At 66.1% G+C, this 56,986-nt stretch carries 50 protein-coding genes (2 of these 50 cut by a window edge); 25 read left to right on the top strand and 25 right to left on the bottom strand.

Annotation, left to right across the window (positions count from 1 at the left end):
* Positions 1-493 carry the 3' end of a glycoside hydrolase family 3 protein gene (locus H4O10_RS00785; RefSeq protein WP_080047701.1) on the top strand. 2,084 nt of this gene lie to the left of the window's left edge, so 493 of the gene's 2,577 nt are visible here — the last part of the coding sequence; its start codon lies off the left edge, out of view; its stop codon occupies positions 491-493.
* 192 nt (positions 494-685) lie between these two features.
* A complete protein-coding gene (locus tag H4O10_RS00780; RefSeq protein ID WP_044571381.1) occupies positions 686-1,933 on the top strand; it encodes an arsenic transporter in 1,248 nt (415 codons plus the stop codon).
* Between the two features lie 25 nt (positions 1,934-1,958).
* On the opposite strand, the gene H4O10_RS00775 is transcribed toward H4O10_RS00780, so the two are convergent.
* The 5 genes from H4O10_RS00775 to H4O10_RS00755 form a co-directional block, all read right to left on the bottom strand.
* Entirely contained in the window at positions 1,959-3,398 is a 1,440-nt protein-coding gene (locus H4O10_RS00775) for a porin (protein ID WP_012480311.1), read from the bottom strand.
* Between the two features lie 134 nt (positions 3,399-3,532).
* Positions 3,533-4,309, bottom strand: a complete 777-nt coding sequence (locus H4O10_RS00770) for an ABC transporter permease (protein ID WP_005409726.1) — start codon at positions 4,307-4,309, stop codon at positions 3,533-3,535.
* Positions 4,293-5,126, bottom strand: a complete 834-nt coding sequence (locus H4O10_RS00765; protein WP_005413494.1) for an ABC transporter ATP-binding protein — start codon at positions 5,124-5,126, stop codon at positions 4,293-4,295. The genes H4O10_RS00770 and H4O10_RS00765 overlap by 17 nt, the downstream gene beginning before the upstream one ends.
* 14 nt (positions 5,127-5,140) lie before the next feature.
* The gene (locus tag H4O10_RS00760) at positions 5,141-6,199 is read right to left on the bottom strand and encodes an ABC transporter substrate-binding protein (RefSeq protein ID WP_044571384.1); all 1,059 of its coding nucleotides are present in this window, start codon (positions 6,197-6,199) and stop codon (positions 5,141-5,143) included.
* Between the two features lie 75 nt (positions 6,200-6,274).
* Positions 6,275-7,396: a 4-oxalomesaconate tautomerase gene (locus H4O10_RS00755; protein WP_012480314.1), complete on the bottom strand. Its 1,122-nt coding sequence runs from the start codon at positions 7,394-7,396 to the stop codon at positions 6,275-6,277.
* 109 nt (positions 7,397-7,505) lie between these two features.
* Here H4O10_RS00755 and H4O10_RS00750 point away from each other — a divergent pair, with 109 nt between their 5' ends.
* On the top strand, positions 7,506-8,408 hold the full coding sequence (locus H4O10_RS00750) for a LysR family transcriptional regulator (protein WP_005409730.1): 903 nt from the start codon (positions 7,506-7,508) through the stop codon (positions 8,406-8,408).
* 65 nt (positions 8,409-8,473) lie between these two features.
* Here the strand turns inward: H4O10_RS00750 and H4O10_RS00745 are convergent, their stop codons facing one another.
* The 3 genes from H4O10_RS00745 to H4O10_RS00735 all read right to left on the bottom strand — a co-directional run bounded on the left by H4O10_RS00745 (position 8,474) and on the right by H4O10_RS00735 (position 12,056).
* The gene (locus tag H4O10_RS00745) at positions 8,474-11,122 is read right to left on the bottom strand and encodes an excinuclease ABC subunit UvrA (protein WP_012480315.1); all 2,649 of its coding nucleotides are present in this window, start codon (positions 11,120-11,122) and stop codon (positions 8,474-8,476) included.
* A 93-nt stretch (positions 11,123-11,215) separates the two neighbouring features.
* A complete protein-coding gene (locus tag H4O10_RS00740) occupies positions 11,216-11,584 on the bottom strand; it encodes a hypothetical protein (protein WP_134946164.1) in 369 nt (122 codons plus the stop codon).
* A 40-nt stretch (positions 11,585-11,624) separates the two neighbouring features.
* The gene (locus H4O10_RS00735; protein ID WP_043033421.1) at positions 11,625-12,056 is read right to left on the bottom strand and encodes a BLUF domain-containing protein; all 432 of its coding nucleotides are present in this window, start codon (positions 12,054-12,056) and stop codon (positions 11,625-11,627) included.
* Between the two features lie 170 nt (positions 12,057-12,226).
* Here H4O10_RS00735 and H4O10_RS00730 point away from each other — a divergent pair, with 170 nt between their 5' ends.
* Complete coding sequence (locus H4O10_RS00730; RefSeq protein ID WP_012480318.1) at positions 12,227-12,472, top strand: hypothetical protein; 246 nt, start codon at positions 12,227-12,229, stop codon at positions 12,470-12,472.
* A 392-nt stretch (positions 12,473-12,864) separates the two neighbouring features.
* On the opposite strand, the gene H4O10_RS00725 is transcribed toward H4O10_RS00730, so the two are convergent.
* Both H4O10_RS00725 and H4O10_RS00720 read right to left on the bottom strand, forming a co-directional pair.
* Entirely contained in the window at positions 12,865-13,734 is an 870-nt protein-coding gene (locus tag H4O10_RS00725; protein WP_012480319.1) for a methylenetetrahydrofolate reductase, read from the bottom strand.
* Positions 13,734-14,648: a LysR family transcriptional regulator gene (locus H4O10_RS00720; protein WP_012480320.1), complete on the bottom strand. Its 915-nt coding sequence runs from the start codon at positions 14,646-14,648 to the stop codon at positions 13,734-13,736. The genes H4O10_RS00725 and H4O10_RS00720 overlap by 1 nt, the downstream gene beginning before the upstream one ends.
* Before the next feature lie 75 nt (positions 14,649-14,723).
* Between H4O10_RS00720 and msuE the strand changes: the two genes are divergently transcribed.
* Genes msuE through H4O10_RS00705 form a run of 3 tightly spaced genes read left to right on the top strand, consistent with a single transcriptional unit; the run spans position 14,724 to position 17,419 of the window.
* On the top strand, positions 14,724-15,311 hold the full coding sequence (msuE, locus tag H4O10_RS00715; RefSeq protein ID WP_012480321.1) for an FMN reductase: 588 nt from the start codon (positions 14,724-14,726) through the stop codon (positions 15,309-15,311).
* 56 nt (positions 15,312-15,367) lie between these two features.
* On the top strand, positions 15,368-16,345 hold the full coding sequence (locus H4O10_RS00710; protein ID WP_012480322.1) for a DUF1852 domain-containing protein: 978 nt from the start codon (positions 15,368-15,370) through the stop codon (positions 16,343-16,345).
* A 39-nt stretch (positions 16,346-16,384) separates the two neighbouring features.
* Positions 16,385-17,419 carry a methionine synthase gene (locus H4O10_RS00705; RefSeq protein ID WP_012480323.1) on the top strand — a complete coding sequence of 345 codons (1,035 nt, stop codon included), beginning with the start codon at positions 16,385-16,387 and terminating at the stop codon, positions 17,417-17,419.
* On the opposite strand, the gene H4O10_RS00700 is transcribed toward H4O10_RS00705, so the two are convergent.
* The 4 genes from H4O10_RS00700 to H4O10_RS00685 form a co-directional block, all read right to left on the bottom strand.
* Complete coding sequence (locus H4O10_RS00700) at positions 17,376-17,945, bottom strand: hypothetical protein (protein ID WP_225792127.1); 570 nt, start codon at positions 17,943-17,945, stop codon at positions 17,376-17,378. The genes H4O10_RS00705 and H4O10_RS00700 overlap by 44 nt on opposite strands.
* Positions 17,946-18,028: 83 nt before the next feature.
* Complete coding sequence (locus tag H4O10_RS00695) at positions 18,029-18,841, bottom strand: trypsin-like serine protease (RefSeq protein ID WP_012480325.1); 813 nt, start codon at positions 18,839-18,841, stop codon at positions 18,029-18,031.
* Positions 18,842-19,086: 245 nt separating this feature from the next.
* A complete protein-coding gene (locus tag H4O10_RS00690; RefSeq protein WP_012480326.1) occupies positions 19,087-20,235 on the bottom strand; it encodes a serine hydrolase domain-containing protein in 1,149 nt (382 codons plus the stop codon).
* Between the two features lie 128 nt (positions 20,236-20,363).
* The gene (locus H4O10_RS00685) at positions 20,364-21,368 is read right to left on the bottom strand and encodes a PHB depolymerase family esterase (RefSeq protein ID WP_099596128.1); all 1,005 of its coding nucleotides are present in this window, start codon (positions 21,366-21,368) and stop codon (positions 20,364-20,366) included.
* A gap of 196 nt (positions 21,369-21,564) precedes the next feature.
* Here H4O10_RS00685 and H4O10_RS00680 point away from each other — a divergent pair, with 196 nt between their 5' ends.
* The 4 genes from H4O10_RS00680 to H4O10_RS00665 are packed head-to-tail and all read left to right on the top strand — an operon-like array spanning position 21,565 to position 28,513.
* Entirely contained in the window at positions 21,565-23,763 is a 2,199-nt protein-coding gene (locus H4O10_RS00680) for a TonB-dependent receptor (protein WP_012480328.1), read from the top strand.
* 32 nt (positions 23,764-23,795) lie between these two features.
* A complete protein-coding gene (locus tag H4O10_RS00675; RefSeq protein ID WP_012480329.1) occupies positions 23,796-24,674 on the top strand; it encodes an alpha/beta hydrolase in 879 nt (292 codons plus the stop codon).
* Positions 24,671-25,147: a MaoC family dehydratase gene (locus H4O10_RS00670; RefSeq protein WP_012480330.1), complete on the top strand. Its 477-nt coding sequence runs from the start codon at positions 24,671-24,673 to the stop codon at positions 25,145-25,147. Before H4O10_RS00675 ends, H4O10_RS00670 begins: the two co-directional genes overlap by 4 nt.
* A 36-nt stretch (positions 25,148-25,183) precedes the next feature.
* The gene (locus H4O10_RS00665; RefSeq protein WP_012480331.1) at positions 25,184-28,513 is read left to right on the top strand and encodes a PAS-domain containing protein; all 3,330 of its coding nucleotides are present in this window, start codon (positions 25,184-25,186) and stop codon (positions 28,511-28,513) included.
* A 4-nt stretch (positions 28,514-28,517) separates the two neighbouring features.
* On the opposite strand, the gene H4O10_RS00660 is transcribed toward H4O10_RS00665, so the two are convergent.
* On the bottom strand, positions 28,518-29,192 hold the full coding sequence (locus H4O10_RS00660; RefSeq protein WP_012480332.1) for a response regulator transcription factor: 675 nt from the start codon (positions 29,190-29,192) through the stop codon (positions 28,518-28,520).
* Between the two features lie 129 nt (positions 29,193-29,321).
* On the opposite strand from H4O10_RS00660, the gene H4O10_RS00655 reads away from it, so the two are divergent.
* Positions 29,322-30,968 carry a fatty acid--CoA ligase gene (locus tag H4O10_RS00655; protein WP_012480333.1) on the top strand — a complete coding sequence of 549 codons (1,647 nt, stop codon included), beginning with the start codon at positions 29,322-29,324 and terminating at the stop codon, positions 30,966-30,968.
* A gap of 19 nt (positions 30,969-30,987) precedes the next feature.
* Here H4O10_RS00655 and H4O10_RS00650 read toward each other — a convergent pair whose 3' ends face one another.
* The 4 genes from H4O10_RS00650 to H4O10_RS00635 all read right to left on the bottom strand — a co-directional run bounded on the left by H4O10_RS00650 (position 30,988) and on the right by H4O10_RS00635 (position 37,424).
* A complete protein-coding gene (locus tag H4O10_RS00650; RefSeq protein ID WP_012480334.1) occupies positions 30,988-31,587 on the bottom strand; it encodes an NADPH-dependent FMN reductase in 600 nt (199 codons plus the stop codon).
* 215 nt (positions 31,588-31,802) lie between these two features.
* A complete protein-coding gene (locus H4O10_RS00645; RefSeq protein ID WP_012480335.1) occupies positions 31,803-33,569 on the bottom strand; it encodes a hypothetical protein in 1,767 nt (588 codons plus the stop codon).
* Between the two features lie 117 nt (positions 33,570-33,686).
* Positions 33,687-34,430, bottom strand: a complete 744-nt coding sequence (locus H4O10_RS00640; protein ID WP_005409753.1) for a FadR/GntR family transcriptional regulator — start codon at positions 34,428-34,430, stop codon at positions 33,687-33,689.
* Positions 34,431-34,532: 102 nt separating this feature from the next.
* A complete protein-coding gene (locus H4O10_RS00635) occupies positions 34,533-37,424 on the bottom strand; it encodes a TonB-dependent receptor (protein ID WP_044570246.1) in 2,892 nt (963 codons plus the stop codon).
* Between the two features lie 313 nt (positions 37,425-37,737).
* On the opposite strand from H4O10_RS00635, the gene H4O10_RS00630 reads away from it, so the two are divergent.
* From H4O10_RS00630 to H4O10_RS00600, 7 genes are all read left to right on the top strand, one after another.
* Positions 37,738-39,105: a polysaccharide lyase 6 family protein gene (locus H4O10_RS00630; RefSeq protein ID WP_012480337.1), complete on the top strand. Its 1,368-nt coding sequence runs from the start codon at positions 37,738-37,740 to the stop codon at positions 39,103-39,105.
* Positions 39,102-41,330: an oligoalginate lyase gene (locus H4O10_RS00625; protein ID WP_012480338.1), complete on the top strand. Its 2,229-nt coding sequence runs from the start codon at positions 39,102-39,104 to the stop codon at positions 41,328-41,330. Before H4O10_RS00630 ends, H4O10_RS00625 begins: the two co-directional genes overlap by 4 nt.
* Positions 41,327-42,631, top strand: coding sequence for an MFS transporter (locus H4O10_RS00620; RefSeq protein WP_024956790.1), 1,305 nt, complete (start codon positions 41,327-41,329; stop codon positions 42,629-42,631). Before H4O10_RS00625 ends, H4O10_RS00620 begins: the two co-directional genes overlap by 4 nt.
* A 42-nt stretch (positions 42,632-42,673) precedes the next feature.
* Positions 42,674-43,426, top strand: coding sequence for a glucose 1-dehydrogenase (locus H4O10_RS00615; RefSeq protein ID WP_005413520.1), 753 nt, complete (start codon positions 42,674-42,676; stop codon positions 43,424-43,426).
* A gap of 21 nt (positions 43,427-43,447) precedes the next feature.
* Entirely contained in the window at positions 43,448-44,635 is a 1,188-nt protein-coding gene (locus tag H4O10_RS00610; RefSeq protein ID WP_012480340.1) for a GDSL-type esterase/lipase family protein, read from the top strand.
* A gap of 10 nt (positions 44,636-44,645) precedes the next feature.
* Positions 44,646-45,665 carry a sugar kinase gene (locus H4O10_RS00605; protein ID WP_005409760.1) on the top strand — a complete coding sequence of 340 codons (1,020 nt, stop codon included), beginning with the start codon at positions 44,646-44,648 and terminating at the stop codon, positions 45,663-45,665.
* A gap of 62 nt (positions 45,666-45,727) precedes the next feature.
* Positions 45,728-46,657: a DUF6708 domain-containing protein gene (locus H4O10_RS00600; RefSeq protein WP_012480341.1), complete on the top strand. Its 930-nt coding sequence runs from the start codon at positions 45,728-45,730 to the stop codon at positions 46,655-46,657.
* Between the two features lie 58 nt (positions 46,658-46,715).
* Here H4O10_RS00600 and H4O10_RS00595 read toward each other — a convergent pair whose 3' ends face one another.
* Together H4O10_RS00595 and H4O10_RS00590 are read right to left on the bottom strand one after the other, a co-directional pair.
* On the bottom strand, positions 46,716-48,167 hold the full coding sequence (locus H4O10_RS00595; protein ID WP_044570252.1) for a S41 family peptidase: 1,452 nt from the start codon (positions 48,165-48,167) through the stop codon (positions 46,716-46,718).
* A gap of 87 nt (positions 48,168-48,254) precedes the next feature.
* Positions 48,255-49,829: an alpha/beta fold hydrolase gene (locus H4O10_RS00590; RefSeq protein ID WP_012480343.1), complete on the bottom strand. Its 1,575-nt coding sequence runs from the start codon at positions 49,827-49,829 to the stop codon at positions 48,255-48,257.
* 803 nt (positions 49,830-50,632) lie between these two features.
* Between H4O10_RS00590 and H4O10_RS00585 the strand changes: the two genes are divergently transcribed.
* Both H4O10_RS00585 and H4O10_RS00580 read left to right on the top strand, forming a co-directional pair.
* Positions 50,633-51,373, top strand: coding sequence for a DNA/RNA non-specific endonuclease (locus H4O10_RS00585; RefSeq protein ID WP_044570255.1), 741 nt, complete (start codon positions 50,633-50,635; stop codon positions 51,371-51,373).
* Positions 51,374-51,477: 104 nt separating this feature from the next.
* Complete coding sequence (locus H4O10_RS00580; protein ID WP_012480346.1) at positions 51,478-52,173, top strand: HAD family phosphatase; 696 nt, start codon at positions 51,478-51,480, stop codon at positions 52,171-52,173.
* A gap of 6 nt (positions 52,174-52,179) precedes the next feature.
* Here the strand turns inward: H4O10_RS00580 and H4O10_RS00575 are convergent, their stop codons facing one another.
* Genes H4O10_RS00575 through H4O10_RS00560 form a run of 4 tightly spaced genes read right to left on the bottom strand, consistent with a single transcriptional unit; the run spans position 52,180 to position 54,227 of the window.
* A complete protein-coding gene (locus H4O10_RS00575) occupies positions 52,180-52,410 on the bottom strand; it encodes a hypothetical protein (protein ID WP_012480347.1) in 231 nt (76 codons plus the stop codon).
* Positions 52,407-52,832, bottom strand: coding sequence for a VOC family protein (locus tag H4O10_RS00570; RefSeq protein WP_012480348.1), 426 nt, complete (start codon positions 52,830-52,832; stop codon positions 52,407-52,409). The genes H4O10_RS00575 and H4O10_RS00570 overlap by 4 nt, the downstream gene beginning before the upstream one ends.
* 10 nt (positions 52,833-52,842) lie before the next feature.
* On the bottom strand, positions 52,843-53,304 hold the full coding sequence (locus H4O10_RS00565) for an AraC family transcriptional regulator (RefSeq protein WP_012480349.1): 462 nt from the start codon (positions 53,302-53,304) through the stop codon (positions 52,843-52,845).
* The gene (locus H4O10_RS00560; protein ID WP_044570259.1) at positions 53,301-54,227 is read right to left on the bottom strand and encodes a LysR substrate-binding domain-containing protein; all 927 of its coding nucleotides are present in this window, start codon (positions 54,225-54,227) and stop codon (positions 53,301-53,303) included. The genes H4O10_RS00565 and H4O10_RS00560 overlap by 4 nt, the downstream gene beginning before the upstream one ends.
* A gap of 91 nt (positions 54,228-54,318) precedes the next feature.
* Here H4O10_RS00560 and H4O10_RS00555 point away from each other — a divergent pair, with 91 nt between their 5' ends.
* The 4 genes from H4O10_RS00555 to H4O10_RS00540 form a co-directional block, all read left to right on the top strand.
* The gene (locus H4O10_RS00555) at positions 54,319-55,359 is read left to right on the top strand and encodes a twin-arginine translocation signal domain-containing protein (protein ID WP_012480351.1); all 1,041 of its coding nucleotides are present in this window, start codon (positions 54,319-54,321) and stop codon (positions 55,357-55,359) included.
* Positions 55,356-56,237 carry a PD40 domain-containing protein gene (locus H4O10_RS00550; RefSeq protein WP_012480352.1) on the top strand — a complete coding sequence of 294 codons (882 nt, stop codon included), beginning with the start codon at positions 55,356-55,358 and terminating at the stop codon, positions 56,235-56,237. Before H4O10_RS00555 ends, H4O10_RS00550 begins: the two co-directional genes overlap by 4 nt.
* Positions 56,238-56,343: 106 nt before the next feature.
* A complete protein-coding gene (locus H4O10_RS00545) occupies positions 56,344-56,841 on the top strand; it encodes a hypothetical protein (RefSeq protein WP_238379654.1) in 498 nt (165 codons plus the stop codon).
* Positions 56,834-56,986, top strand: partial view of a hypothetical protein gene (locus tag H4O10_RS00540; protein ID WP_012480354.1) — the beginning only. 156 nt of this gene lie beyond the right edge of the window; the window shows 153 of its 309 coding nt (coding positions 1-153); its start codon is at positions 56,834-56,836; its stop codon lies off the right edge, out of view. The genes H4O10_RS00545 and H4O10_RS00540 overlap by 8 nt, the downstream gene beginning before the upstream one ends.

Genomic DNA, 56,986 nt, shown 5'->3' with positions numbered 1-56,986 from the left:
GACTGCCGCCAATGGCGAATCGACCGATGTCGTGCACCCCAATGCAACGACTGCCGACCAGTCACTGGCGATGGTCGCAATCAACACCGATGTGCAGGAGGGCGCACGCCGGTTCAGTTTCCGGGCGCCGGCCACGGTGGCGTTGCAGGCCAATACTCCGCTGGACTGGTCGCGCGAGACCAACGGCGAGCTGTCCTTGGTAGCGACCATGCGTGTCGAGCAGCTCCCGGCGGAATCCGCAGTGACACTCGGTACCGCCTGCGGGGCGGCATGTGCTGCCGAGGTTGCGCTGGGCCCCGCGCTGTCGGCGGCGCCGCGCAATGAGTGGGTCAGGCTGGGCGTTCCCCTCAAGTGCCTGGCCAACGCCGGTGCGGACATGAGCCGCTTGAACGTGCCGTTTGCGCTGCGCGCCGGAAAGGGCACAACGCTTGCGATCACCTCGGTCGAACTGGGCACCGAGTTCGATCGCAAGGTGGAGTGTGCGTCGCAGTAGGCGCGGTGTTGAATGCCCTGGTGCGGCCGTCACGTAACGTGCCGCGCCAGGGCCTTTGCTGGGCAGCCGGCACGGTATGATGCCGCAACCCCGGCACTTGCACTGATCGCAGCGGGCGCCTGCACGCCGATCACATGCGCCGGAGAACCGGCGACGCGGTCGATGGACGGCACCGCGCACGCCCCCTACCCCATGCTCGCTTCCCATTCTTCCCTCATCATCTGGATGGCGGTGGCCGTTGCCACTGTCGGCCTGCTGTTCCGTCCGTTCCGCATTCCGGAGTATGTGTGGGCGCTCGGTGCGGCCGCGCTGCTTCCGCTCAGCGGCACTGTGACGTTCGGCACTACCTGGCACGCAGTCGCCGAGGGCCGCGATGTCTACCTGTTCCTGGTCGGCATGATGGTGCTGGCCGAGCTCGCACGCCGCGAAGGGCTGTTCGACTGGCTGGCGTTGTACGCGGTGCGGCACGCGGGCGGATCCGGGCGACGCCTGTTCGACCTGGTGTTCCTGGTCGGCACGCTGGTAACGGTGTTTCTTTCCAATGATGCGACAGCCGTGGTGCTGACGCCGGCGGTCTACGCGGCCTGCAAGGCGGCCCGGGCCAATCCCCTGCCGTACCTGTTCGTCTGTGCCTTCATCGCCAACGCGGCCAGCTTCGTGTTGCCCATCTCCAACCCGGCCAATCTCGTGGTGTACGGCCAGCACATGCCGCCGCTGCTGCAGTGGCTGGCGCAGTTCGCGCTGCCCTCGCTGGCGGCGATCGGTGCGACCTATCTTGTGCTGCGCTGGGTGCACCGTCGCGAAATCGCACAGCCGCTGGTGGCCGCGCCGGCGCATCGCCCGTTGACCGACGGCGGCCGACTGAGCGCACTGGGCGTGCTGTTCACCGGCACGGTGCTGCTGGTTACGTCCGCCTTGAACGGGCCGCTGGGCCTGACCACCTTCTGCGCGGGCACGCTGAGCGTGGTGGCGCTGGCGATCCGCCAGCGACGCAGCCCGCTGCCGCTGCTACGCCACGTATCCTGGGGGGTGCTGCCGCTGGTGGCGGGGCTGTTCGTGCTGGTGGAAGCGGTGGCGCAGACCGGTGTCATCCAGACTGCGGCCAGCGCGCTGCAGGCGCTGGCGAAAACGTCGCCGCACCACGCCAGCTGGCTGGCCGGCGGCGCCGCTGCACTGCTGAGCAATGTGGCCAACAATCTGCCGGTCGGCCTGGCGGCTGGTTCGTTGGGGCAGATGGCCGACCTGCCGGCGCAGACCCGTGCCGCATTGCTGGTCGGCGTGGATCTGGGCCCGAACCTGTCGGTGACCGGCTCGTTGGCCACGATGCTGTGGCTGATGGCGTTGCGTCGCGAAGGCGAGCATGTCAGCGCGCTCGACTTCCTGCGCGTCGGCGCGCTGGTGATGCCACCTGCACTCATCGCAGCGTTGTTGCTGCTGTGACCAGAGTGCAGGCGGCGCCCCTGCCCTAGAAGACCAGCTGCAGGCGGGTATTGAAGGTGGTGCCTTCATCCCTGCCCATTGCACTGCCGCTGCGGTGACGGGTCTTCCAGCGCACGGCTTCGAACATCACGCGACTGAAATCGTTGAGGTACCAGTTCGCGCCCAGGGTCCACGCGTTACCGGTACCGCCACTGGGCAGCTCGGCATAGTCCACGTCTTCATAGCGGCCCTTCAGCTCCCAGGCACCGCCGCCGCCGCGCGTCACCGGATCGGCGACCTTCACCTTCCCCCAGGTACCGGCCTTGCCCGAGTACGACGGCAGCGCCCCCGCCAGGAACCAGCCGGCAGAAATCGCCCACGCCGCGTGGTCGCGATCGTAGCGACCGCCGGCATCGGCCCCGCGCAGGCTTCGCGTACCCCACTCGCCCGTTGCCCACGCCGGGCCGAAGAAGCCGGCCAGTTCGGCACCGTAGGCGGTGCTGCGCTCGGCGCCCAGCAGCGTGCCCGGCGTGATCCTGACCAGATCGTTGAAATGCCCCGCGATGGCCGAACTGCGCACCACGCCGCTGGCCCCGGCGGGAATCTTCTCGTGGAACGCCCATGCGCCCAGATGCAACGTGGCACCAGCGGTGTCCAGTGGATTCCAGTGCACGCGCGTGGCCCAGGTCTGGCTGTCGTTGTCGGTGCCGGCGTTGTTGAGATCGTTGCCGGCCACAGACAGGCTGGCGTGCCAGCCCTTTCCGTACACCCGCTCGGTCAGCCCGACACCGAACAGGCCGCGCTGCGGCAGCATCAACGTGCCGACCACGTTGCGTTCCTGGAACGGCGTGTTGGAGGTGCTGCTGGAGCCATCGATACCGCGATCGTTCAAGCGGTTGCCGATCGTGAGATCGGCGGGCAGGCCGAACAGGGTGTGGTCCAGCGTGGCGTAGACCGACTTCCAGGCCACCGCGTTGTCGGCGAAGTCACCCTCCACCACCCAGCCCAGTGTGCCGTAGCGTCCCTCGGCCCCCAGGCGCACCGAACGGACCTCGGTGCCCGAAACGTTGCGATCACCGACCGCCGAACCGTCCGTACTGGAGGCATCGACGAACAGGCGGCCGCGGGGACGGAACACCGTCGTGCCGTCGGCGCTGCTGAACTCGGGTGCGCCCTTGGCCCAGGAGACCTTGGGCTGCCTGGACTGGCCGGATTCCAGTGCGGCCACCCGCGTTTCCAGCGCGGGTGCGGGCGCGGGCGGCGCGGATAGTGCGGCCGCGGTGCCCTGCCCGCCCTCGACGGCGCGGAGGCGCGCTTCCAATTGCTGGATCTGCAGTGCCTGCTGCTGCACCAGGCGTGACAGCTCGGCCTGGCTCAGTGGCGTGGGCGGGGATGAAACAGACTGGGCGTCGGCGTGGCCACTGGCCAACAGCAGGCCGAGCGCGACCGGCAGCGCTGCCAGCGGCAGCACGGTGGAAGGGTTCATGGACTCTCTCTCCGGCCAGCCGGCCCCCTGGCCCGGCGCTGGCCTGTTGCGGTGGTGCGGGGGAAGATCGGGGGAGGAAGCTCGCGCCGCCGGATCGGACCGGCGGCGCGGCAGGCGGGCTCAGCCCGGCCCGGTCAGCTGGTGGCCTGTGCCTGGGCGTTGGGACGCCAGGTGATCAGCTTGTTCTCGACCACGTCCAGCAGGGCGTCGATGACCAGCACGAAGGCGGCCAGGATGATGATGCCGGCGAACACACCCACGGCATTGAAGTTGCCCTCGGCCTGCGCGATCAGGTAACCCAGGCCCGCCGAAGCGCCGAGGTACTCGCCGATGATCGCGCCGACCACGGCAAAGCCGACCGAGGTGCGCAGCGAGGACAGGATCCAGCTCGCCGCTGCCGGGAAGTAGACATGGCGCAGCAGATCGCTGCGGCTTGCGCCCAGGATGCGGGCATTGGCCAGCACCACCGGATTCACCTCGCGCACGCCCTGCATGGCGTTGAAGAACGTGGTGAAGAACACCAGCGTGACCGCCAGCGCCACCTTCGACCACAGGCCCAGCCCCAGCCACAACACGAAAATCGGCGCCAGCACTACGCGCGGAATCGCGTTGAAGCCTTTGATGAAGGGATCGAGGATGCGCGCCGAACGGCGGCTCAGGCCCAGCCAGACACCGCCAGCCACGCCCAGGCCGGTGCCGATGATGTAGCCCAGCGCGGTTTCAGTAAGGGTGATGTAGACATGCTGGTAGAACGAGGTATCGGACAACCAGGTCCAGGCCTGCTGCACGATGGCCGTCGGCGAAGGGAAGAAGAACGGATCGATCACGCCCAGCGCGATACCGCCTTCCCAGCCGCCGAACACGGCGACCACCAGCGCGAGCTGGATGAATTTGTCAGTCTTGGCGTGCATAGCTCTTCTCCACTTCGCCGCGCAGGCAGGCCCAGATGTCGCGGTACAGGTCGGTGAAACGGTCATCCAGCTTGATCTCGGCCACATTGCGCGGCCGTTCCAGATCCACGTCGAAACTGCGCACCACGCGGCTCGCCGGGCCGGAGGACAGCACCACCACGCGGTCACCCAGCGCGATTGCTTCTTCCAGGTCATGGGTAATCAGGATCACCGAGCGGCGATCCTCCTGCCACAGGCGCAGCAGCTCGTTCTGCATCAGGTGGCGGGTGTGGATGTCCAGCGCCGAGAACGGCTCGTCCATCAGGATCACCTTCGGCTCGACGATCAGCGCCTGCGCCATCTGCACACGCTTGCGCTGGCCACCGGACAATTGGTGCGGATAGCGATGCTCGAAACCGGCCAGGCCGACCTTGGCCAGCCACGCGTTGGCTTTGGCCTTGCGTTCGGCTTCGGGCACGCCGCGGAAGCGCAGGCCCAGCTCGACGTTCTGGAAAGCTGTCTTCCACGGCAGCAGGGCGTCCTGCTGGAACAGGTAGCCGACCGACTCCTGCACGCCGCTGACCGTGCGGCCATCGATGGCCACGTCGCCCGAGGATGGCTTCAGCAGGCCCGCCACGGAATTGAGGATGGTGCTCTTGCCGCACCCGGTGGGCCCAACGATGGCGAGGAACTCGCCGTCACCTACCTGGATGTCGACATCGCGAACGGCGGTGAACTCGCCGAAGGACATGGTCACCTTGTTGATGGCGACCATGGTCTGTGCAGGCTCCAGCTGCGGTGCGCCGTTGAGTTGGCGCACGGTGGCATTGAGGGCCATGGGGTTACCTCCGCTTACGGTTGGGCAGCCGGCGCCGCAGCGTTGGCACGCTCGACGAAGGCATTGGTGTAGGTCCTGGACAGATCGATGTTGGCCTTGGCCACATCCGTATTGAACTCACGCAGCACCTTCAACGGCGTCTCCAGGTCGGCCGGGGTGAAGCGTCCATCGCGGGTGAATATCGCGCGGGCGTTCTCCACCGCGCGGGCATAGGTGGCGCGGTCGCCGGAGACATAGCTGTCCGGCAGCGCGGCAACGATCTCCTCGGCACTGTTGTCGGCGATGAACTTCAACGCCATCTGCTCGGCACGGGCGATCTTCTCGGCCGCTTCGGGGCGCTTGTCCAGGAAGCTCTGGTTGGCATACATCACCGAGGTCGGGTACAGCCCGCCATAGACCTGGCGGGCGCCTTCGTCGCTGCGCGCGTCGAGGATGATCTTCCCGACCTTGCGCTCGGTGATCAGGGTTGCAGCCGGATCGTAGTTGACCAGCAGGTCGATCTTGCCCTGCTCGAGCGCGGCGACTGCAGCAGCGCCGGAGCCGACGCCGATCAGCGAAATGCTGTCGGCCGGAATATCGTGCTGCGCCAGGAAGTGGCGGACGAAGAAGTCGGACGAGGAGCCCGGGGCCGTGATGCCGACCTTCTGGCCCTTGATGGACTCCGGTCGCGCAGGATCAAACGTGGCATCTTCGCGCCCCGCCATCACCAGGCCGGAATTGCGCGAGAGCAGCACGAAGGCCACCACGTCCTTGCCCTTGGCCTGCATCTGGATGGTGTGGTCGTAGAAACCGACCGCCACGTCGGTGGAATTCGCCACCAGGGCCTGCAGCACCTTCGAGCCACCCTGGGCGAAGTTCTCGGTTTTTACGTCCAGGCCGACGTCCTTGAAGTAGCCCTTGGCATCGGCAATGAAGAACGGAAGGTTGTTGAGGTTGTAGGAGCCGACGCTGATGCGCACGGGTGCATCGTCACCGGTGCCGGTGGATGCGCCATCGGGGCGCCCGCTGTTGCTGCAACCGGCCGCGGCCAGACCGGCCGCGCACAGCGCGGCCATGAAGAACTGCTTGTACATCATCCCTCCCAGGAGTGAAGCATCTACGTTGTAATGGCTGGCATGCGCGTCTGCGCCGGCCCTGCCGGGTTCAGATCATGCCGCTGACGTCCATTGGCGGGCTTGGGTGGAACTGGCCATGGCAGGCACTGGCGTTGTCGCAAACACGCGACCTTCGAACAGTCGGCGTGCGGTGCGGACCACGCTGGCAATCACCGGTGCGTCATCCGAGCTGCGACTGAGGCCCACCTGCAGGTCCCCGCTCGGATGTTCGAGGGTAATGCTGCCGGGAACGGACAGGCATCCGACCAAAGTGTGGGCCAGCGTGCCCGGTGTGACGGCGGCGGTAGCCAGGCCGACCGCACCGGTGATCGCCAGTGCGGTGTGGCATTGGTGCGGCATGAAGTAACGCACCTGCAGATCGCCGCCGTGTTGCGGCGCCGACAGCAGCACCGGCTTGGGAATGACCTTGTTGCCGGCGTCGGCGATGCCCATGCGGGCACCTGCCTCGATGCGCAGCGCTTCCAGCCGGCGCATGAACGCCGCGTCCGCGTTCAGTTCGGCGGGCGAAGCATCACCACGCACGCCCAGGTCTTCGGCACGCACCAGCATCATCGGCATGGCGCAGTCCACCAGGCTGACGGGCATGCCGTTGATGCTTTCCTGCGCGTGGCCGCTGGGCAGCAGCTTGCCGGTGCGGGCGCCTGCGGCATCGAGGAAGGAAAGCCTGACCGGCGCGGCCGAGCCCGGTGCGCCGGCAATGCGCGTATCACCGCGGTAGACCACATGGCCGCCCGGCGTTTCCACCGTGGCGATGATCAGCTTGCCGGTGTTGACGTTGTGGATGCGCACCTCGGTCTGCGGATCCTGAGCCTGCACCAGCCCCCGCTCGATGGCATACGGGCCCACCGCCGCCAGCATGTTGCCGCAGTTGGGGGATGTGTCCACCACCTGCTGCTCCACCCGTACCTGGGCGAACAGATAGTCCACGTCGGCGTCTGCCCGGCTGGATCGGTCGATGATGGCCACCTTGCTGGTCAGCGCGTTGCCGCCACCGATGCCATCGATCTGCAGCGGATGGCCCGACCCCATTACTTCCACCAGCAGGCGATCGCGTTCAGCAATGTCCGCCGGAAGATCGCTGGCCAGGAAGAACGGGCCCTTGGATGTACCACCGCGCATGAGTACGCAGGGAATGCTGAGCAGATCGTTGGACATACGTGTGCTAGATTGATGCGTATAGGGGATGAATGACCCCTCTGTGATTCGATACTGGCATGACCCCAATTGATCTGTGAATTGCTGATTTTTGGATGATTGATACCCAATGAGCATCAATTGCGAAATCCTGGATCTACGCGCATTCCTGCTGGTGTCGGAGACGCGCAGCTTCCACCGCGCCGCGGAGATCCTGCACGTCTCCCAGCCGGCACTCAGCCGACGGATACAGAAGCTGGAGCAGGCTGTGGGTTCGCCACTGCTGGAGCGCACCACGCGCAGCGTCAGCACCACCGCCGTCGGCGAGAACCTGCTGCCGCTGGTGCGTCGCATGCTGGAGGAATTCGATGGGTCACTGTTCTCACTGCGGGGCCGGGACGATACGCGGGGCGCTACCGTCACCATCGCCTGCCTGCCCACGGCGGCGTTCTACTTCCTGCCCAGCGTGATGGCGCGTTTCCACGAAGCGCATCCCAACGTGCGCTTCCGGATCCTGGATATCCCGGCCACCGAAGGCCTGCAGGCGGTAGAGCGTGGCGAAGTCGAGTTCGGCATCAACTTCATGGGCGCCAACGATCCGAATCTCGATTTCGACGTGCTGGCCGAAGATCCCTTCGTGCTGGCCTGCCGACGCGATCATCCGCTGGCCCGCAAGCGCAAGGTTGAATGGGCCGATCTGGCCGAGCACCAGCTGATCACCGTGCATCGCACCAGCGGCAACCGCACGCTGCTGGATGGTGCCCTGGCGCGCGAGAACCTCAAGTTGAGCTGGCACTACGAAGTGACCCACCTGTCGACGTCACTGGGCATGGTCGAGGCCGGCATCGGCGTGTCGGTCCTGCCGAAGATGGCCACGCCGGACGGAGATCATCCGACCCTGGTGACGCGCACGATTGGTAACCCCGTGGTGTCGCGCACGATCGGGATCGTCCGTCGCCGGGGCGCCCTGCTCTCGCCTACTGCGGAACGCTTTCTGCAGATGTTGATGAGCCAGTGGCGCGGGGAGACATGAGCATCGTTTGCTGGACAGGCCGCCCCCGGATCTGGCCGAGGGTGATGGCCGGGCATGGCTCGGCCCTACAGAGGAGCCAGCTCGCGCGCAAGGAAAGGCGCTGTCCTGCTTCCCCGTGCGCGGGCCACCTGTTGCGGCGTTCCCTTCGCCACGATGGTGCCACCCGCGCTGCCTGCGCCCGGCCCGACGTCAATCACCCAGTCCGCCTGGGCGACCGCCCGCATGTCATGCTCGATCATCACCACCGTATTTCCTGCGTCGACCAGCCGCTGCAGCTGAACCAGCAGCCTGTCCGCATCCGACGCGTGCAGGCCGGTGGTGGGTTCGTCCAGCACGTAAAGCGTGCGCCCGCGCTGGCTGCGCTGCAGTTCAGTGGCCAGCTTGATGCGCTGGGCCTCGCCGCCTGAAAGCTCCGTGGCCGGCTGGCCCAGCCTCAGGTAACCCAGGCCGATGTCCTGCAGCAGCTGCAACGGCCGGGCAATGACCTCTTCCGCCATGAAGAATGCATGCGCCTGGTCCACGGTCATCTGCAGGACCTCGGCGATGTTGCGGTCGTTCCACAGCACCTTCAGCGTGGCCTCGTTGTAGCGGGCGCCGTGGCAGGTGGGGCATGGGGCATAGACGCTGGGCATGAACAGCAGTTCGACACTCACGAAACCCTCGCCTTCGCAGGTTTCGCATCGGCCCTTGGCTACGTTGAACGAGAAACGACCCGCATCGAAGCGACGACGACGTGCGGCGGGCGTCGCCGCGAACAGTTTGCGCACGTGATCGAACAGCCCGGTATAGGTGGCCAGGTTGGAGCGTGGCGTGCGGCCGATCGGCTTCTGGTCGACCTGCACGACCCGCTGGATGGCGTCCACATCACCGGCCAACTGGCCTCGCGTGGTTTCCATCACCGTCGGCCCGTCGTTCGGCGACGCCTCGGCTCCATCGTCCGCGGGTTCATGCCCCAGGTGCAGCAGCATCAGCTCGGGCAAGGCCTGTGCCATCAGGCTGGACTTGCCCGACCCCGAAATGCCGGTCACGGCCGTCAGCAAACCCAGCGGCACCTGCGCGTCCACTCCCTGCAGGTTGTGGCGATGGATGCCCTGCAGTTCCAGCCAGTAGGTGGCGGTGCGCTGCCGACGGGTGGGCGCGGGTACCTGGTCGAACAGATACAGTGCCGTGCGCGACTCCTGCACCTGGCGCAGGCCGCCCGGCTCACCGCTGTAGAGCACGCGCCCTCCCCGCTCGCCGGCCTCCGGGCCCACGTCCACCAGCCACTGCGCGCGGCGCATCAGCTCCAGATCGTGCTCGACCACGAACACCGAGTTGCCACCATCACGCAGCCGGTCCAGCGCGTCGTACAGCGCCTGGCTGTCGGCGGGATGCAGTCCGGCCGAAGGCTCGTCGAGCACGTACAGCACACCAAACAGCAACGAGCTGAGCTGCGTGGCCAGCCGCAGGCGCTGCAGTTCGCCGGCGGACAGCGTGGGCGTGGCGCGGTCCAGCGAGAGATAGCCCAGGCCAAGCTCGCGCAGTTGCCGTACCCGCCCCATGACTCCGCCCACCAGCCGCTGAGCGGCCAGCCGCTTCTCTTCGGACAGGGCCGAGGTCAGGCGCACGTCGGGGGCGCCCTCGTGCGTCGCGCGGCCACTCGCGGCGCGCCGGGCACGATCGCGGGGTGTCGCATGCCTGCTGATAGGTGCACCCTTGCTGTGTGCGCCGAAATCACCTTCCGCGATGGGCTCCAGCAGATCCGCCAGTTGATCCAGGGGCAACCGCATGAACTCACCGATATCCACGCCCGCGAAGGTGACCGAGAGCGCTTCCGGCTTCAGGCGCTTTCCGTGGCAGGCCGGGCACAGCTTGCCTTCCATGTAGCGGGAAACCCGTTTGCGCATCAGCGCGCTCTGGGTGTTGGCGAAGGTATGCAGCACATAGCGACGCGCGCCGGTGTATGTACCCATGTAGCTCGGCTCGAGCTTTCGCTTGAGCGCAGCCCGGGTCTCGGCAGGCGTGAAGCCTGCATAGACCGGCACGGTGGGCGTTTCTTCCGTGAACAGGATCCACTCCCGATCCTTCTTCGGCAGCTTCTTCCACGGTACGTCGATGTCGTAGCCGAGCGTGACCAGGATGTCGCGCAGGTTCTGGCCATGCCAGGCCGGCGGCCAGGAGGCGATGGCGCGCTCGCGGATGCTCAGCGACGGATCCGGCACCATCAAGGCTTCCGTCACCTCGTAGACGTGCCCCAGCCCGTGACAGGTGCTGCAGGCGCCCTGCGGGGTATTGGGCGAAAAGTCCTCGGCGTAAAGCATCGGCTGGTTGGCCGGGTACGCACCTGCACGCGAATACATCATGCGCACCAGGCTGGACAGCGTAGTGACGCTGCCCACCGATGAGCGCGCGTTGCTGGCGCCGCGCTGCTGTTGCAGGGCCACTGCCGGCGGCAACCCGTCGATGGCGTCCACATCGGGCACGCCGGCCTGGTCGATCAGGCGCCGTGCATACGGCGCAACCGACTCAAAGTAGCGCCGCTGCGCCTCCGCGAAGATCGTGCCGAACGCCAGCGATGACTTGCCGGAGCCCGAAACACCGGAAAACACCACCAATGCGTTGCGCGGGATGGAGACGTCGACATTCCTGAGGTTGTGCTCGCGCGCGCCGCGCACCTCGACGCAACCGCTGGCAGCGGCGGCACATGACGATTCACCAAAGGGGGGCTTGGACATCTTCGCGATCCTGCAGGCAGTGAGCGGCGCGCGTAGGGGCGCGCCCGATAGTGCATTTTCGCTGTTGTGGAGTGAATGCGGGTGATGGCGTGGTCACGCCATGGTGCGCCGATACAACTGATCGAGCGTAGCCGTGCGAACCAGGCGGCCGCGATTGTAGAAATGCAGCACCGGCTCGCTCAACGTCACGTCAGCCGGAACCAGGTTCATGCCTTCGCAGCCGACCACGACCGAGCCCCATCGTCCGACGGGAACAACCCGCGATGCCATCCGGGTATCAGCGAGGCATCCTGGCCCGATTCCTGTGGCATTACCCGCGTTGAATTGACGGCTGGATCCGAATCGGTACAGAGATTCCGCGCGGGGGGAGCATGCCGTGAACCTCTCCGGCGGCAGCAGCGGGGCATCGGCAAGCGCCGGGCCCGCAGCAAATGCGGCGATGAGCGTGATGAAAGCCTTCATGTCGCTGCACATCCCAAGGGAGCGGCCGCCGAACCGCAAACTAAGCGGCGTGCACGTAGGGCTCAACCGCGGCGGCCAGCACATCGATACCCCACGCAGAACCCGCAATCTCCTCGGGCTGGCTTCTCTTGAAGCGTGACCAGTCGGCCCTGGCAAGCCTGCCGACCAGAAGCTGGTCGGCAGGAAGCTGGTGCATCGACCAATAGGGGAACTGCCGGGTAGAGACACGTCCCCGGGCCAGCTCCACCACATCCGTGTGGCTGGTCGATTGCAGCACCCGCTCGTAAACGCTGGCCACCCCATCTTCCGGCCCTTCGAAGTACTGCACGAATCGCGTGCCGTCATGCAGCAGCACGCCTGTCACCCCTGCAAGCTTGTTGAACCTCGCGGCATCGGTGACGAGTGCTTCCAGGCGGTCAATCGAAAGGCCTTCAACGGCCTGGCTTGCGTATACAACGGCCCGGATGGGCATGGACTTCGCCTTGAATGCAGGGCCACGTCGGCACCTATTCACACTCTAGCACCCGGCGCAAGTCCGAGCCGTGATGCGTATTCTTAATTCTTCAGAATACGGTTCGCGCCTAGCAGCGCGACAGGCGGCATGATGAACGCCCCCATACGTTCAGGGCTTTATTCATCTTCATGCGCGACATCGGACAGTTCTATGTAAACAGCGTCGAAGGAGTGGCGCGTGAGGATGGCACCCTGCTGCAGGTCACCCGGATCGATTGTTCCTGCCTGAAGTGTTCAAGGCAGTTCCGCGCCATTCCTGATCATGGCCTCGTCGATCTCAACGGCGCTGCTTCGCTCAGTTGCCCAGGCTGTGGCAACCACCAGTCCGTCAGCCGGGCGCGGCTGGAGGAGTTCGTGCTGCGTAGTGATGCATGAGCTGAAGCGCGCCGTTTCTCGACACTGTGCCAACCCTGTCGACACCTTCGCCTCGCATCTTCCCGTAGTGCACCCACAACGGCGTTCCAATGAGTCATACCGGCCTATTCAAGATCAGGGACCTCACCTACACGCCAGGCGCGGAGGGCGACCTGGCCCGTGCCCTGCAGATCGAAGCCACCTGCACGGCCTGCGGCGCAACCAGCGTCTGGGGCGAGCAGGAAATGGAGCATGTGCGAGGAGGAACCGTGCTTGCGTGCCGGGCGTGCGGTACGCGCCAGGCCATCAGCAATGCGGGCCTGATCAGTACCCCGTCAGGGATACGCCACCGCCGGGGCTGAGCGGGGCGGCACCGGGTCATGCGCTGCCCGGCAGGCACGATTGATGGCCTGTCAGCGGCGGGCAACCGATGGCAGCGCCCGATGCTGGTTGATCCAGTCCAACGACTGGGCAATTCCACCGAACGGAAAGAAGTGCGGGCTGACCAACCCGTGGGCATCAGTCAAACCGCCCGCCAGACGGTCCACGAACACCTCCGGGCCCGCGCTGCCCAGCAACCGGCCGATCGAGATGCCATACCGGGACAGCATCAATGCACTGGCCCCCACCCCGCACATTGCGGCGTAGCGTACCAACCGCGCGATGCTTGCCGGGCCCGGCACGCCAACGAGCACCGGAACGTGGATGCCACGGGCGCGCAGCGCGTGCAACCAGGCCAGGACGATGTCGGCATCGAAGGCGAACTGCGTGATGATCATTGGCGCCATGCCGCGCGCTTCGATGGACTGGCACTTGTGTTCCAGTACCTGCCAGCACGCGTCACTGCCCAGGACCGGATGGCCATCGGGGTGACCGCCGATGGCGACGACCTTGATACCGGCCCTCTCCAGAAGGCCGCTCTCGATGATCGAAGCGCTGTCAGCAAACGGTCCGGCGGGCGTGGCCAGGTCGCCGGCGATCACCAAGCACTGGGCGACACCTGCCTCGTTGGCGGCACGCTGCAGGAAGCGCTCAAGCACCGCACGCGACCCGATGCGCCGCGCCGAGAGATGCGGCATCGGCTCGAAGCCCAGTTCACGCACCCTGCGCGCCGCTGCCAGGCGTGCGTCGTCGTCCTCGCTGGCCAGCCAGGGAATGGAGATCGTGGTGCCACGCGGAATGCGGGTGGCTTCGGCACCCAGCGCCGGCATGGCCCTGGCGCTCACCTCCAGCGAAAAAGCATCAAGGAAGGCCTGCACCCGCAGCGACGTAGGCGCGGACATCACGCGCCCACGCCTGCATTGCTGGCCAGGGGCGAACTGTTCCGCGCCAGTTCGATGAAGGCCTGCAGGTAGTCGATGCTGGTATCGGCTTCGCGCGCACCCAGATAGATCTGCTTGGGAATGCCCTTCGCACCGAGGCGCACCGGCACCACGTCCATGCGGGTGGCGTACTCTTCCACCAGCCAGCGCGGCATGGCGGCCACGCCACGACCGCTGGCCACCATCTGCATCATGATGTCGGTGGTTTCAATGGCCTTGTGCCGTCGCGGCGTAATGCCGGCCGGCAGCAGGAACTGGTTGTAGATGTCCAGGCGCTCGAACGGCACCGGATAGCTGATCAGCACTTCCTGGCCGAGCTGGCGCGGCTTCACGTAATCCACCTTGGCCAGGGCGTGGTTGCTGGCCACCACCAGCACCTGCTCGTAGTCGAACACGGGAATGAACTTGAGGCCTGGCTTGAGCAGTGGATCGGGGGTAACCAGCAGATCGATCTCGTAGCCGAACAGCGCGCCGATGCCGCCGAACTGGAACTTCTGCTTGACGTCCACATCCACATCCGGCCACGCGGCCAGGTACGGCGAGACGATCTTCAGCAGCCACTGGTAGCAGGGATGGCATTCCATGCCGATGCGCAGCGCGCCGCGCTCGCCCTGTGCGAACTGGCCCAACCGCTCCTCGGCCAGATCCAGCTGCGGCAGCACGCGGTTGGCGACGGCCAGCAGGTATTGCCCGGCCTGGGTCAGGCGCAGGCTGCGGCCTTCGCGCAGCCATACATCAGTGCCCAGCTGCTGTTCCAGCTTCTTCATGCTGTGGCTCAGGGCCGACTGGGTCAGGTTCAGTACGCCGGCGGCCGCGGTAAGCGAGCCCTGCTGCTCGACCTGCTGCACGATGCTGAGGTGGATCCGCTCCAGCATGACGATGAATCCTGCTCATGGATAGGTGAAGTAATACCATTTTACGTCATGGAAGGGCATGGCTAGCATCGGGTCATGCTTTCACCTGCCCGCCCCCTTCGAATCGTCGCCGTGTCCGGCGGATTGCAGCGCCCCTCCAAGGCCGCCACCCTGGCCGAGCATCTGATGGGCCTGATCGGCGAGGACATCCACAGCGAGCAGCACCTGGTCGAACTGGGCGAACTGGCCCCGCAGCTGGCCGGTGCGCTCTGGCGTTCGCAGTTGCCCGACACCGTGGAACGCCAGTTGACCACCGTCGAGCAGGCCGATGTGCTGGTGGTGAGCACGCCGGTCTATCGCGGCTCGTACACAGGGCTGTTCAAGCATTTCTTCGACTTCGTCCACCAGGACGCACTGGTCGACACCCCCATCCTGCTGGCCGCGACCGGCGGCAGCGAGCGCCACTCGCTGGTGATCGACCATCAGCTGCGCCCGCTCTTCAGCTTCTTCCAGGCGCGCACCCTGCCGCTGGGCGTCTACGCCACCGACCGGGATTTCGCCGACGGTCGCGTGCACAACGACGCCCTGGTCGAGCGCGCACGGCTGGCGGTGCGGCGGGCCATGCCGCTGCTGGACCTGCCTCGCCAGCGCCTTGCCGACCTGGAAGCGGCCGCAGCACTTTGAATGCCGGATGCCCTCGCCCGCATCCGGATGTCACCCCGCACTACGGAACGCCACCCATGACGACCGACACCTTCACCTTCAGCATCACGCAGATCCCCTTCAACGAGGATTACCAGCCTGCCGACGGGACGCGCATCACCACCAATTTCGCCAACCTTGCCCGCGGCGCGTCCCGCCAGGAAAACCTGCGCAACACGATCAGCATGATCAACAACCGCTTCAACGATCTGGCGCACTGGGACAACCCCAGCGCGGATCGCTACGCGGTCGAGCTGGACATCATCTCGGTGGAGATGCACATCGGCAGCAGCGGTGGCGGTGATCCGTTCCCGCTGATCGAGGTGCTGCGCCCGACCATCGTCGACACCCGCACCGGCGCGCGCATCGAAGGCATCGTCGGCAACAATTTCTCGTCCTACGTGCGCGACTACGATTTCAGCGTGGTGCTGCCGGCCAGCAACGAAGGGAAGGCCACCTTTGGCATCCCGGAGGGCTTTGGCGACCTGCATGGCAAGTTGTTCAAGCATTTCCTGGAGTCCGAGGCCTACCGCGCCAACTTCAGCAAGGGGCCGGTAATCTGCATCAGCGTATCCAGCAGCAAGACCTATCACCGCACCGAGAACCACCACCCGATCCTGGGCGTGGAATACCGCCAGGGCGAGTTCTCTCCCACTGACCAGTACTTCGACAAGATGGGCCTGCAGGTGCGCTACTTCATGCCGCCGGGCAGCGTCGCACCGCTGGCGTTCTACTTCCAGGGCGACCTGCTGGGCGACTACTCGAACCTGGAGCTGATCGGCACCATCAGCACGATGGAGGCCTTCCAGAAGATCTACCGCCCGGAGATCTACAACGCCAATTCCGTGGCCGGCAAGGTCTACCAGCCCAGCCTGAAGCACCAGGATTACTCCTCCACCCGCATCGTCTACGACCGCGAAGAGCGCAGCCAGCTGGCGGTCAAGCAGGGCCGGTTTACCGAAGAACACTTCATCAAGCCGTACCGCGCCGTGCTTGAGCAGTGGGCTGCCCGCTGATCCATTGATTCCCCATTCGCCCCCAGGAAACCAGACGCAATGTCGACGAAGAAACTGCTTCCCACCTCCACCGCAGGCAGCCTGCCCAAGCCCTCCTGGCTGGCCGAGCCCGAGAAGCTCTGGTCACCCTGGAAGCTGCAGGACGACGGCCTGACTGAAGGCAAGCAGGATGCACTGCGCCTGTCCCTGCAGGAGCAGCAGCACGCCGGCATCGACATCGTCAGCGACGGCGAACAGACCCGGCAGCACTTCGTCACCACTTTCATCGAGCACCTCAGCGGCGTCGATTTCGAGAAGCGCGAAACGGTCCGCATCCGCAACCGCTACGATGCCAGCGTGCCGACCGTGGTCGGCGCCGTGAGCCGTCCGAAGCCGGTGTTCGTCGAGGATGCGAAGTTCCTGCGCCGCCAGACCACGCAGCCGATCAAGTGGGCCCTGCCCGGCCCGATGACCATGATCGATACGCTGTACGACGCGCACTACAAGAGCCGCGAAAAGCTGGCCTGGGAGTTCGCGAAGATCCTCAACGAGGAAGCGAAGGAGCTGGAAGCCGCTGGCGTCGACATCATCCAGTTCGATGAGCCGGCCTTCAACGTGTTCTTCGACGAAGTGAACGACTGGGGCGTGGCCGCGCTGGAGCGTGCGGTTGAGGGCCTGAAGTGCCAGACGGCGGTGCACATCTGCTACGGCTATGGCATCAAGGCCAACACCGACTGGAAGCAGACACTGGGCTCGGAATGGCGGCAGTATGAAGAATCGTTCCCCAAGCTGCAGACCTCCAGCATCGATATCATCTCGCTGGAATGCCAGAACTCGCACGTGCCGATCGACCTGATCGAACTGGTGCGCGGCAAGACGGTGATGGTGGGCGCCATCGACGTGGCCTCCAATACGGTGGAAACGCCGGAAGACGTGGCCAACACGCTGCGCAGGGCGCTGCAGTTCGTGGATGCCGACAAACTCTACCCAAGCACCAACTGCGGCATGGCGCCGCTTGCACGGGAAGTGGCACGCGGCAAGCTGCGCGCGCTCAGCGAAGGGGCCAGGATCGTGCGTGAGGAGCTTTCGGCGTAACCCTGGCTGGGGAGGTGTTCCCGTTTCGGTGCGGCGAGGATGGATTCTGGCCGGGCACAGACCAGGTTCCACCTCGTCCCTGCACCTCGGGCCTGGCGGCCATCACGCGCGGCCGTGGCGCCAGCGCTTCCTTGATCCGCCCCATCTCGCTTGCGCCGGCCTCGGCCAGGCGCCGGGCCTGCTGCCGCTGCGTCCGGGTCAGTGGCGGCGCGAACACGGCGCCCGGTTCGGGTGCACTCTGCACCAGTCGGGCGACGGCGTCACGCAGTGGCAGTTGTGGGCAGAGCCGCGCCGCGCACCAGCGCTCGGCGTAGCGCTTCGCCTGGCGGGCGCTGGCGACGGACACGACCTTGCTCTGTGACATCCTGCGTGCGTCCAGTTTCAGGCGGAACCCGAGCACGGCATGCGGCACGATACTGGCCACCGAACGGCCGTTCCACCACAGATCCCAGCGCTCGCCGCTCTGCACCCAGCCGGACGGCCGGGTGACGATCATGAAATCTGGACGGTGAAATGATGAGCCCATGATGGGAAGCATACGAACGCCCGTCGCACCGGCTGAGATCAGGGTAACGCCCCCCTGCACTGCTACGCCTCCACGAAAAGCAATCAATGTGACGCGTCACGGCTGATGCTTTCGATCCAGTCGATGTAGCGCGATACGCGAACGTTGTAGACCACCTGGCCATAGAACCCCGCCTCGAGCGCATGCTCTGGAACCGCAGTGATCCACGAACCAAGCCCCACCAGCTGCGGCGTTCCGTGATCATCAATCACCAGCGGACCGCCGCTGTCACCGTTGCCGAGAACCCCCTCCAGCGGCAGGGCCTGCGGTGGCGGATCGAACCGGTACCAGAGATACCGTTCGTTGCCGCCGGTAATCGCGTTGAATGCCCGCCGCAGGGTCGTGCGATGCGGGCCGCCCGGCACCAGCCCTACGACGCCATTGCCGGTAGCCCCCTTTCCTATCAGGGCCGCGATCTGCGCGACTTCGGCAGCACCGCGATAGAGCGCTACGGGCTGTACATCCTTTACAGCAGTCGCAAGCCTGATCAGTGCGATGTCATCCGATGCTGCCAGGAACGCGTGGATCCTGGAGGGATTTCCTGTCGCCAGCGCCTCCTTGCCCAGGGCCTCCGGCATTCTTCTGAAACCGGGATGCACAAAGACGCGCTCGACCGCATAGGCGCGTCCATTGATGGAGATGGATTCTTCCATCCCTTCCATGGGTGCCGCATGCGCTGCGGTCAGTACCCAGCGCGGGGCGATGAGAACGCCATGTCCTTCACCCGGCATGTCAGCCAGCGCCGGGAAGACAGAGGCATCGATCTGATACCGGGCGTCGTCAACGTCATCACGGATGACCACGGCACCGGCAGTGAACGGGAGCGCAGCAAGCGCCAGGAAAAGCCAGCGGTTCATGGGGTCGTCATCCCTGCGGTCGATCGCTATAGCCTAGCCGAGGGCATTGCCGCGGCGCAGACCATGCGACCAACGATGATATCCAGCGACGAACGCCAGGAATGCGAGCGCAAAGCCCTGCGGCCGACAGCCGCCGGGGCCGAGCAGTCTGTCCAGATCGGTTCCAGGCTTGTCCGACACGTCGTCCTGCGAAGCCACATTGGTCCACGGACCGGGCCGCGTGGGCCCGAGCCTCAGCGGGAGGTTCAACGCGCCGCGATTCTCCCGACCAGGGTATCGATCGCCGCCTCCATGGCACGCGCGGTCCGGTCGCCGCTCTGGTTGGTGATCACGAAGATGCCCAGATCGTGCTCCGGCATGATGTAGATGTAGCACTGCGAGCGTGGAACGCCACCGTGGTGGGCGTAATAGACACCCTTCTGGCGATCGCCAGCGACGATGTTCCAGAAATAGCCGATGCTGAACTCGTCGTCGAATCTGGCCAGAGTGCGATGCGATTCCTGCACCACCGGGCCGTTGGCCAGCTGGAACTGAAGGTATTTCACCATGTCGGGCACTGTTGCCTTGACGTTGCCGGACGCGCCCCATGGCAACTGTGGCATCGGCGAGGTCGGCACCGGATTGTCGCTGTGGTAGCCGATGGCAAGACGGTCTTTTTCCGCACTCCCCAGCCTGATCCCGATGCTGGTCATTGCTGCGGCGTCGCTGAAGAAGCCACGCAGCAATGACGTGTAGTCGGTCTTGTAGACGCCTTCCAGAATGTGGGCCGTCAGCTCCGTCCCAGCACTGGAGTAGGCGTACTCTTTCCCGGGCATCCGTGGGATCCGCACGGCGTGCAGATCCCTCAGGAAATCCGGCTTGCCGTAATCCGCATAGAGGGCACTGAGTTCACCGGGCACGCGGTGATCGGTGAAGTCCTCCAACACGGTGTTCGCCCGCTCCGGCAGCATGTTCGGCAGGCCACTGGTGTGTGACAGCAGGTGACGGACCCGTATGGGCTGGCCCTGGTACTGCAGGTTCGGATAGTCGCCCTGCAGGTAGCTGCGAACGTCATCCTCCAGGCCCACCCTGCCCTCAAGCACCGCACGGGCCATCAACGTGCCCGCCAGGGTCTTGCTCAGCGAGCCGATCTCATACAGCGTTGCGTCGGTCGGCACATCGGGCTTGCCGGCTACCATCTCGCCGCGGTGACGGATGAAGGTCTTGCCCCGGTACACCACGCCGATGGAGGCCGAGTGCAGCAAAGGCTGTTCGATCAGGGCATGGGCCGCCTCGTCGACCGCCGCCCCCACATCGTTCGGCGGTGCCTTCCTGCCCTCGCAGCCGACGGCAAGGAGCACTGCGGATAGCACGACGGCATTGAGCCATTGCCGGTTTCGGGCAGTCGTTGACATGGATTCCATGCGCCGGCGCTTGAAGGTCGTGGGAACGGGCGCTCACGATAATCGATTGCCATGAGCGGCTGAAGGTGCCATCCGGCACCTCCAGTCGCGCCCCTCCCTGGAAGGCCCCCTGCCCCCCGTCAGCGCTGGTAGTCCTTCAGGAACAACCAGGTGATCAGCGTGGCGTCCGGCCCCTTCGGGTCGGTGAATGGCAGGCCCGACTGGCTGCCGCTCCAGGCATGCCCCATGCCCTGCACCACGTAGTGCTGGACCAGCGTCCTGCCACCGTAGGCGTAGGTGTCGACGGTATACCCGCGGCCGGCCGGCACCTGGCCGTGATAGGTGCTGGTCGGCACGTACTTCACCGAGTCGTTGTCCAGGCCGTCGTCGGCCAGGTCATTGGTCTGCAGGAACTGGCGCACGGCCTGCTGGCCGTTCACCGGATTGACGGTGAGATCGGCGCTGCCATGGAACACCAGCACCGGCAGCGGTCGCGGCGACGGCGAACCCGAGCACTGCCACGCCAGACGGCCATTGCTGTCCGGCGAATAGATGCTGCCGGCCAGCAGTGCGTAGGCGCTGCCGGAAATCGTGGTCGCGCCCTTGAACATGCCACCGGAGTGGATGGCGCCGGCAGCGAACACATCCGAATAGCAGGCCAGCATGATCGAGGTCATCGCACCACCTGCCGAAATGCCGGTGACATAGACCCGGCGCGGATCCACGCTGTAGTCCGCTTTCACCTCGTCCACGATGCCGGCCAGGATCGACGCTTCGCCGCTGTCGCGGGCCTGGTTGATCGGCAGCTGCCAGTTCCAGCAGCGGGCCGGATTGGAGGTGACGTTCTGCCGGGGGTAGACCACGATGAACCCTTCGGTGTCGGCCACATCATTGAAGCCTGACGCCTCCCCCATCAGGTTGGGCCCGTTGACGCAGCCGTGCAGCACCAGCAGCAACGGTAGCGGCTGCTGGTCGTCGTAGCCCGCCGGCACCCACACCTGGTACTCGCGGGCGCCGAACAGATTGCCGTACAGGCCAACGTCCCAATGCCCGGCCGGGCCTGAGGCGAGGGCACTGCCCGCCATCACCAGCCAACTGCACAGCACCAGCAATACAACCTTGATCGAATCGATTCCGGATTTCATGGCCAGATCCTCATGCGTGAGTCGTGGATGAAGTGGTACCGGGACGCGCTTCCGGCTGGGGGCGCGCCCAGTATCCGCATCCAGTGGCCGCTGCCGACTGGACCTAGGTCCACTCGCCGCTGCGTGATGACACCGCTAGCCTTGGCTGCAGGATGGCAATGGGCCATCTGCAAGCAGCTGCCTGGGGGATGACCGAATGAAACGGAATTGCCTGAGTCTCATGATCGGCGCATTGCTGGCCTCCGGGCCGGTACTGGCACAGGAAACGCCCCAGGCCACGCCGACGGCGGCCAGCACTGCATCACCCACCAACCTGGACAGCATCAAGGTCACCGCGCGCAAGCGCGAGGAAACCCTGCAGGAGGTCCCGGTAGCGGTTACCGCATTTACCTCCGAAGCGCTGGACAAGATGAATGTCCAGGACATCAGCGACCTGGATGCGCAGGTGCCCAACCTGACCATCTACGCCGCCCGCGGCGCCAGCAGCACGGTCACCGCCTACATCCGTGGCATCGGCCAGTCCGATCCCACCTGGGGCGCCGATCCGGGTGTTGGCATCTACTTGGATGACGTCTACATCGCACGTCCGCAGGGCGCGCTGCTGGACGTTTTCGACGTCTCGCGCATCGAGGTGCTGCGCGGCCCGCAGGGCACGCTCTACGGCAAGAACACCATCGGCGGCGCGATCAAGTACATCTCGCGCGGCCTGCCGACCCAGACCGAGGGCTTCGCCCAGATCACCGTGGGCAACGACAGCCAGCTGGATGCGAAGGCGGCCATCGGCGGCCCGATCGGCGGTGCCGACAGTGGCCTGCGCGCCCGTGTGGCGGTGGCCAGCATGAACCACGACGGGTTTGGCGAGAACACCTTCAACGGCCAGCCGGTCAGCGACAAGCAGATCAACGCGGCACGCCTGAACCTGGGCGCGTATGCGGGCGACGACTTCGACGTGCAGTTCGCACTGGACTGGATCGACGATCAGTCCGGCATGCGCGGCTCGAAGATGCTGGCACCCAATCCGTTCCTGCGCGCCTACCCGCCGATGGACAGCCGCTATGACATCCGCTCGGGCATGCGCAACCTCAACAACGTGGAGAGCAAGGGCGCCTCGGCCACGGTGAACTGGCGGCCGAACGAAGACATCGCGCTGAAATACGTGGTCGCCAAGCGTGAATCGGACAGCGAGGCCAACATCGACTTCGATACCGCCCCGGTCAAGCTCGCCGACGTGGGTGGCACCTACCACGACGACCAGGTCAGCAACGAAGTGCAGTTGAACTACGATGCTGGCGGCCGGGTGCGCGGTGTGGTCGGCCTGTACCAGTTCAGTGGCGAGGCTGGCGGGCAGATCCAGAACAACTACTTCAGTGCCCAGTTTGCCGACAACCAGGGCAAGGTGCTGACCGACAGCATCGCGCTGTACGCGGACTGGACCTTCGACCTGACCAGCAGACTGAAGCTCGATGTCGGCGCCCGCTACACCGACGAGGACAAGCGCGCGATCGTGCTCAACCGCCTCTACGCCGACCCGGGCTTCAGCCGGCCGGTGGCGGTGACCGCCGATTTCGACAAGAAGACCAATTTCAGGAACGTCTCGCCCAAGGTCTCGCTGGACTACCAGATCACTCCGGACATCATGGTCTATGGCCTGGCGACGCGTGGCTTCAAGTCCGGCGGCTACAACATCCGCGCCAACGCGGTGGCGGTACCGCGCTCGGCGGAGCCGTTCGATGACGAGACCGTGGACAGCTATGAGGTCGGCAGCAAGATGGCCTTCCTCGACCAGCGCCTGTTCCTGAACCTGTCAGCGTTCTACAACAAGTACAAGGACATCCAGCTGTCGGTGTTCACCGGCCTGGATACCAATGGCGATGGCATCGATGATTCCTTCTTCGGCGATTTCACCAATGCCGGGGCCGGTACCGTCAAAGGCCTGGAGGTCGAGTATCAGTACCTGCCCAACCAGCACTGGCTGATTTCCGGCAACCTGGCGTGGCTGGATACCAGATACGACGAGTACATGGACCGCGGCATCAACGTGGCCAGGCAGATGAAGTTCACCAATGCGCCGGAATTCTCCGGTGCGTTCAACGTGGAATACCGCACCGACCTGGCCAACGGCAGCAATTTGTCGGCACGCGTGAGCTACAGCTACCAGAGCGAAGTGTGGCCGACCACCGACCTCAGCCCGGTGATCCGCCAGCAGGGTTACGGGCTGGTCAATGCCGGCGTCATCTGGCGCCTGGATGATGCGTGGACCTTCTCGTTGCAGGGCACCAACCTGGCCGACAAGGAATACCGCACTACTGGCTACAACATTCCTGCAGTCGGCACGCTGATTGGCTTCTATGGCCCGCCGCGCCAATATGGCCTCAGCGTCCGTTACGATTTCTAGCGCATCCGTTACGATCTTCAGGAAGCTCCTGCATGACGCAGTCTTACGACGACCTGTACTGGAACAGCAATGATGGATTGCGCCTGCACGCGCGCGACCATGCACCCGATGCGGAGCAGGCAGCGCGTGGCACGGTGGTCTGCATTCCAGGACTGACCCGCAATGGCGCCGATTTCGACGCGCTGGCCGATGTACTCACCGCCGAGGGCTGGCGCGTGATCGCGGTCGACCTGCGCGGTCGTGCAGGGTCGGAACGCGCATATGACCCGTCCAGCTACAACCCACGTGCCTACGCGGATGACATGGTCGCGCTGCTGCGCGCGCAGAACATCGACAAGGCGGTGTTCGTCGGCACCTCACTGGGCGTGCTGGTGACCATCACCCTCGCTTCGCGCGCGCCGGAGCGGATCGCGGGCGCGGTGCTCAACGATGCCGGCCCCAGGGTGCCGCGTGAGGCGCTGGCACGGATCGGCAAGTATGCCGGCAAGCCGGTACCGCCGATGGACCTGGTGCAGGCCACGGCCTACGTGGAATCCATCGGCAAGGCTGCGTTCCCTCGCTTCAGCGCCGACGACTGGCGGCAGATGGCGGTGCGCACCTTCCGCCCGCGCAGCGATGGCCTGCTGGAACTGGACTACGACCCGGCAGTGATCCGCACCACCCGGCCATGGCTGCTGTGGCTGTTGCGTCCCCTGCTGTGGCGTGCGGTTCGCGGGCTGACCGCCCGGGTGCCGGTGCTGGTGGTGCGCGGCGCGCTGTCCGACATCCTGCCGGCCGATGTGGCGCGGCAGATGGCGGCCACCTCGGAAAGTGCCCGTCTGGTGGAAGTGCCCGATGTCGGCCACGCTCCGATGCTGTCCGAACCAGAGGCGCGTGACGCGATCCTTGCCTTGCTGGAGCGTGTGGTGTGAGTGCGGACAGCGACCTGCCTCCCGCCCTGCAGGCGGTGCAGCAGTGGGCCGCCAGTGAGCGGCTGAGTGGCGTGACCTGCCTGGACCAGGCGCGCATCGATGCCTTTGCCGACGCGACCGGCGACCACAACTGGATCCATGTCGATCCAGCGCGGGCACAGGCGCAGATGCCGGGCGGGCGTACCATCGCACACGGCTTCCTGCTGCTCTCGCTGACGGTGGAGGACGATGTGGCCGCCCTGGCCGGCTTCCCCGGCATCGCCCATGTGCTCAACTACGGCTTGAACAAGGTCCGCTTCCTGGCGCCAGTGCCGAGCGGGTCCGAGGTGCGGGTACGCTCGCAGCTGGTGTCACTGGATGCGCGCCAGCCCGGCCAGTGGCTGCTGATCCAGCGCAAGGCCGTCGAGCGGGTCGCCGATGGCGAGCTGGCACTGGTCGCTGAGCAGCTGTCACTGATCGTGATCACGCCCTAGCACCACCCCGCCCGATTCTCTCCCTACACTGGAGCGATGTTGACGCCCTCCATCGTCCTCTTCGCCTGCATTGCATGGACCGCACTGCTGTTTGGCGTGGCGCTGTGGGGCGAGCGCCGGGGGCACCGGCTTTCGAAGGCATGGCCGCTCATCTATGCACTGTCGCTGGCCGTGCACTGCACCGCGTGGACCTACTACGGTGCGGCCTCGCAGGGGCGGCAATGGGGTTTCCCCATTCCACCAACCCTGGCCGGCATGGCGCTGATCTTCGCGTTCGGCCTGCCGTTCCTGCTCCGTCTCGGGCGGCTGGCCAAGCAGCACAACAGTGCCACCATCGCCGATCTGGTCGTTGCACGACTGCGTGCCGATCGCGGCCTCGGCTTCACCATCACCCTGGTGGCGCTGTTCGGCATCATTCCGTACATCGCACTGCAGCTGAAAGCCGTCAGCCAGGGGCTGGGCACCCTGCTGGGTGATGGGTTCGCGCCTGCCGGTGCGCAGCTGGACATGTCGTTCTGGTTCGCGCTGACGATGGCCGCGTTCACCCTGCTGTTCGGTGCACGCAAGGCCTCGGCCACCGAGCCCAACCGCGGCATCGTGGTCGCGCTGGGCCTGGAGTCCGTATTGAAGCTGGTGGCGCTGCTGGCCATTGGCCTGTATGCGGCGTTGTCCGTACACAAGGCCGGCACACCGCTGCTGGAGAAGATGGCGCAGCTGCCACCACCGGCCATCGTGCCGGACTATCTCACCATGGTCGCGCTGGGGGCGATCTCCGCGTTCACCCTGCCGCACCAGTTCCATGTTGGCGTGGTCGAGCTTCGCCAGACATCGGACCTGAAGACGGCACGCTGGATGTTCCCGGTCTACCTGCTGCTGATCGGCCTGCCGTCGGTGCCGATGGCATTGGCCGGCGCCGCGCAGCTGCCGGCCTCGGTATCGCCTGACCTGTACGTGCTGGCGCTGCCGCAGGCCGGCGGCCATCATCTGCTGGCGCTGCTGGCCTATCTGGGCAGCCTGAGCGCGGCCACCGGCATGATGATCCTGTCCGGGCTGACGCTGTCGATCATGCTTGGCAACCATGGATTCGGTTCGCGCCTGCTCGGTGGCATCGGGGGCGGCGTGGCCAATGCCGATCTGCGCCCGCGCGTGCTGGCGTTCCGCCGTGCCGGCATCCTCGCCGTGTTCCTGATGTCGTGGCTGTACAGCCGCGCGATGAGCGACACCGAGGCACTCAGCGATTTCGGCCTGATGTCCTTCACCGCCCTCTCGCAGCTGGCACCGGCTGTGCTGCTGGCGGTGTATCGCCCACGTACGCCCTCCGCGGCCATCATCGCCGGCATCGTGCTGGGCTCATTGGCCTGGCTGTGGCTGGTACTGCTGCCGATGGTGATCCCGGCCGCGACGCCGTCGGTCGGCGCCGACGGGCTGCACTGGTTGTCGGTGGTCTCGCTGCGCGTGCAGCCGGGCCATATCGCCATCAGCATGGGGGCCAGCCTGGCGATCAACCTGCTGACCGTGGCCCTGGTGTCGCGGGCCGTGCGTCCGTCATTGCCGCGGCGGCGGGATGCGGTGGCTGCGGCGTCCCTGCGCAGGACCGCCGGACGCTTCCTTGGCCAGGAGCGTGCGCGCCAGCTGCTGGAGGGCCACGCCGGGCAGATGCTGGATGACGACCGGGTCACCGCCGTCGAGCGTGAGCTGACCGCCGTGGTGGGCGCAGGCATGGCACGGCTGCTGGTCGAAGCCGCACGCGAGGGCGGCGCCGCGCCGCTGGATGCGGTGACCCGCGCCGTCGGCGAAGCTACCCAGGTGCTGCGCTTCAACCAGCGCCTGCTGGAAGCTGCGCTGGAGAACATGAGCCAGGGCATCAGCGTGGTCGATGCGCAGCTGCAGCTGGTGGCCTGGAACAGCCGCTACGCCGCGCTGTTCAAGTTCCCGCCGGAGCTGCTGCAGGTCGGGCAGCCGGTGGTCAACCTCACGGCGTGGGCACTGGGGCAGCTGAAGATCGGCGATGGCCCCGGCGACACGCCCACCAGGGCGTTGCAGCGCCGCGTCGCGCATATGCGCCGTGGCACGCCACACCTGTCGGAACGGATATTTCCCGATGACACCATCGTCGAGATCCGCGGCAACCCGATGCCGGGTGGCGGCTATGTAGCCACCTTCACCGATGTCACGGCGTTCCGTCGCGCGGAGGATGCGCTCAAGCGCAGCAATGAAACGCTGGAACGCCGCGTACAGGACCGCACCGCGAGGCTGCAGCAGGCGGTGCAGGAGGCCGAGCGCGCGAACGCGGCGAAAACCCGCTTCCTGACGGCGGTCGGCCATGACCTCATCCAGCCCCTGCATGCGGCCCAGCTGCTGACCGAGGCGATGTCGCAGCACATCGAATCCGAGTTCCTCGACAGTTTCCTGCGGCAGATCCGCGGCGCACTGGATTCCACCGATGACCTGCTGTCCGGCCTGCTTGATATTTCGCGACTGGAAGCCGGTGGGTTGGTGGCCGATCCGCGCCCGTTCGCGCTGTCGACGGTGCTGGATCCGCTCGCGCAGGAGTTCGCGGTGCTGGCGACGGCGCGCGGCCTGCAGTTCCGCCATGTGCGGAGCCAGGCCTGGGTCCATAGCGATCCCCTGCTGCTGCGCCGGGTGCTGCAGAACTTCCTGGCCAATGCCATCCGCTACACCCGCCATGGCGGTGTGTTGCTGGGTGTGCGCCGCCAGGGGCAGGCACTGATGATCGGCGTGCATGACACCGGCCCCGGCATTGCTCAGGAGCAGCAGGCGGTGGTGTTCGAGGAGTTCCACCGGGTCGACCGCAGCAACGGCCAAGGACTGGGACTGGGCTTGACCATCGCCCACCGCATCGCCGATCTGCTGCATGCACCCTTGCACCTGCGCAGCGTGCCCGGGCACGGCTCGGCCTTCTCGATCAGCGTGCAACGCGCAGCACCGCCAGTGACCCTGCGCAGTTCGGCACCGACGGGTGGCAGCAACGCCCTCAAGGGTATCCGCATACTGGCAGTGGACAACGACCCGGACGCGCTGGAGGCGATGCGGCAACTGCTGCTTTCCTGGGGCTGCGACGTCATCGCGGCAGGCAGCGCCGATGCCATCGGGCCCTCAGCGCACGAGGCGGCGCTGTGGCTGTTCGACTATCACCTGGATGACGGCGATACCGGTGTTGCGCTGTGGCAGCGGCTTGCGGACATGCATGGACCGCGGCCGACGGTGATCCTCAGTGCGGATACCGGCAGCGATACACGCGAGGCGGTGCGCGGCGCTGGGCTATCCCTGCTCAACAAGCCGTTCAAGCCGTTGGCGTTGCGCTGGGCGATCAACCACCTGCTGGCGGCCACTGCCACGCGCTGACCGTTCAGCGCTCGGGCAGCGCTTCGATCAGCCGGGACGGATCGGCCAACCCCATTTCGTGCAGCACGCGGATGGCCTGCGCGCGGTTGCGTACGCCCAGCCGCTCCATGATGCGTGTCATGTGCGCCTTGACCGTGCGCAGCTGTACGCCCAGCCGGTCGGCAATCTGCTTGTTGAGCAGGCCCTCGGCCACCAGCCCCAGCACTTTGTATTGATGTGCGGACAGGCTGGCCAGGCGCGCGGCGAGGTCGGCATCCCTGCTGAACGGCGCTACCCGCGCCACCGGCTCGCGCAGCAGCGCCGGGATCCAGCGTTCGCCCTCCAGCACGGACTGCAGCGCGGACTGCAGCTCGTTCAAACCCGAGCTCTTGGGCAGGTAGCCCGCGGCGCCGAGGTCGATGGCGCGCCGGATCACCTGCGGCTCTTCATTGGCCGAGACGATGATGATCGCCAGACCTGGCTGAAGTGCGCGAATGGTGGCGAGGCCGGCCAGCCCATGATTGCCCGGCATATGCAGGTCCAGCAGCATCAGGTCGATCGACTGGTTCTCGATCGCCTCCAGCACGCTGTCCAGTGAATCCGCCTCGCTGATCTGCAGATCGGCGACCGCCTCTTCCGCCGCGCGATGCAGTGCCGCACGGAACAAGGGGTGATCATCGGCGATGAGCAGGGTTGGCATGTCCTGGCGAGATTATCAAATCGGCTGCGCGCGGGAACAGGTACCTAGGTACGCTGGTACAGCAGGAAGGGCTTGATAGTGTGGTGCGGAGAAGGCCGGCGACCGCAACGCCGCCCACGAGGAAATGCCATGTCATCCGCCCCCACTCCCGATGCCCATGCCTATCCACTGCTGATCAAGCAGCTGCTGCTGATGCCGCTGGCGGTGAGTCCTGAACAGGAAATCGTCTATGGCGACCAGCTCCGATTCGATTACCGCACCCTGCAGGCGCGCATCGGCCAGCTGGCCGGCCTGTTGACCTCGCTGGGCGTCGGCCACGGCGACACGGTGGCGGTGATGGACTGGGACAGCAACCGCTACCTGGAGGCCTACTTCGCGGTTCCGATGATCGGTGCGGTGCTGATGATGGTGAACGTGCGCCTGGCCCCCGAGCAGATCGCGTACACGCTGAACCACAGCGGCGCGCGGGTGATCCTGGCCAATCGCGAGTTCCTGCCACTGCTGGACGCCATCGACGAGCAGCTGCCGGACCTGCGCACGCGCATCCTGCTGGACGACGCCGGTGGCCCGCCGCCGCCAGGCTTCGCCACCGAGTACGAAGCGGGGTTGCGCGGTGCCACGCCGGTCGTCCGCTTTCCGGACTTCGACGAGAATGCCCGTGCCACGGTGTTCTACACCACCGGAACCACCGGATTGCCCAAGGGGGTCTATTTCAGCCACCGGCAGCTGGTGCTGCATTCGCTGGCGGCGATGGCCGCGCTCGGCGGCGCGCCCCGCCAGGGCCGCCTGCATCGTGACGATGTCTACATGCCCATCACCCCGATGTTCCATGTGCACGCGTGGGGCCTGCCCTACGTGGCTACCGCGATGGGCATCAGGCAGGTCTATCCGGGGCGCTACCTGCCTGCGAAACTGCTGGCGTTGATCGCCCGCGAAAAGGTGACCTTCTCGCACTGCGTGCCAACCATCCTGCACATGCTGCTGGAGCACCCGGACGCCGCGCAGACCGACCTGGAGGGCTGGAAGGTGATCATCGGCGGTGCCGCGCTGCCCCGTGCCCTGGCGCAGCGCGCACTGGCGCGGGGCATCGACATCTTCGGCGGCTATGGCATGTCCGAGACCTGCCCTCTGCTCACCATCGCCCAGATCGACGTGGACAGCGTGACCGATGCCGACGAGGTGCTGTCACTGCGCACCAAGGCCGGCATTCCGGTGCCGCTGGTGGACCTGCGCATCGTCGACCCGGACATGGGCGATGTCGTCCACGATGGCGTCGCCACCGGTGAAGTGGTGGCGCGCGCCCCCTGGCTGACCCAGGGCTACCTGCACGATCCCGAGGCTTCGGCAACGCTGTGGGCGGGCGGCTACCTGCACACCGGCGACATCGGCAACATCGACGAAGCTGGCTACCTGCGTGTCACCGACCGCATCAAGGACGTGATCAAGACCGGGGGCGAATGGATCTCCTCGCTCGCGCTGGAAGACATCATCGCGCTGCACCCGGCGGTCAGCGAGGTCGCGGTGATCGGTATCGCCGACACGAAATGGGGCGAGCGGCCATTGCCACTGGTGGTCACGAAGCCGGGAAGCCATGTGGCCGAAGCGGAGATCATCGAACTGGTCGCGGCGCGCAGCCGTTCCGGAGACATCTCACGCTATGCGATCCCGGAGCGCGTGAGCTTCGTGGATGCAATCGAGCGGACCAGCGTGGGCAAGATCAACAAGAAGAAGCTGCGCGGGCTGCATGATCCAGTCCTTGGCACCGGCGGGCGATGACGGCCTCTGCCGGCACCGTTCAAGCGCGCGACGCCCCACCCTGCAGCAGCTGGACCCAGCTCTGGAATCCCTCCAGGAAGCGCTGCAGGCGCTTGCGCGTCGCCGCGTCGAAATCTTCCGCGTCATCGTCGTAGGCGGCCGCTGCTTCGGCCACATAGAGCTGTGGCGAGGCCATGGTCAATGCGCCCATGGCGGTCAGTGTATGGCGCAGCTGCGACTGTGCCAGTTTGGTGCCCCAGTGACCCGGCGTAGCGCCGATGATCGCCACCGGCTTGGCCGAAAGGACCGTGCGGTACTCGGCATCGTCGCGGGACAGCCAATCAAGCGTGTTCTTGAGTACGCCGGGCAGTGACTGGCTGTACTCCGGCGTGGCGATCAGCACGCCGTCAGCGGCCGCAATGGCCGTGCGCAGGCGCTTGACCCCGGCAGGGCCGGCCGGGTCGGCGGCTTCCAGGTCTTCGTCGAACAGCGGAATATCGGCGATGGTGTCATGCACGGTCAGCAGCAGGCCCGCAGGCGCGGCGCCTGCTGCAGCCCTGACCAGGCGCCGGTTGTAACTGTTGCTGCGCAGGCTGCCGGCAAACGCCAGGATGTTCAGCGGTGGAGGGGTGTCGGACATGCGGGATTCCTGGAATGAGTCGGTGCGGGGTCACGGGCCAGGCATCGACAACGCGGGTGGGCCAGGGCCAGACTGGATCTGCAGAGGATCTCGGTTCCGGCGGTGTAGTGCCTTCGTCCCTGCTGCTCGCTCTTCCAGGGCGAACAGGGCACGGCAGGGCGATCCAGCACGTGCCACTGCCCGCGTTGCGGCCCCTGTCCTGCCACATCGTACGCCTACTGCACGGGCTGGCTGGCTTCAGTGATGGACACAGGTCGTGCCATGCTGTCGAACGTATTGACCTTCCAGATGTAGCGTACGCCATCCTGCTCGATGACCTTCTGCAACAACGGTATCTGCTTGGCTGCGATGATTCCGCTGGCACGCTGATATGCCGGTCGCCCGGCCAATGCCGGATAGCTGCCGGAAGCGTCAAGCTGATAGCTGAGGGTGGTGGCGCGGCCCGGCTGGACCGAGGAAAGCAGATAGCCTTCGTCCACATTGAATCGATTGCCAAAGGTGTGCCGGGTGGTGACACCCTCTGCATCCTTGACGTCCACCCACTTAGTGGCCGGCGAATTGGCCTGGCACAGTTCCTTGCTGCCGTCGGCATAGCACCCGTTGGCCGGGCCGTAACTGTAGGCCCACGTAAAAGGCTGGTCGATGCCCGGCCCGGTGACTGTCCTGGAAACCAGCGACCACGTGTAGTACCTGGCGGGCGTGTATTCGATCGAGTCAAGGAACCCGCTACCGGTGCTGTCGGGCATATTGCAGCCATAACGCGCCCACGAGCGGCCATGCAGCGTCGGCTCGAAGCGATACTTCGCCACTGCACCACTGGGATGGCGGATCGAACCGGAATGGCCGTAGGTCACCACACCCGGATTCCGGCAGAAACCCCGCTCTGCGGGAACGGCACCGGCACCCATGGTGCCTACGTTGAACCCCGTAGTCTGCCAGTAGGACTGGTCCGGGAAGGTGACCTTGTAGCCACCCACCACCGTACCGTAGGTCCACGTCCTCCCGCCCGCACGGACCGCGCTCACTTCGCTTGGCAGCGTGCTGGGCGATCCAGCCGTCCATTCGAGATCGACGGTGCGGCCATCGTTGGCTGCGATGCGCAGCAACTGCCGTGGATTTGCCGGATCCCACGTGTAGGTCACCGAATTTCCAAACCGGTCTCGGGCACTGGTCGGAAGAATATGGAACTCCTGCCGGAAAAGAACGAACTCGAACTCCGTAACCGAGCCGAAGTTTCCCCGCGAGTATCCCTTCTTGATCAATGGCGGTCCGCTGCCAAGGCTGGCCATATGATTGAGCGTATAGGTGATGCCGGCAGGCGTCGTGACTTCGAAGCCCTCACCCGCCCCATCGTCCATGGCGACGCAGCGGATGACATTGCCGCTCTTGGTTCGCATCGGGTAGGCATGGCCTGTACTCGGCACCGGCCATTCGTTGCTTTGCGCGAGTAGATCCTCGTCACCGGTCTCTGGCAGGTAGAGCTGCGTTCCATGCCAGAACTCGTCGGAGTTGAAGTACTCGGTGAATGTCCCCGGCCCTGTCGGCGTCTGTGCCTTCACCGTGACGATCTCGGTTGGAGGCGGGGTGAACTTCGAACAGCGGTTGAGCGGCTCGGCCACCACGTAATTCTTCCATCCCCCCTGGGTGCTGAACGTTCCATGCACCCTGGGCAGGGCCAGGTCCCACACCCCGAACATGCCCAATCCCTGCCGGCCCTGCGCACCTGCAACCAAGCGCCGCTTGATGCCCACCTCCAGCGCACTGTTGCCCGGCAGGTCGACGTCGGTCTGCAGAAATTCCACCGAGCCGGTAAACAGCCCGATCCTTTCCCCGAACATATCACCGGTATCCAACTGCAGAATCTGCCCGCGGGCATTCAGCGCCGCCGCGTAATCCTCCATCACCGTCGAGCCGCGGTTGGCGCTCGACGCAGGCAGGGCCGTCATACACAGCAGCGCAGCTGCCGCGATCCTTGCGTACATGGTGTCCCCCTCGTCGACGAAGCAGAGCTTACTTCGCGCTCGTCGGCACCGGCAAGGATGATTCCCCGCACGTCACAGCGTCCTGACCCGCCCCGGCGGCCCTGGAAACGCCGTTACTCAGATACGCGTCGTGGCCATGAACCGTTCGCGGTCCTGCTGCGTGCGGCGGCGGATCTCCTCCAGCGCCTGGCTTTCGGTCGCCTGCAGCATGGCCTCGAACAGGCGCTGGAAGTGATGGCGCATCGCATTGCGCGCGGCCACCGGATCGCGCGCGCGCAGGGCCTCGAAGATCGCCATGTGCTCGTCGGCACGGCTGGCGCCATCATCATGGCAGACCCGTGCGTAGACCTCGGTTACCCGCGGCAGTTCGCTGCGCATGCGCCAGATCTGCTGCACGAAGAACTCCACCACCGGGTTGCCGGAAAGCCGTGCGATGGCCAGGTGGAAACGGCGGTCGTACTCGCCGGCTTCCGCGTCGCTCAGGTCGCGACGGCACAGCGCTTCGGCCAGCGCCTGCAGCTCGGCAATGCCGGCATCATCCAGATTGCTTGCCGCCAGAGCGGCGGCCTCGGCCTCGAATACCGCGCGGGCAGCGGTGAGGTCGAAGGCGCTGACATCCGGCAGCCCGCCGGGCGCCTGCGTCGGGCGCGGCTTCACATGCACGCCCGATCCGATGCGGATGGCGATCCAGCCCTGTGCTTCCAGTGCGATCTCGGCTTCGCGGATGGTGACCCGGCTGACACCGAACCGTTCGGCCAGCTCACGCTCGCCCGGCAGCCGCGAGCCCGGCGGAAATTCGCCGTCCTCGATCAGCTTGCGGAGCTTGGCAGCGATGGTCTGGTAAAGGCGGTTGGCGGACATGCGGCTGACCCTTGGCGATTCCTTCCCGGTCCCTGCCCTGCCACCGCGGCCGGCAAGGGTCCGGTTGGAGCGACGGCGCGACCACTGGCCGCGCCGCCCTGTTCAGAACTTGTATCGTACACCGAAATACGCACGCCGCCCGTAGGTCACCACTTCGCGGAAGTTCCCATAAAGCGGCTGGTAGGCCACGCGCGGCTCGTTGGTCAGGTTCATCAACTCCAGCGACAGCGACAACTGCTTGTTCACCCGGTAGCGCAGGCGCAGGTCCACGCTGGTGTTGTCATCGTAGTAGCGGTTCTGCTGCGCGGTGTTGCCGGTGAAGTCCTGGTAGTAGTGCGAGCGGAACTTGCCGATGGCCTGGATGTTGAAGCGCCCGACGTCCCAGTAGATCGAGCCGGACAGGACGTGCCGCGAGAAGCCGCTGAGGCCCGCCGGCGGCACGATCGCCGGAATGATCGTGCCGTCACTGGCCAGCTGCTCGCCCAGTCGCGAGTCCTGGGTCCGGTAGTCGGCATCGGCGTAGTTGTAACTGACCTTGAAGCCCAGTCCGTCGAACGGCTTGGGCAGGTACGACAGTCGATGGGTGGCGGTCAGCTCGAAGCCGGTCAGCGTGCTGTCCTCGTCGGTGGTTACCTGCTGGCGTACCGGCACGGTCACGCTCTGGCCGTCGATGGTGTAGGTCTCCGGCACCAGCGCAGTGGCGGTGCCGCCGTTGAACTGCTTCCAGTACACCGCGCCGGCCAGCATCGTGTCCGGGTTCGGGTACCACTCCAGTGACAGGTCGCCGTTCCAGGACATCAGCGGCTGCGCGGCGGGGTTGCCGCTGGCGCTGATGTCATCCAGCGCGTCGGCCAGATTGCCGTAGGTGGCATCACTGCTCACGTTGATGGTGCGCCCGGCACCCAGCGCGGCGATGTCCGGCCGCGACATCGCGCGGTATGCACCGACCCGCAGCAACACGTCCGGGCGCAGTTCGAAGGCCGCGTTGAGGCTGGGCAGCAGCTTGTCGTTGCCCGCCTTGAACACCTGCGTGCTGTACTCGCCGGTGGGTTGCAGGCGTATCGTGCCGTCACCATTGTCCTCGATACGCAGCCCGGTACGCACGCCTTCGGAGCGAACGTCGGTCTTGACCCAGCGCAGGCCGAGGTTGCCGGTCACCGGCAAGCCGAACAGGCTGCTGCTGAACTCCCCCATCAGATAGAGCGCGCGTGTCTTCTCGGTGATATCGACATTGTTCGGATCCTGGAAACCCGGATCCAACCCACTGTCGAGGCTGCCACGGAACGACTGGTACAGGCAGTTCGGATCGAAGTACGCCCACGAGGAGATCGTGTTGCCGCTGGCGGCATCCATGAAGTCATCCTGCGGGAACGGCGCGCGGCAGGCCCGGTTGGCGGCGATGATCTTCGCCTTGTCGGCCGCCACGCGCTGGTCGTAGTCGGTTACCAGGGTGTTGTCGCGCAGACGGTAGTCAGCCTGGCTGGCACGCACGCCACCCTTGATGCGGGTAAAGAAACCGGACTCGGGCATGAAGCTGGCATCGAAGCGGCCGGCCTTGATCCTGTGGTCGTTCTCCGTTGCGCTGGAGGTGACGCGCGCCGCGCCGGTGTAGGCGTCCCAGTTGTTGGGGTCGAAGTTCGGCGCCAGCGCAACACTGGGCACTTCGCCGTGCCAGTCCCAGTCATAGTCCACGTAGCCGGTGGCACCACTGCTGATGCCCGGCACGATGGCATTGTTGACGTCGCGCTGGTTGGCACGCAGGCGGGTCATGCGCTCGCTGTCGAGGCGATTGGTGTGCGAGTACGAAAGATCGGTGGACAGTTCCCAGGCCGGGGTCGGTCGCAGGATCAGGTTCAGGCCACCCCCGGTGTACTCCTCGCCACGCCAGTAGCGGTTTGAAGTGGAATCAATCGAGGTGCTCCCATGCAGGTGGCGCACGATGCCGTCCTCGTCCACCTCGCGCCGGGTGATGCCACGGCGGGCGTTGGACAGGCTCAGGTCGCTGCGGTTCTCGTACCAGTTGCGCTCGGTGTGTTCGAAGTCGAGGTTCACTTCAACTACGTCATTGGGCCGCCACTGCAATGCGGCGAACTCGCTCTGCCGGTCGTTGCGCTCCTGCTTGAGCCGGTAGATGCGGCTGCTTGGCACCAGGTAGTACGGCGCGCCGTTGGCGATGGCCTGCGCGGACACTTCATTGCAGTTGGCATTGCCCACGTTCTGCGTGCCATCGCAGGCATACCAGGTGGAACCGCTGGTGATGCTCTCTTCCGGGTCGGTGCCATCCAGGCGCTGGAAGCCCAGCGAGATGCCCAGCTTCTGCCCGTTGCCGAACTCGAACTGGTCGATGTAGCTGGCGGTGCCGCGATAGCCGATGCCGTCGTCGTCGCGGTACTTCTTGTCATACTCGGCCCAGCTGCCGCGCAGGTCCAGCTGCGCCGCACGCTTGCCGTACTCCAGTGGGCGCACTGTTTCCAGGCCGATGGTGCCAGCCACGCCGCCTTCGATGATGTCGGCGCGCTGGGTCTTGTAGATGGCCACCGTATTGATCAGCTCGGCGGGGAACATGTTGAAGTTCACCGAGCGGTCGCCGCTGCCGTTGGTGATCTCGCGGCCATTGAAGTTGGTGCTGCTGAGGAAGGCGCCCAGGCCACGGATGGAGATTTCCGAGGCGCCGGTCTTGTCGCGGGTCGAAGCGGCGCCGGTCAGGGTCTCGATCGCATCGGCCAGCGAAGGCGCCGGCAGGTCGCCGATGTCATCGGCCGAGAGCACGTCGGCAATGACCGTGTCATCGCGCTTCTTGTTGATCGAACTCTGCATCGATTCGCGGATGCCGGTGACCTGCACCTGGTCCAGCGTGGTGGGATCCTGCCCTGCCGCGTCCTTGCCGGATTGCGCCTGGGCCGTGGGCAGCCCCGCCAGCACGGCGAGCAGCGCCACGATCAGGGGTGTGGGGGACAACGAGATGCTGTGCACTGCTCCGGCGGGTCGCCGCATGGTTTCCTCCTCCCAAAGGATCGCCTGCATGCCAGGCGTGGGACGCAGCTTCGGCACGGCGACATGAAAATGTCAACCAATTGGTATGCGATTGTTCAAATGCCTTTGATCCATACCACTTGATCGCAATTTAATGTGCTCATGCAGCATGACTTTGCGCGAAAGCTGGCTTACAACAGACCCGAAAGTGGTATGCAGGCCCACCCTGAAACGACGGCCCGGCCGTCCCTGGAAGGATTTCATGCGCATTCACTCGCTGGCGCGTCACCGATCCAATGATTCATGGCTGTTTTGCCTGACCACTGGTCTGGCAATGTGCCTGACCACTTCAGCAGCAAGTGCAGCCAGCTGGCTCGTCCACGATGTCGCGGAGTTCACTACCGCCGCCTCGGCGCTGCAGCCTGGCGATGAGATCGTGCTGGCTGACGGCACCTGGACCGATGCCCGGCTGCTGCTTAAGGGTCAGGGCACGGCAGCCGCACCGATCGTGCTGCGCGCGCAGACCGCCGGCAAGGTCGTCCTCAGCGGACGCTCGGACCTGCGCCTGGCCGGGAACTACCTGCAGGTGTCCAACCTGGTGTTCCGCAACGGCTATGCGCCGGGTGATGCGGTGGTGGCGTTCCGCGAGTCGAGCAAGGCAGTCGCCAGCAACAGCCGCGTCACCGGCCTGGTGATCGATGACTACACCAACCCGGATGCCAGCGACCAGGACTACTGGGTATCGCTGTATGGCAGCAACAACCGGTTGGATCACAGCCAGTTGCGCGGCAAGACCAACGCCGGGCCGACCGTGGTGGTGGTGCGCGATGCCACCCAGGGCCTGGACAACCAGCACCGTATCGACCACAACTGGTTCGGGCCGCGCCCGGCGCTGGGCGTCAACGGGGGCGAAACGATCCGCGTCGGCACCAGCGACAGCTCACTGAGCGATTCCAACAGCACGGTGGAGAACAACTGGTTCGAAGGCTGCGACGGCGAGACCGAGATCATCAGCAACAAGTCCGGCGGCAACACCTACCGCGGCAACGTGTTCTACCGTTCGGCCGGCGCGTTGACCCTGCGCCATGGCAACGGCAACCGGGTGATCGACAACGTCTTCCTCGGCGATGACAAGGCCGGCACCGGCGGCGTACGCATCATCAACGCCGACCAGACCGTCAGCAACAACTACTTCGAGCGGCTGGCCGGGTCCAGCAACCGCTCGGCACTGGCGGTGATGGATGCGCAGGCCAGTCCTCCGCTGTCCGGCTATGCGCCGGTGGTGAATGCCACGATCAATCGCAACACCTTCGTGGACGTGGCGAAGATCAGTTTCGGCGTCGGCCACGATGAAGCCAAAGGCATCCTGGTCGCCGCCAGCAGCAGCCGCTTCACCGGCAACCTGATCGTCAACCGCAGCAGCAGGAACCCGCCGAATGCCGCCAGTTCGCTGGCCGGCATCGACTTCAGCGGCAACGTGCAGTCGCCGGCAGCCAGCACCGTGTTCCCGGGTGGCGTAGAGGGCCGTGGCGTCAGCCTGCAGCAGGCTGCCAGCGGATTGTGGGTGGCCACGCCTGCCCTGCCCGCCGTGGGCGCCGATCCTGCCCTGGCGATGACCGCGCGCGAGGCGACCGGCGTCGACTGGTATCCCAAGGTGGGCGAAGTTGCCCTGTCACGCACCCGCAATGGAGTTGATCGATGAGGTTGCAGCCGCTGTTCGTTTCCCTGGCCCTGGCCGCCCCCTGCGCCCTGCTGCCGACCGCGTCGCTGTCCGCAGCGCCCGCTGCCGCCGCGCGGCAGGCCGACACCGCGCCGGTGCTGGTCACCGCTGCGCAGTGGCAGCAGATGGCCAGCGAAGGCCGCCGCTACCCGTGGTTCGCCAAGGAGCAGGCGCGCACCGAGGCAACACTGAAGAAGATGATGAAGGCCGGCATCGACGTGCCGGTGCCCAGGGACAAGGGCGGCGGGCGCACCCATGAACAGCACAAGCGCAACTACCAGGCACTGTTGGCGGCGGGCACGCTGTACCGGTTGACCGGCGACAGGGCCTACGTGGACTACGCGCGCGACATGCTGCTGCAGTACGCCCAGCTTTACCCCACGCTGGGCCCGCACCCGGAGGGTCGCGGCCAGATTCCCGGCCGCGTGTTCTGGCAGGTGCTCAACGATTCGGTGTGGCTGGTCAACGCCATCCAGGGCTATGACGCGATCCGTGACGCGCTGTCCGCCGAGGACCGCAACACCATCGAATCGAAGGTGTTCCGGCCGATGGCCGAGTTCCTCGTCAGCGAACCGAAGAACTACGACCAGATCCATAACCACGCCACGTGGGCGGTGGCCGCCACCGGCATGACCGGCTACGTGCTGCGCGACCAGGAACTGGTGGAGAAGTCCCTGCGCGGCAGCCAGAAGGACGACAAGTTCGGCTTCCTGCGGCAGATCGACCTGCTGTTCTCGCCCGATGGCTACTACGAGGAAGGCCCCTACTACCAGCGCTATGCACTGGCGCCGTTCCTGCTGTTCGCCAACGCCATCGAACGCAATGAGCCGCAGCGGAAGATCTTCGCGCGTCGCGATGGCGTGCTGCTGAAGGCGGTGGATGTGCTGGTGCAGTCCAGCTATGGCGGCCTGTTCTTCCCGATCAACGATGCGATCCTGGACAAGGGCATCGACACCGAAGAGCTGGTGGCCGGCATCGGCATCGCCTATGCGCGCACCGGTGATGACCGCCTGCTGTCGGTGGCCGAGCAGCAGAAGCGCCTGCTGTTGTCACCCGAAGGCCTGCAGGTGGCGCAGGCACTGGCCGCCAACAAGGCCAAGCCCTTCGACTACCACCCGATGCTGCTGCGCGATGGCCCCGACGGCGACCGCGGCGGCCTGGCGATCCTGCGCATGAACGGCGAACGCGGCCAGGCACTGGTGCAGAAGGACACGATGCAGGGCATGGGACACGGCCACTTCGACAAGCTCAACTGGCTGTTCTACGACAACGGCAACCCGGTGGTGACCGATTACGGCGCCGCCCGCTTCCTCAACGTGGAAGCCAAGCGCGGTGGCATCTACCTGGCCGAGAACCGCAGCTGGGCCAAGCAGACCGTGGCCCACAACACCCTGGTGGTGGACGAGCAGAGCCACTTCAACGGCAACTGGAAGCGTGGCGAGGCGCATGCCCCGCAAGTGCGCTTCTTCCAGGCCGATGCCGATACCCAGATTGCCTCGGCAACGATGCGCGATGCCTATCCCGGCGTGGCGTTCACCCGCACCCAGGCGCTGCTGCGCCACCCCGACCTGGGCTTGCCGGTGGTGCTGGACCTGCTGCAGGTGCACGGCGACAAGGCCGCGCGCTACGACCTGCCGCTGCACTTCAACGGCCACATCGTCACCACCGGCTTCGAGGCCGAGCACTTCCCCAGCCAGCGCCCGGTTCTGGGCAAGGACAACGGCTACCAGCACCTGTGGCTGGATGCACGCAGCAAACCCGGCAGCGAGCCGCGGTCGCTGGCGTGGCTGCTGGACGGGCGCTTCTACACCTACCGCTTCGGCAGCAGTGCGCCGGCGCAGGCGCTGCTGGTGGAAAGCGGCGCGAACGATCCGGAATTCAACCTGCGCCGCGAGCCTGCCCTGCTGCAGCGCGTGGACGGCCAGAAGGACGTCACCTTCTTCAGCGTGCTGGAGCCGCATGGCGAGTACAACGGCACCGCCGAGTACGTGCATGGCGCCGACAGCCGCATCAGGGAGATCGTGCGTACCCGCGGCAGCGATGCCGAGGTGATCGAGCTGCGCCTGGCCAGCGGTGCACGCATCGCCTTGGGTGTCGCCGATAACAGCGCCACCACGAGCGAGCACAGCGTGACCGTCGACGGCCACGTCTACCGCTGGAACGGCAGCCATGCGCGCCTGGACCGCAGCAAGGGTGACGGCAAATGAACGGCCCTGCGGTGGTGGCCAAGCTGCGCAAGGTGCCGGTGCGTTCAGCCGTGCGCTGGCTGATCGTGGGCCTGATTGCCGTGGCCACGGTCATCAACTACATCGACCGCAACGCACTGGCGGTGATGTGGCCGGAAATCGCCAGGGAAGTGGGCGCGACCAAGGATGACTACGCCCTGCTGGTGACGGTGTTCATGCTGTTCTACGCCGCCGGCCAGTTCCTGTTCGGCCGCCTGTTCGACATGATCGGCACGCGCCTGGGTTTCGCCCTGTCGATCAGCGTGTGGTCGATCTCCATCGCCCTGCACTCGATCACCCATTCGATGCTGTCCTTCAGCCTGGTGCGGGCGATGCTCGGCATCAGCGAAGCAGGCGCGTGGCCGGGCGCGGTGAAGGCCAATGCCGAGTGGTTCCCGGCGCGCGAGCGCGCATTGGCGCAAGGCGTGTTCAACGCGGGTGCGTCGATCGGCGCGATCGTGTCCGCACCGGCCATCGCCGGCTTGTACCTGTGGCTGGGCTGGCGCGGCACCTTCGTGCTGGTCGGTGCAATCGGTTTCCTGTGGCTGCTGCCATGGCTGTTTGTCTACCGCGCCGGCCCGGACAAGCACCCGTGGGTGAGCGATGCCGAGCGCCGGCTGATCCAGGAAGACCAGGCCGGGCAACAGGCGGTGGTGGCGCCGAAGGCCAGCGTTCGTGAGCTGCTGGCCCACCGGCAGAGCTGGGGCATGCTCGCCTGCCGCTTCCTGCTGGACCCGATCTGGTGGCTGTTCGTGTCCTGGCTGCCGATCTACCTGGCTGAAACCTTCGGCTTCGACATCAAGCAGATCGGCCTGTTCGCCTGGGTTCCGTTTGTCGGCGCGATGCTGGGCAGCCTGAGTGGTGGCTGGTTGTCCGGGCGCCTGATCCGCGCCGGGCACAGCGTGGACCGCGCCCGCAAGCTGTCCATCACGCTGGGCTGCGTGGTCATGGCTCCTGCCCTGCTGGGTGCCGTGCTGGCCAACCAGCCGCTGCTGGCGGTGCTGGCAATCGCTGCGGTGCTGTTCGGCTTCCAGGTGGCCATCGGCAACATCCAGACCCTGCCGGGCGACCTGTTCGACGGCCGCTCGGTGGGCACGCTGGCAGGCCTGGGTGGCCTGGCCGCCGTGGCCGGCACCTTGATCACCACCTGGCTGGTGCCGGTGCTGACCCGCCACTCCTATGCCCCGATCTTCATCCTCGTTGCCGCCCTGGTGCCGCTGTCGCTGGCCGCGCTGTGGTGGTGGACCGGCCCTATCCGGAAGCTCGACCGCCGCGGCGGTTGAGCCCACGTTTTTCATCCCCCCGCAAACCAAGGAGTTTTCCGCATGTCGTTCCAGGACAAGGTGGCCATTGTCACCGGCGGTGGCCGCGATATCGGTCGCGCCGTTTCGATCAAGCTGGCTGCCGCCGGTGCACGCGTCTGCATCAACTACGCCAATGACGAGGCCAGTGCCCAGGAAACGCTGGCACGGATCCAGGCGGCCGGTGGCCAGGCCATGGTGCATCGCGCCGACGTCACCGATGCCACGGCCGTCGCCGGCCTGGTCGCTGCGGCACAGGCCGCGTTCGGCGAGCGCATCGACCTGCTGGTGAACGTGGCCGGTGGCATGGTGCAGCGCCGGCCGCTGGCCGACATCGACCCGGTGTTCTTCCACACCGTGATGGACCTGAACCTGACCTCGACCTACCTCACCACCCACGCGGTGGTGCCGCACATGCGCGAAGGCGCGGCCATCGTCAACTTCGCCTCGCAGGCAGGTCGTGATGGCGGCGGCCCGGGCGCATCGATCTACGCCACCGCCAAGGCGGCGGTGATGACCTTCACCCGCGCCATGGCCAAGGAGCTGGGGCCGAAGGGTATCCGGGTGAACGCGCTGTGCTGCGGCATGATCGCCACCCGCTTCCACGATGAATTCACCAAGCCGGAAGTACGCACGGCCGTTGCCGGCGCCACCCCGTTGCGCCGCCAGGGCGCGCCGGACGAAGCCGCCGACGCTGCGGTGTTCCTGGCCTCGGATGCGGCGGCGTTCATCACCGGCGCGAATCTGGACGTCAACGGCGGCACCTACTTCTCCTGACACCTGACCGGACTCCTGCCCATGCAGCGCTGGACACTTCTGTTTTCATTGACGCTCTGCTCCGCCATGACGGCGCCCGCCGTGTGGGCTGCACCCGTGTGGGTCACTGCCTGGACGGCCGCGCCCGCGCCCGACCGCAAGGACGGAACGTCCGAGGCACCCGTACAGTTCGCCGCACAGACCGTGCGCCAGGACATGCGTATCGGCAGCCGTGGCGATGCGCTGCGGCTGCGCATCAGCAACGAGCTCGGCACGACGCCCTTGCGGGTCGAGGACCTGCGTGTGGGAGTGAAGGACGGCAAGGCCGCACCGCTGCCGGTAACGGTGGATGGCCGCGCGGTCATCGAGGTGCCGGTCGGAGCCGCGCTGCTGAGCGACCCGGTGCGGATGCCGGTGGCGGCGCTGCAGGAGATCAGCGTGAGTGCCTATTTCCCGCAGCCCACCCGCCCCGCGGTGCGCCGCACCGAGCTGCGGGTCGCAGATGGCAAGCAGACAGCCGTCGCCGACAGCGTGCGGCTGAGCTACCAGCAGAACGTGTTCTCGGCAGTGATGGTGCAGCGTGATGATCGTCCCCAGGTAATCGTGGCGCTGGGCGATTCCATCACGGAAGGCGCCACCGCACGCCGCGGCAGCTTCAACCAGTGGCCGGAGCGATTGGCGCAGCGCCTGCAGCAGGCCTGCCCGAACCGGTTCGTGGTGCTCAACCAGGGCATCAGCGGCAACAAGCTGCTTGACCACGGCCGCAGCCACAGTGCGCTGTCACGATTGGATCGCGATGTGATCGCGGTGGCCGACGCCGATCAGGTGATCCTGTTCGAAGGCATCAATGACATCCGCCACGGTGGTGGCGCGCAGCCGCTGCCTGGACGCAGTGCGGCGGACATGCTGCTGGGCTATCAGCAGGTTGCGGCGCGGCTGCATGCGCACGGCATCCGCGCCTGGCTGGGTACGTTGACCCCGTTCGGCGGTTCCGAGCGCTACGAGCCCGTGTCCGCCGCCACCCGCACCACGATCAACCAGTGGGCACGCGGCGGCAACAGCGGCTTCGATGGCATCATCGATTTCGATGCCGCGCTGCGTGACCCGAAGGCAGCCGAATCGTTGCCCAACGAGATCACCCGCGACCATCTGCATCCCAACGACGAAGGCTACCGGCGCATGGCCGATGCCATCGATCTGCGCATGCTGGGCTGCACCACCCCCGAGTGAGAGAGAACCGATGAGCCGCGTCGTTTGTTTCGGTGAGTTGCTGCTGCGCCTGGGTGCACCCGGTCGTGAACTGCTGCTGCAGACGCCGCAGCTGCAGGTTCATGTGGGAGGTGCCGAGGCCAATGTGGCGGTCTCGCTGGCCAGCCTGGGCCACGATGTGCAGATGGTCAGCACGGTACCCGGTAACGCGCTGGGCCGGCATGCTGTGGCCGAGCTGCGGCGGCATGGCGTGGGCGTGGGCGCCGTGCGTGAAGTGGAGGGTGATCGCATGGGCCTGTACTTCCTGGCGACCGGTGCGGTGCAGCGCGCCAGTGAAGTGGTGTATGACCGGGCCGGTTCTGCATTCGCAAACAGCAATGCCAGTGACCATGCGTGGCCTGCCCTGCTGTCCGGCGCGCACCTGCTGCATGTCTCGGGCGTGAGCCCGGCGCTGGGCGCCAACGTGGCCGAGTCGGTGCTGGGTGCCGTGCGTGCGGCTCGCGCGGCCGGTGTGCAGGTGTCCTTCGACGGCAATTATCGTCCCTCACTGTGGCGACGCTGGGATGGCGACGCAGCGGCGATCCTGCGCGAGGTCTTCGCCGAGGCCGACATTGTCTTTGCCGATCATCGGGACATCGAACTGGTGCTGGGGCTGCACTTCGCGCAGGACGATGCGGTCGCCCGAACCGAGGCCGCTGCGGCCGCTGCCTTTGCCGCGTTCCCGCACCTGCGGTGGCTGTCCTGCACCCAGCGCGAGGTGGTGAGTGCAGACCATCACGTGCTCGGTGCGCTGCTGCTGGGACGCGATGGAACCCGCGCGCAGGCGGCTCCGAGGCCGCTGCCCGGCATCGTTGATCGCATCGGCGGTGGCGATGCCTTTGCCGCCGGCGTCCTGCACGGATTGCTGTCCGGTCTAGACGCAGAAAGCACCGTCCGCTTCGGACTGGCTGCGGGCGCGTTGAAGCACGCCATTCCCGGCGACTTCAGCCCTGCCCGCGAAGCTGAAGTCCGGGCACTGATGGAGAGCCACCCGTTCGACGTTCGTCGCTGATCCCACCCCCGGGAGAATCCCGCTAGAATCCAACGGGCGCTGGAATCGCGCAGGGATCGCCCATGGATTACACCGGATACACGCGCAAGTTTCCCAACAACCGCCCACTGAATGCGTTTGATCGCGAGCACCGCCTGCTGCAGAAGCAGCGGCTGGATGTCGTGCCGCTGGCGCAGCTGTGCGTGGTGAAGATGAATTCGAACGGCCTGGTTTCGGTGGATCGCTGGTTCGCCGCGCGTGGCTTTGCAGCCCTGCTGGGCGCGATCGGCATTGCCTTCGGGCTGGGCGGCATGCTGATGCTGCTCTGGTTGCTGATCGTGAACAGGCTACCCAACGAAAATGGCCTGTGGGAGGCGATATTCATCGGCATGGCGATGCTGGCCGCCTTCACTGCAGCGAGCATCTGGGTGGCTTGCCTAGAGCTGTTCCGCTGGACCTACTATCCGATCGCGCTCGATCGCAAGCACCGGCAGATACACGTGTTCCGGCTGGATGGCACCACCCTCAGCGTGCCCTGGGACCAGGTCTATTTCACGCTTGGCCGCGGAACCGGAACCTTCGGATGGTACAACTGGGATGTCCGCGGACTGATCCTGGACGCGGATGGCGTCACAGTACGGGAGACGTTCGCGTTCTCCATCGCGACCTCTCGCATCGAGAACGCACATTCCCACTGGGAGTTCCTGCGGCGCTACATGGAAGAAGGACCGGCAGCCGTCGTGGACGCGGTGCACTGCTGCATGCCGCTGGACGCCAAGCGCGAGAGCTTCGCGTCCGGCAAGGAGCGCATCTTCGCCGAAGACGCGCAGCTCCCGGGTTTCATGTGGCTCACGATGCTGCCACTCAACTACCTGCACACGATCATGCGCTGGGTGGTGATGCAGACCAGCAGGATTCCGCGGTTTCCACCGGACATCGAGGCGCGCCTGACACCGGACGCCGGTGATCCCTGTGTCCGCGACGCTTCGATGAATCCACCGGACCTGCGCTGACCCAGCGTTGCGTCCGGCAACAGCACGTGGGAATCCCGCGTCATGGGCAGGCGCATCCTCACAGCGCCAGCAGCCACGCTTCCAGTGCGCGTGTGTCCCGCATGTCGCCGTCATAGCGACGATCCGGAACATGCGGTTCATTGGAACCGCGCACCCGCCCCCGGAAAACCTTCATCGGTACGGAAATCCTGGCCAGGCCGCTCGGCAGCCGCTCCGGCCTGACATCCATGTAGAGGCTGTCGGCCGAAGTCTCGACGCCGACCTGCATTGCGCCCAGCCGTTTCCACAGATCCAGCGCATCGAGGCAGGCCGAGCCGCAGGAGGCATCGGCCACGACCACCACCCTGCCCTTGCGCAGCGGTGCGGCCGGGCCCGCGATTGATGCTGTATCTGCCCTGGCCTCGGATGGCTCGCGCCACACTGCCTCACCCCGGCCGCGTGCCCGTGCCATGCCCGTCGTCACCGATTCCAGCATGCGACGCAGCTCTGGCGACGCGTCGGGCGCCTGCACCAGCTTCTGCAGGAAGCCGCGTAACTGGGCGATGTTGGCCTCGGAGGTCCGCCACTCCACCCAGCTGGGATCGGACAGCGCGTCCACGGCGGCACGGCCCCAGATCAATCGCGCCAGTTCGATGCTCCATTGCGAAGCACCGCCACTGTTGCCACGCACATCCAGCACGACCAACCGTGCCTGCTGCAGTGCTTCGGCTTTTGGAGCAAGCTGCTCGAGCAGCGCGGTCAGTTCCTTGAAGTTCTGCTCCGTAGGGTCGGCATTGAAGCTGCTGGTGGTGATCCAGTAGCCGCCATCGGGCATGATGTGCCAGCCATTGGCCGGGCGGAAGCTGCGACGGGTATCGGCCAGGCGCGCCTTGCGCTGTGCCGCCTGCAGTGGCTGCCACTGCAGCGCGTAGGGCTTCTCGTGTCCATCCACCTGAAAAACGCAGCTGCGCAGCGTGGGCACGAACGGATTGCCCTGCTCCAGCAGCACTTCGCCGCCACCCTGGATGCGGCTGGCCTGCAGGTTCCAGCGCCCGCTGAAGCCACCCACCCGGCGCGCAGCCAGTGTCTGCGCATCGATGCCGTCACAGGACAGCAATCGTGCTCCAAGTGGCGGATGGCCTGGGCCACCGTCCATGGTCATGACCACCTGCGCATCACCGTCGAAACCGGTCAGGAACCCCGGCCACTGCGTTGGAAGATCGGGAGCGTCGGCAAGCGCGTTGAGGCTGACGTGGCCGTCATTGAAGGAGGCCGCGTAACCCTTCATCGCCCACCAGTAGCCTGCGAAGCTGTCGACGTTGCGCGCGCGCGAGCGGGCAAGCGCCGAGGCAGCCTCCAGCTGCGGAACGAAGCCGGGATTCCGCAGATCCACGGCGCCCGGATGGCTGCCGCGCATGGCGGCGTCGGCAGCGTCCAGATCCTTCAACAGCGTGTCCGACCAGTCGCTCGGCGCGCCTTGCGCGGTGGGCGCCGCAAGCATCGCACCGAGCAGCAGCCCTGCAATGATCATGGATTCATCCCTTTGCCGGAACAAACGCCAGTCTCGCAGTTTTCCAGCCTGGCGTACCGCGCCCGCCGCAACGGGCGCGGCCTTCCATCAATGCAGCGGCAGCTTCAGCATCGACGGCGCGTTCGCCGGTGAACTGAAGGTCACCGTGCCACCCAACTGGCTGATGCCTGCGTAGCGCAGGTCCACGGTGTCCATCACCAGGGTCAGGCGACTGCCGGCCGGCACGTCCCAGCTGCTGGCCTCCAGCCGCAGGTCGATGGTCTTCGCCTGCCCCGGCGTGACACCGCGCAGCGTGTAAGGCTTGTGGCTGATCAGCTGACCATTGCCCAGCACGTCCTCGGCATACAGGTAGGCATACAGCGTGGTGTTGGCGCGGCTGGGCGTGACGGTCAAGCGCACTTCCGGCGTGCCGTCCAGGCGCTGCGCACTCCACTGGATCGGCCCCTGCCACACACCTGCGGCGTTGCGGCCCACGAACGGCACATAGGCGCCCGGCGGCAGATTGATCATCTGCAGCGCGCCGGAGGCCATCGCCACGCCAGAATTGGCAGCGGTCAGCAGGCCGCTGCCGATACGGTAGTTCCAGCCGGTGCTGCTTCCACTTTCGGCCAGGCCTCCGGTGGGCAGCAGCAGCCCTTTGGGTGCGGTCAGCGCATAGCTGATGGCGCCGGCATTGGTCGCCTGCCAGTTCGCATACGTGCTCCAGCTGCCCTTCTGTGACTTCAGCTGCACCGCAGGCTGCCGGTCGATGCCATTGGCCACCCCCTTCAGGTAATGGTCGAACCAGTCGCCCACCGAATCGTAGACCTCGTTGGGAACACCCAGTGCGCCAAAGGCTTCGTTGAGCGCGTGATCGCCATGGCGCAACTGCAGCTGCTTGGGGCCCTTCAGGCGGTTGAAGAAATCGACCAGCTGGCCCGGCGGGAACAGGCTGTCGTTGAAGGCGTTGGCCAGGAACACCGCTGGCTGGTTGGCGTTGATCTCATCGATGCTGGCCGCAGGACTGCGTTGCGCCGCCACCGGTAGCAGCGAGTCCACCGCGCCCTGGTAGTTGCCGACCAGCACATTGCGATTGATGGTGGACAGCTCCGGTCCCGGGCGACCGGTGGCCAGGCCTGCGGCAACCAACAGCGCGATGCCCTGTGCGCTGGGGGTGTCGTTGCTGTACAGCGAGGCCTGCAGGTCGGCCCATCCACTCAGTGCAGCCACTGCCTTGATGCGCGGATCGCGTGCGGCCGCCAGCAGGCTGGTGCCGGCCCCATAGGAGATGCCCGATACGCCGATTCGTGACGGGTCGGCGCGGGTGTTGTCCAGCGCCCAGTCAATCAGTGCACTGACGTCCTCCACCGTGGCCGGCCCGGCGATGTCGATGCTGCCGCCGGACTCCCAGAAACCACGCGAGCTGTAGCTGATGACCACATAGCCGCGACGGGCCAACGACTGCGCCACGCCCACGTACTCCACGCTGGGCACGGCCCAGCTGCTGGGCATCACCAGCAGCGGATACCGTCCGCTGCCCGCGTCCTGCGGTTCGATGACGAAGGCCCCGAGAGGCGTTCCATCCCAGCTGGGAATGGTGCGATGGGTGGTCTTGACCGTGGCCGCCCAGGCGGTGGGCGCCAGCCCGGTCAGCAGGATCAACAGCAGCACTACCTTGCGCATCGTGGTCTCTCCCCGTCGGTGGTGGTGGTGCAATGGATCGGACCGTACCAATGCGAATGGTGGGTGGCACCTTGCGACGCAGCATGGCGCTTTCGAAGCCGGCGGCCGGCTGGATCGATGCAGGATCACATTCAGGCGCGGTGGATCACCCACGCCACCAGGCCCGCAAGTGGCATCAATGCAAGTGTGGCAACGACGCCCAGGCATCCGGACACCCCGCGGTGCGGCGCGGACGCCTGTGGATGCGATCGCAGCCAGGCGGCATGACAGGCCCTGCAGTAGAAGCGCTGCTTCCCAGCGCGCCAGGCGCCACTGGTACGTTCGTCATGGAGGGCGGCGTTGCCGCAGCGCCCACACTTGAAGCTGCGATGGGGCGGGCGTCTCTGTCGACGCAGCGCAGCCACGATTGCAACCCCGATCAGGGCAGCTGCGGCGCCCCCTGCAAGCAGTTCACTGTGGATCATTCGCCTTGCTCGATCCTGCGGTTTCCGGTCCTGCTGCGCAGGATATCGAGTCGTACACCCCCTGCGCTACGACGCCCTAGCACGCGCGCATGTCACCCACGCGCCGCCTGATTTGACACATCACCAGTGCTTGCGGGCTGTCACAGCTTCGTCTTTTCGTCATTGACCGAAAGGCGACAGCTTGTGACGCTTGCGACACCGCAGGGCCTGCATGGCCCCACCGTGCGGTCAGGTCCCACCGCAATCCGTAGCCCCCGTCCCCGCAACGCCCTCCCATGACTTCGCCCCGGCCTGGTCGTGGCGGACGGCTGCGCCCTGAACTTCTGCTGGAGAACCGCAATGCGCCTTGCAAGCTTCTTCTTCGCGTTCGTCCTCAGTGCCTTCGCCGGCGCTGCCCAGGCCCAGGTCGTCACCCTCAACAAGGGTGGCTTCGTGCTCACCTACGACTGCAGCATCCACAGCGCCACCCGCTACGAATACACCCTGACCGCAGACACCGGTTCGGCCGCGCGCCCGTCCAGCTTCTACAAGGATCCGGACCTGCCGGCAGGCTGCCTCGGCCAGACCAGCACCGCCTCCTACGCCAGCATCACGTCCGGCTATGACCGCGGCCATCTGGTGACGTCCAACCACATGGACTACAACGCGACCTACATCCGCCGCGCCAACTACATGACCAACATCGTTCCGCAGGTGTCCAGCTTCAACCAGGGCATCTGGGTGAAGGCCGAGAACGTGGCCGAGTGCTACCGCGACATCGCGCCGGTGGATGTCTATGGTGGCGTGGTCTACGGCGACGCCTCCAACGACTACTTCCTTTCCAGCCACGGCATCCCGACGCCGGAGTTCTTCTGGAAGACCATCATCACCCGTGACCCGAACACCGGCACCGCCAAGGCGATCAGCTGGATCATTCCCAACGAAGCCAATCTGGGCAGCCTCGACAGCTATCTGGTGACCATCGCCGATCTGGAGGAGCTGCTGGGTGCGAGCTACGTAGCGATCAACGCACCGGCCTCGCTGAAGAACATGCTGCCGCCCAGCACCTGGCCGCAGCCGGCGGGCTGTGACCTGGGCTGACCGGCCGACCGGGAATGGGTGGCACCCAGTCCGGGTGCCACACAGGGATGGCTGTGGGAAAATGGCAGGCAATTGCACCACTGCATTGCCCCCTGGAGCTGTAGATGTCCCGTTTCCCGTTTGATGCCGTGCTGTTCGACTGCGACGGCGTACTCGTCGATTCCGAGCCGCTGGTCGCCCGCGTTCTCTCGGAAATGCTGACCGCACGCGGCTGGTCGCTGACCCCTGCGCAGGCGGGTGAAGTCTTCCTCGGCCAGTCCGTGGCCCATCTGGCAGGGCTGATCGCAGAGCGCACCGGCAAGCCGTTCACCGAGGAATGGCTGGAGGAGTTCCGCCAGCAGCGCAACCGGGCACTGGAACGTGACCTTGAAGCGATCCAGGGGGCACCCGAGGCCGTGCGTGCGATCGCTGCGGCCACCGGCGGGCGGATCGCCTGCGCTTCCGGTGCCGACCTGCACAAGGTGAAGCTGCAGCTGGGCAAGGTCGGCATCCTTGATGCCTTCGGTGCCCATGTGTTCAGTGGCCAGGACATGCCGCGCACCAAGCCGCACCCGGACGTGTACCTGGCTGCAGCTGCAGCGCTGGGCGTCGACCCGACGCGCTGTGCAGTGATCGAGGACACCGTCACCGGCGCCACTGCGGGCGTTGCCGCAGGCGCCACCGTGTTCGGCTTCAGTGAGGGTGGCCCGCACCACAGTACGCCCGAAGCCCTGCGCGCAGTCGGTGCAAAGGTGATTTTCCAGCGCATGGACCAGCTGCCGGGCCTGCTTGCAGCCTACGCGGTGGACGCCGTCGCCTGACCCTGCTCAGCCCGCAGTGCCCAGTGCGGCGCTGCGGCGCTTTCCGGCGTAGTGCAGCGCGAACAGGTACAGGCCGGTGAACAGTTGCAGGAACAGCGGCGGCAGCGGCGAATAGGTGATCCACGCTGCAGGTTCGCCCTGCCCCAGCCCGCGAACGGCGAAGTTGGCGATCACTGCCAGGGTGAACACGATCGAGGTCCAACGATGCACGGGCCGTGCCCAGCCACTGCGGCTCATTGCCGGCGCCTCGCTTCGGAACGGGCTTCGATCATCTTCCAACCATTGCCTGATGGGTCACGGAATCCGGCGTCGACGGCGCCATAGCGCTCGATCGGCTCCTGGGTGAATTCCACACCCTGTGCCAGCCATTGCGTGTAGCGCGCCTGGCAGTCATCCACGGCCAGCACCAGCGGCGGCATTGCGCCCTTGGCCACCAGCTGCTGCAGCGCAAGCGTGGTAGCGGCGTCGTGGGTGGGCGGGCCTGGCACGAACAGGCCCAGCTGGAAACCGTCCTGGCCCGGGCTGCGTACCGTCAGCCAGCGGTAGCTGCCATTGCGTACGTCGGTATGCACTTCGAAGCCGAGCTTGCCGACGTAGAACGCCAGCGCCTCATCCTGGTCGCGCACATACAGGCCGACCGTGTTCACAGTGTTCGTCATGGGACCTCCCTCAGGTAGGGTCCACGTTAGCAACCGCCTCGCGGCGGCGCTTCTCCAAAACTGCGATCTTCAGGTCCGGGCGCTGCGCGGCGCGTGCATGGCATTCCGGCACGCTGGCCGACGCCGCCTGGCCCGCACGCTCACGCTCACGCACATTGCCCGGGCTGTCACCGGTGATGTCACGGAAGATGCGGCCGAAGGTACCCAGACTGTTCCACCCGGTCTGCGCGGCGATTTCGGTGACCGGCAACTCGGTGTCACGCAACATCGCCACGGCCCGTTCGATGCGCCGGCTGAGGAGATAGCGGTGCGGTGGCAGCCCGAAGGCCTGCTTGAACGAGCGGGCGAAGTGCGCCGGCGACACCGCACTGACCTCGGCCAGGCGCGCGACCGGCCATTCCTCATGGCTGGCGCGGTCCATCCGGTCCTTGGCACGCAGCAGGCGCCGCAGCAGTTCGGGGCTCTGGTTCATGGCACCACCGCCTGGGCCAGGTAGTGGCGTGCCGCGTGCCGCGCCTCAGCGGCCTGCTCGACCAGCCAGTCACGCAATGCAATGACCTTGGCACTGCCATTTCGCGCCGTGGGTGCCACGAACCAGAAGCTGCGACCGTCGCTGGCGACACCCGGATGCGCCTGCACCAGCCGCCCGCTGTCCAGCTCGGCCTGGAAAAGGATCGGCGAACCAATGGCGATGCCTTGCCCGGCGATCGCGGCGCCGACATCCAGATGTTCGACGGCAAAGGGCGCGACGAAACTCTCCGGTGGCGGCGGTGGAATGTGTCCGTGCGCGGCAAACCACAGGGCCCACCAGTCCGGCCGCCCGAGCAGGGGAATCTCCAGCGCGCTGCTGCCCAGCCCACGCGCCTCGTGCAGCAGCGCCGGCGCACACAACGGTGTGAACACGCTGGGAAACAAGGGAGTTGCCTGAAGACCCGGCCATTCGCCCTGGCCATTGCGGATGGCGGCATCGAAGTGACCGGCAGCCAGATCCTGCGGCGCTGCCGACAGGTCCAGTTCCAGCACGAAATGCCGGTGGCGGGCGCGGAACGTGCCCAGCCGCGGCGTCAGCCAACTGGTGCCCAGCGTCGGCAGCACGGACAGGCGCAGTCGCGCCGCATCCCTGTCAGCGGCGCGCATGAAGCTGGCGCGCAGTGCATCGAATGCCCGGGTCGCCTCCTGGGCGACGCTGGCACCCGCCGCCGTCAGTTCCACGTGCTGTGCGTGGCGCAGGAACAGGCAGATGCCGGTCTGGGCCTCCAGCCGCCGCACGTGGTAGCTCACCGACGCCGCACTGGTGTCAAGCTCTTCGGCGGCGCGCGCGAAGCTGCCCAGCCGCGCCGCCGCCTCGAAGGCACGGATGGCGGCAAGCGATGGCAGCTGGCGTTGGGTGACCATAAGTGTGACTTAGCCTGAGCCCCGATATCTGCGTGGTCAATCCCCCTGGTACGCGCAACGATGGAGGCACCTTCGACAGGGGATCACGCACATGGATCGACGGCAGTTCCTGGCCACCCTGGCCGCCGCGGCGGCATCTACGGCGCTGCCCCCCGGGTGGGCCCTGCCCAGCCACGGCGAAGACTGGAAATGGTTGCAGGGCAACTGGCAGGTCCGGCACCGACGCCTGAAGGACCGCCTGGTCGGCGATACCCGTTGGGAGTCCTTCACCGGTTCCAGCGCGGTCTGGCTCACCCTGGGCGGACTCGGCACCATCGATGACAACGTCATGGCGCTGCCTTCGGGCCCCTACAGGGGCCTGGGCGTGCGTGCATTCGATCCGGTGTCTTCCACGTGGTCGATCTGGTGGATCGATGGCCGCAACCCTGCCCATATCGAAGCCCCTGTGCGCGGCGCTTTCAAGGGCGATGCCGGCAGCTTCCGCGGCACCGACCGGATCGACGGGCGCCCCATCGAGGTCTGGTTCCGTTGGCACGACATCCACGGCGAGGAGCCGTGGTGGGAACAGGCGTTCTCCGACGATGCCGGTGCGCACTGGGAAGTGAACTGGCGCAACTGGTTCCGCCGCACTGCTGCGGTCCCCTCTCCGCTTCCGAAGCTGCCGGATGCACCGGGCGATTTTGATTTCCTGGTGGGCCATTGGAACGTGCGCCATCGTCGCCTGCGCGCTCGGCTGACAGGCAGCGATGCATGGGACGCGTTCAACGGCACCCTGCACAACTGGCCGGTCCTGGGAGGATTCGGCAACGTGGGTGACAACCTGATGGACATGCCTGGAGCGCCGCTGTGCGGCATGGGCATCCGCGCCTGGAATGCGGCGGAGCGGCACTGGCTGAGCTGGTGGCTGGATGGCCGGGAGCCGACCCGGATCGGCGCGCCACTGCGCGGTGGTTTCCAGGCTGGTGTCGGCCGCTTTTTCGGCGAAGACCAGCACGACGGTCGAACAATCCGGACACGGGTGATCTGGTCACGCATCACCCCGCGTTCGGCGCGCTGGGAACAGGCGGCTTCGATTGATGGTGGGCGCAGCTGGGAAACCAACTGGGTCAGCGACTTCGAGCGACAGGCATGAAGGCGCTGCTGGCCGTGCTGCTGCTGGTTGCTGCGTCGCCTGCCGCGTCTCCATCCAGGGTGCTGCAGATCGTCGGCCCGGCCGAGCGCTTTGCCCCGGGCGTTGCATCCACGCAGTACGACGAGATTCGACTGACCTTGAGCCCGGACGGAAAAACCGCACTGTGGTTCAGCCGCAACCGGCCCGGCGGTCCGGGCGGGTATGACATCTGGGTCTCCCGCAACGATGGGCAGCGCTGGCGGCCGGCAACGCCGGTGCCGTTCAACACGCCGGGGCGCGACTTCGATCCCGCCTTTTCCGCCGATGGCCGCGTGGTGTATTTCTGTTCGGATCGCGCAGGCGGCCAGGGCGGCGACGATCTGTATCGGGTCAGCATGGGGAGCGACGGTCGATTCGGGGAGCCGGTCAATCTTGGCCCCGCAGTGAACAGCGTGAACGATGAGTTCGCGCCGATGCTCTCGCCAGACGGTCGTACGCTGTTGTTCTCCAGCGATCGTGCGGGCGGTGCCGGCGGCCATGACCTCTACAGCGCGGCGATGATCGGCGGCGTCGCGCAGCCGGCACAGCCGCTGCCGGGAAACCTCAATACCGCAGCGCAGGAGTTCGATGCCACCTTCCTGGGCGACGGCCGGACGCTGGTGTTTGCCCGCGCCCTGGACTTCGGCAGTGCACGGGTACGCCAGTTCATCGCCTACGCGCGTGGAGGCCGTTATGACGCGGGCCTTGCATTGCCCTCCCCCTTGAACGAGGCCTCCGGCGACAGCTACGGCGCGATGCTGGATGGCTCGCAACCCGACACCTTGACCTATTCGGCGCGGCGCGCGGACGGTGCAGGGTTGGACCTGTATCGCATCCGCTTTCGGATGATGCGCCCTTGAAGGCAGATGCTGTCGATTTTCGGCGCCCCGGTTCGTCGAGAGGATGAAACCCCAGGAGAAAACGCAGATGACCTCACACCAGTCCCTTGCCTGCGCCTGCGGCCAGGTGCGCCTGACCGCCACGGGCCAACCCATTGCCACCGTCGAATGCTGCTGCGACAGCTGCCGCAAGGCCGGCGCCATGCTGCAGTCGATGCCCCGAGCACCGGACGTCCTGGGCCCGCACGGCCAGACGCTCTTCGTAATGCACCGCAAGGATCGCGTCAGCATCGATGCCGGACATGCCATGCTGCGCACGTTGCGGTTGTCCAGCAGGGGCGGCAGCCGCCGCGTCGTGGCGGGATGCTGCAATACACCGCTCTTCCTGGAGTTCAGCGGCGGCCATTGGCTGAGCCTGTATGGCCTGTTGTGGCCGGCGTCGACAAGACCCGCCGTGGAGATGCGGACGATGGTCAGTGATCTTCCTGACCCGTCTGTCCTTCCAGACGATGTGCCGAACCTGAAGACCCGCTCGCTGCGGTTCTACGCCCGCCTGATGAAGGCGTGGATCGCCATGGGCTTCCGCAGCCCGCGCATCGAAGTCGCGGGAGATACCCATGTCTGAGCCCGAGCGGATCGAGATCGAGAGCATCACCACGCCCGGGCACATCCAGCGCGTGGATCGGGCCAAGTATCTCGCCATGCGCCACGCCTTGCTGCGGGCCCTGCCTGCGCAACCGCCCGGCCTGACCGTTGCGCAGGCAAAACAG

This window comes from Stenotrophomonas sp. I18B00994, assembly GCF_014145825.1.
Taxonomy (GTDB): domain Bacteria; phylum Pseudomonadota; class Gammaproteobacteria; order Xanthomonadales; family Xanthomonadaceae; genus Stenotrophomonas; species Stenotrophomonas maltophilia.
Note: the sequence above shows the minus strand (reverse complement) of the source record. Positions and strands in the feature narration are given on the sequence as shown.

Excerpts from the sequence above, each read along its gene's own strand:
- H4O10_RS00780 (WP_044571381.1), top strand. The coding sequence starts at position 686 with ATGCTCGCTTCCCATTCTTCCCTCATCATCTGGATGGCGGTGGCCGTT.
- H4O10_RS00775 (WP_012480311.1), bottom strand. The coding sequence starts at position 3,398 with ATGAACCCTTCCACCGTGCTGCCGCTGGCAGCGCTGCCGGTCGCGCTC.
- H4O10_RS00770 (WP_005409726.1), bottom strand. The coding sequence starts at position 4,309 with ATGCACGCCAAGACTGACAAATTCATCCAGCTCGCGCTGGTGGTCGCC.
- H4O10_RS00765 (WP_005413494.1), bottom strand. The coding sequence starts at position 5,126 with ATGGCCCTCAATGCCACCGTGCGCCAACTCAACGGCGCACCGCAGCTG.
- H4O10_RS00760 (WP_044571384.1), bottom strand. The coding sequence starts at position 6,199 with ATGTACAAGCAGTTCTTCATGGCCGCGCTGTGCGCGGCCGGTCTGGCC.
- H4O10_RS00755 (WP_012480314.1), bottom strand. The coding sequence starts at position 7,396 with ATGTCCAACGATCTGCTCAGCATTCCCTGCGTACTCATGCGCGGTGGT.
- H4O10_RS00750 (WP_005409730.1), top strand. The coding sequence starts at position 7,506 with ATGAGCATCAATTGCGAAATCCTGGATCTACGCGCATTCCTGCTGGTG.
- H4O10_RS00745 (WP_012480315.1), bottom strand. The coding sequence starts at position 11,122 with ATGTCCAAGCCCCCCTTTGGTGAATCGTCATGTGCCGCCGCTGCCAGC.
- H4O10_RS00740 (WP_134946164.1), bottom strand. The coding sequence starts at position 11,584 with ATGAAGGCTTTCATCACGCTCATCGCCGCATTTGCTGCGGGCCCGGCG.
- H4O10_RS00735 (WP_043033421.1), bottom strand. The coding sequence starts at position 12,056 with ATGCCCATCCGGGCCGTTGTATACGCAAGCCAGGCCGTTGAAGGCCTT.
- H4O10_RS00730 (WP_012480318.1), top strand. The coding sequence starts at position 12,227 with ATGCGCGACATCGGACAGTTCTATGTAAACAGCGTCGAAGGAGTGGCG.
- H4O10_RS00725 (WP_012480319.1), bottom strand. The coding sequence starts at position 13,734 with ATGTCCGCGCCTACGTCGCTGCGGGTGCAGGCCTTCCTTGATGCTTTT.
- H4O10_RS00720 (WP_012480320.1), bottom strand. The coding sequence starts at position 14,648 with ATGCTGGAGCGGATCCACCTCAGCATCGTGCAGCAGGTCGAGCAGCAG.
- msuE (WP_012480321.1), top strand. The coding sequence starts at position 14,724 with ATGCTTTCACCTGCCCGCCCCCTTCGAATCGTCGCCGTGTCCGGCGGA.
- H4O10_RS00710 (WP_012480322.1), top strand. The coding sequence starts at position 15,368 with ATGACGACCGACACCTTCACCTTCAGCATCACGCAGATCCCCTTCAAC.
- H4O10_RS00705 (WP_012480323.1), top strand. The coding sequence starts at position 16,385 with ATGTCGACGAAGAAACTGCTTCCCACCTCCACCGCAGGCAGCCTGCCC.
- H4O10_RS00700 (WP_225792127.1), bottom strand. The coding sequence starts at position 17,945 with ATGGGCTCATCATTTCACCGTCCAGATTTCATGATCGTCACCCGGCCG.
- H4O10_RS00695 (WP_012480325.1), bottom strand. The coding sequence starts at position 18,841 with ATGAACCGCTGGCTTTTCCTGGCGCTTGCTGCGCTCCCGTTCACTGCC.
- H4O10_RS00690 (WP_012480326.1), bottom strand. The coding sequence starts at position 20,235 with ATGTCAACGACTGCCCGAAACCGGCAATGGCTCAATGCCGTCGTGCTA.
- H4O10_RS00685 (WP_099596128.1), bottom strand. The coding sequence starts at position 21,368 with ATGAAATCCGGAATCGATTCGATCAAGGTTGTATTGCTGGTGCTGTGC.
- H4O10_RS00680 (WP_012480328.1), top strand. The coding sequence starts at position 21,565 with ATGAAACGGAATTGCCTGAGTCTCATGATCGGCGCATTGCTGGCCTCC.
- H4O10_RS00675 (WP_012480329.1), top strand. The coding sequence starts at position 23,796 with ATGACGCAGTCTTACGACGACCTGTACTGGAACAGCAATGATGGATTG.
- H4O10_RS00665 (WP_012480331.1), top strand. The coding sequence starts at position 25,184 with ATGTTGACGCCCTCCATCGTCCTCTTCGCCTGCATTGCATGGACCGCA.
- H4O10_RS00660 (WP_012480332.1), bottom strand. The coding sequence starts at position 29,192 with ATGCCAACCCTGCTCATCGCCGATGATCACCCCTTGTTCCGTGCGGCA.
- H4O10_RS00655 (WP_012480333.1), top strand. The coding sequence starts at position 29,322 with ATGTCATCCGCCCCCACTCCCGATGCCCATGCCTATCCACTGCTGATC.
- H4O10_RS00650 (WP_012480334.1), bottom strand. The coding sequence starts at position 31,587 with ATGTCCGACACCCCTCCACCGCTGAACATCCTGGCGTTTGCCGGCAGC.
- H4O10_RS00645 (WP_012480335.1), bottom strand. The coding sequence starts at position 33,569 with ATGTACGCAAGGATCGCGGCAGCTGCGCTGCTGTGTATGACGGCCCTG.
- H4O10_RS00640 (WP_005409753.1), bottom strand. The coding sequence starts at position 34,430 with ATGTCCGCCAACCGCCTTTACCAGACCATCGCTGCCAAGCTCCGCAAG.
- H4O10_RS00635 (WP_044570246.1), bottom strand. The coding sequence starts at position 37,424 with ATGCGGCGACCCGCCGGAGCAGTGCACAGCATCTCGTTGTCCCCCACA.
- H4O10_RS00630 (WP_012480337.1), top strand. The coding sequence starts at position 37,738 with ATGTGCCTGACCACTTCAGCAGCAAGTGCAGCCAGCTGGCTCGTCCAC.
- H4O10_RS00625 (WP_012480338.1), top strand. The coding sequence starts at position 39,102 with ATGAGGTTGCAGCCGCTGTTCGTTTCCCTGGCCCTGGCCGCCCCCTGC.
- H4O10_RS00620 (WP_024956790.1), top strand. The coding sequence starts at position 41,327 with ATGAACGGCCCTGCGGTGGTGGCCAAGCTGCGCAAGGTGCCGGTGCGT.
- H4O10_RS00615 (WP_005413520.1), top strand. The coding sequence starts at position 42,674 with ATGTCGTTCCAGGACAAGGTGGCCATTGTCACCGGCGGTGGCCGCGAT.
- H4O10_RS00610 (WP_012480340.1), top strand. The coding sequence starts at position 43,448 with ATGCAGCGCTGGACACTTCTGTTTTCATTGACGCTCTGCTCCGCCATG.
- H4O10_RS00605 (WP_005409760.1), top strand. The coding sequence starts at position 44,646 with ATGAGCCGCGTCGTTTGTTTCGGTGAGTTGCTGCTGCGCCTGGGTGCA.
- H4O10_RS00600 (WP_012480341.1), top strand. The coding sequence starts at position 45,728 with ATGGATTACACCGGATACACGCGCAAGTTTCCCAACAACCGCCCACTG.
- H4O10_RS00595 (WP_044570252.1), bottom strand. The coding sequence starts at position 48,167 with ATGATCATTGCAGGGCTGCTGCTCGGTGCGATGCTTGCGGCGCCCACC.
- H4O10_RS00590 (WP_012480343.1), bottom strand. The coding sequence starts at position 49,829 with ATGCGCAAGGTAGTGCTGCTGTTGATCCTGCTGACCGGGCTGGCGCCC.
- H4O10_RS00585 (WP_044570255.1), top strand. The coding sequence starts at position 50,633 with ATGCGCCTTGCAAGCTTCTTCTTCGCGTTCGTCCTCAGTGCCTTCGCC.
- H4O10_RS00580 (WP_012480346.1), top strand. The coding sequence starts at position 51,478 with ATGTCCCGTTTCCCGTTTGATGCCGTGCTGTTCGACTGCGACGGCGTA.
- H4O10_RS00575 (WP_012480347.1), bottom strand. The coding sequence starts at position 52,410 with ATGAGCCGCAGTGGCTGGGCACGGCCCGTGCATCGTTGGACCTCGATC.
- H4O10_RS00570 (WP_012480348.1), bottom strand. The coding sequence starts at position 52,832 with ATGACGAACACTGTGAACACGGTCGGCCTGTATGTGCGCGACCAGGAT.
- H4O10_RS00565 (WP_012480349.1), bottom strand. The coding sequence starts at position 53,304 with ATGAACCAGAGCCCCGAACTGCTGCGGCGCCTGCTGCGTGCCAAGGAC.
- H4O10_RS00560 (WP_044570259.1), bottom strand. The coding sequence starts at position 54,227 with ATGGTCACCCAACGCCAGCTGCCATCGCTTGCCGCCATCCGTGCCTTC.
- H4O10_RS00555 (WP_012480351.1), top strand. The coding sequence starts at position 54,319 with ATGGATCGACGGCAGTTCCTGGCCACCCTGGCCGCCGCGGCGGCATCT.
- H4O10_RS00550 (WP_012480352.1), top strand. The coding sequence starts at position 55,356 with ATGAAGGCGCTGCTGGCCGTGCTGCTGCTGGTTGCTGCGTCGCCTGCC.